62 protein-coding genes (2 of these 62 only partly in view) are annotated in these 54,460 nt (G+C 57.6%); 26 read left to right on the top strand and 36 right to left on the bottom strand.

Going from position 1 to position 54,460, the window contains the following annotated elements:
• Together ACR0NA_RS15365 and lpxK are read left to right on the top strand one after the other, a co-directional pair.
• On the top strand, positions 1–635 hold the 3' portion of the coding sequence (locus tag ACR0NA_RS15365; protein ID WP_480730281.1) for a 3-deoxy-D-manno-octulosonic acid transferase. 601 nt of this gene lie to the left of the window's left edge; the window shows 635 of its 1,236 coding nt (coding positions 602–1,236); the start codon falls outside the window, past its left edge; the stop codon is at positions 633–635.
• Entirely contained in the window at positions 622–1,620 is a 999-nt protein-coding gene (lpxK, locus tag ACR0NA_RS15360) for a tetraacyldisaccharide 4'-kinase (protein WP_480730279.1), read from the top strand. The genes ACR0NA_RS15365 and lpxK overlap by 14 nt, the downstream gene beginning before the upstream one ends.
• Here lpxK and ACR0NA_RS15355 read toward each other — a convergent pair whose 3' ends face one another.
• Genes ACR0NA_RS15355 through ACR0NA_RS15345 form a run of 3 tightly spaced genes read right to left on the bottom strand, consistent with a single transcriptional unit; the run spans position 1,621 to position 3,918 of the window.
• The gene (locus ACR0NA_RS15355) at positions 1,621–2,733 is read right to left on the bottom strand and encodes a CaiB/BaiF CoA transferase family protein (RefSeq protein WP_480730276.1); all 1,113 of its coding nucleotides are present in this window, start codon (positions 2,731–2,733) and stop codon (positions 1,621–1,623) included.
• Positions 2,733–3,398, bottom strand: coding sequence for a DsbA family protein (locus tag ACR0NA_RS15350; RefSeq protein ID WP_170656046.1), 666 nt, complete (start codon positions 3,396–3,398; stop codon positions 2,733–2,735). The genes ACR0NA_RS15355 and ACR0NA_RS15350 overlap by 1 nt, the downstream gene beginning before the upstream one ends.
• A 13-nt stretch (positions 3,399–3,411) precedes the next feature.
• The gene (locus ACR0NA_RS15345; protein ID WP_480730273.1) at positions 3,412–3,918 is read right to left on the bottom strand and encodes a DUF721 domain-containing protein; all 507 of its coding nucleotides are present in this window, start codon (positions 3,916–3,918) and stop codon (positions 3,412–3,414) included.
• 81 nt (positions 3,919–3,999) lie between these two features.
• Here ACR0NA_RS15345 and mutY point away from each other — a divergent pair, with 81 nt between their 5' ends.
• Together mutY and ACR0NA_RS15335 are read left to right on the top strand one after the other, a co-directional pair.
• Positions 4,000–5,055: an A/G-specific adenine glycosylase gene (mutY, locus tag ACR0NA_RS15340; RefSeq protein ID WP_480730270.1), complete on the top strand. Its 1,056-nt coding sequence runs from the start codon at positions 4,000–4,002 to the stop codon at positions 5,053–5,055.
• Between the two features lie 59 nt (positions 5,056–5,114).
• Complete coding sequence (locus tag ACR0NA_RS15335; RefSeq protein WP_480730268.1) at positions 5,115–6,248, top strand: alkane 1-monooxygenase; 1,134 nt, start codon at positions 5,115–5,117, stop codon at positions 6,246–6,248.
• A 44-nt stretch (positions 6,249–6,292) separates the two neighbouring features.
• Here ACR0NA_RS15335 and ACR0NA_RS15330 read toward each other — a convergent pair whose 3' ends face one another.
• From ACR0NA_RS15330 to ACR0NA_RS15315, 4 genes are all read right to left on the bottom strand, one after another.
• On the bottom strand, positions 6,293–7,675 hold the full coding sequence (locus ACR0NA_RS15330; RefSeq protein ID WP_480730265.1) for an adenylate/guanylate cyclase domain-containing protein: 1,383 nt from the start codon (positions 7,673–7,675) through the stop codon (positions 6,293–6,295).
• 147 nt (positions 7,676–7,822) lie between these two features.
• Entirely contained in the window at positions 7,823–8,926 is a 1,104-nt protein-coding gene (locus ACR0NA_RS15325) for a site-specific DNA-methyltransferase (RefSeq protein ID WP_170656057.1), read from the bottom strand.
• A gap of 106 nt (positions 8,927–9,032) precedes the next feature.
• The gene (locus tag ACR0NA_RS15320; RefSeq protein ID WP_480730261.1) at positions 9,033–9,650 is read right to left on the bottom strand and encodes a ribonuclease HII; all 618 of its coding nucleotides are present in this window, start codon (positions 9,648–9,650) and stop codon (positions 9,033–9,035) included.
• Positions 9,651–9,757: 107 nt separating this feature from the next.
• The gene (locus ACR0NA_RS15315) at positions 9,758–10,231 is read right to left on the bottom strand and encodes a hypothetical protein (RefSeq protein WP_480730259.1); all 474 of its coding nucleotides are present in this window, start codon (positions 10,229–10,231) and stop codon (positions 9,758–9,760) included.
• Positions 10,232–10,407: 176 nt separating this feature from the next.
• On the opposite strand from ACR0NA_RS15315, the gene ACR0NA_RS15310 reads away from it, so the two are divergent.
• The 3 genes from ACR0NA_RS15310 to ACR0NA_RS15300 all read left to right on the top strand — a co-directional run bounded on the left by ACR0NA_RS15310 (position 10,408) and on the right by ACR0NA_RS15300 (position 13,328).
• Positions 10,408–10,695, top strand: a complete 288-nt coding sequence (locus tag ACR0NA_RS15310) for a hypothetical protein (RefSeq protein WP_170656063.1) — start codon at positions 10,408–10,410, stop codon at positions 10,693–10,695.
• Entirely contained in the window at positions 10,667–11,368 is a 702-nt protein-coding gene (locus ACR0NA_RS15305; protein ID WP_170656065.1) for a helix-turn-helix domain-containing protein, read from the top strand. The genes ACR0NA_RS15310 and ACR0NA_RS15305 overlap by 29 nt, the downstream gene beginning before the upstream one ends.
• A 385-nt stretch (positions 11,369–11,753) precedes the next feature.
• On the top strand, positions 11,754–13,328 hold the full coding sequence (locus ACR0NA_RS15300; protein WP_480730257.1) for a DUF427 domain-containing protein: 1,575 nt from the start codon (positions 11,754–11,756) through the stop codon (positions 13,326–13,328).
• A gap of 123 nt (positions 13,329–13,451) precedes the next feature.
• Here ACR0NA_RS15300 and ACR0NA_RS15295 read toward each other — a convergent pair whose 3' ends face one another.
• The 6 genes from ACR0NA_RS15295 to ACR0NA_RS15270 form a co-directional block, all read right to left on the bottom strand.
• Positions 13,452–14,249 carry a DUF1217 domain-containing protein gene (locus ACR0NA_RS15295; protein WP_480730254.1) on the bottom strand — a complete coding sequence of 266 codons (798 nt, stop codon included), beginning with the start codon at positions 14,247–14,249 and terminating at the stop codon, positions 13,452–13,454.
• The gene (gene flbT, locus ACR0NA_RS15290; RefSeq protein ID WP_480452286.1) at positions 14,246–14,647 is read right to left on the bottom strand and encodes a flagellar biosynthesis repressor FlbT; all 402 of its coding nucleotides are present in this window, start codon (positions 14,645–14,647) and stop codon (positions 14,246–14,248) included. Before flbT ends, ACR0NA_RS15295 begins: the two co-directional genes overlap by 4 nt.
• 1 nt (position 14,648) lies before the next feature.
• The gene (gene flaF / locus ACR0NA_RS15285) at positions 14,649–15,020 is read right to left on the bottom strand and encodes a flagellar biosynthesis regulator FlaF (RefSeq protein ID WP_480452284.1); all 372 of its coding nucleotides are present in this window, start codon (positions 15,018–15,020) and stop codon (positions 14,649–14,651) included.
• Positions 15,021–15,089: 69 nt separating this feature from the next.
• Positions 15,090–16,301: a flagellin N-terminal helical domain-containing protein gene (locus ACR0NA_RS15280; protein ID WP_480730251.1), complete on the bottom strand. Its 1,212-nt coding sequence runs from the start codon at positions 16,299–16,301 to the stop codon at positions 15,090–15,092.
• Between the two features lie 211 nt (positions 16,302–16,512).
• Positions 16,513–16,872 carry a flagellar biosynthesis protein FlgN gene (locus ACR0NA_RS15275; protein ID WP_480730248.1) on the bottom strand — a complete coding sequence of 120 codons (360 nt, stop codon included), beginning with the start codon at positions 16,870–16,872 and terminating at the stop codon, positions 16,513–16,515.
• Positions 16,862–17,266: a rod-binding protein gene (locus tag ACR0NA_RS15270; protein WP_480730246.1), complete on the bottom strand. Its 405-nt coding sequence runs from the start codon at positions 17,264–17,266 to the stop codon at positions 16,862–16,864. Before ACR0NA_RS15270 ends, ACR0NA_RS15275 begins: the two co-directional genes overlap by 11 nt.
• 250 nt (positions 17,267–17,516) lie before the next feature.
• Between ACR0NA_RS15270 and ACR0NA_RS15265 the strand changes: the two genes are divergently transcribed.
• The 3 genes from ACR0NA_RS15265 to ACR0NA_RS15255 are packed head-to-tail and all read left to right on the top strand — an operon-like array spanning position 17,517 to position 20,110.
• Positions 17,517–18,512 carry a flagellar hook-length control protein FliK gene (locus ACR0NA_RS15265; RefSeq protein WP_480730244.1) on the top strand — a complete coding sequence of 332 codons (996 nt, stop codon included), beginning with the start codon at positions 17,517–17,519 and terminating at the stop codon, positions 18,510–18,512.
• A 3-nt stretch (positions 18,513–18,515) separates the two neighbouring features.
• Entirely contained in the window at positions 18,516–19,184 is a 669-nt protein-coding gene (locus tag ACR0NA_RS15260) for a flagellar hook capping FlgD N-terminal domain-containing protein (RefSeq protein WP_480730242.1), read from the top strand.
• 50 nt (positions 19,185–19,234) lie between these two features.
• Positions 19,235–20,110, top strand: coding sequence for a phosphotransferase family protein (locus tag ACR0NA_RS15255; RefSeq protein WP_480730240.1), 876 nt, complete (start codon positions 19,235–19,237; stop codon positions 20,108–20,110).
• 5 nt (positions 20,111–20,115) lie between these two features.
• On the opposite strand, the gene ACR0NA_RS15250 is transcribed toward ACR0NA_RS15255, so the two are convergent.
• Complete coding sequence (locus ACR0NA_RS15250) at positions 20,116–21,417, bottom strand: NAD(P)/FAD-dependent oxidoreductase (protein ID WP_480730238.1); 1,302 nt, start codon at positions 21,415–21,417, stop codon at positions 20,116–20,118.
• Complete coding sequence (locus ACR0NA_RS15245; RefSeq protein ID WP_480730236.1) at positions 21,414–21,536, bottom strand: hypothetical protein; 123 nt, start codon at positions 21,534–21,536, stop codon at positions 21,414–21,416. Before ACR0NA_RS15245 ends, ACR0NA_RS15250 begins: the two co-directional genes overlap by 4 nt.
• 121 nt (positions 21,537–21,657) lie before the next feature.
• Here ACR0NA_RS15245 and ACR0NA_RS15240 point away from each other — a divergent pair, with 121 nt between their 5' ends.
• Together ACR0NA_RS15240 and ACR0NA_RS15235 are read left to right on the top strand one after the other, a co-directional pair.
• Positions 21,658–22,347, top strand: coding sequence for a GntR family transcriptional regulator (locus tag ACR0NA_RS15240; protein ID WP_480730234.1), 690 nt, complete (start codon positions 21,658–21,660; stop codon positions 22,345–22,347).
• A 68-nt stretch (positions 22,348–22,415) separates the two neighbouring features.
• The gene (locus ACR0NA_RS15235; protein ID WP_480730232.1) at positions 22,416–23,813 is read left to right on the top strand and encodes an aspartate aminotransferase family protein; all 1,398 of its coding nucleotides are present in this window, start codon (positions 22,416–22,418) and stop codon (positions 23,811–23,813) included.
• Positions 23,814–23,878: 65 nt separating this feature from the next.
• Here ACR0NA_RS15235 and ACR0NA_RS15230 read toward each other — a convergent pair whose 3' ends face one another.
• Positions 23,879–25,174, bottom strand: coding sequence for a lytic murein transglycosylase (locus ACR0NA_RS15230; protein ID WP_480730537.1), 1,296 nt, complete (start codon positions 25,172–25,174; stop codon positions 23,879–23,881).
• An 87-nt stretch (positions 25,175–25,261) separates the two neighbouring features.
• Entirely contained in the window at positions 25,262–25,975 is a 714-nt protein-coding gene (locus ACR0NA_RS15225; RefSeq protein WP_480730230.1) for a helix-turn-helix transcriptional regulator, read from the bottom strand.
• Between the two features lie 82 nt (positions 25,976–26,057).
• Between ACR0NA_RS15225 and ACR0NA_RS15220 the strand changes: the two genes are divergently transcribed.
• Together ACR0NA_RS15220 and ACR0NA_RS15215 are read left to right on the top strand one after the other, a co-directional pair.
• Complete coding sequence (locus ACR0NA_RS15220) at positions 26,058–26,756, top strand: glutathione S-transferase family protein (protein WP_480730228.1); 699 nt, start codon at positions 26,058–26,060, stop codon at positions 26,754–26,756.
• The gene (locus ACR0NA_RS15215) at positions 26,753–27,139 is read left to right on the top strand and encodes a DUF1801 domain-containing protein (RefSeq protein WP_480730226.1); all 387 of its coding nucleotides are present in this window, start codon (positions 26,753–26,755) and stop codon (positions 27,137–27,139) included. The genes ACR0NA_RS15220 and ACR0NA_RS15215 overlap by 4 nt, the downstream gene beginning before the upstream one ends.
• Here the strand turns inward: ACR0NA_RS15215 and rnr are convergent.
• From rnr to dapE, 3 genes are read right to left on the bottom strand one after another with little or no spacing between them, the layout of a single operon-like run.
• Complete coding sequence (gene rnr / locus ACR0NA_RS15210) at positions 27,130–29,388, bottom strand: ribonuclease R (RefSeq protein WP_480730224.1); 2,259 nt, start codon at positions 29,386–29,388, stop codon at positions 27,130–27,132. The two genes, ACR0NA_RS15215 and rnr, sit on opposite strands and share 10 nt — an antisense overlap.
• Before the next feature lie 56 nt (positions 29,389–29,444).
• On the bottom strand, positions 29,445–30,032 hold the full coding sequence (locus ACR0NA_RS15205; RefSeq protein WP_480730222.1) for a TIGR04282 family arsenosugar biosynthesis glycosyltransferase: 588 nt from the start codon (positions 30,030–30,032) through the stop codon (positions 29,445–29,447).
• A gap of 3 nt (positions 30,033–30,035) precedes the next feature.
• On the bottom strand, positions 30,036–31,175 hold the full coding sequence (gene dapE, locus ACR0NA_RS15200; RefSeq protein ID WP_480730219.1) for a succinyl-diaminopimelate desuccinylase: 1,140 nt from the start codon (positions 31,173–31,175) through the stop codon (positions 30,036–30,038).
• 212 nt (positions 31,176–31,387) lie between these two features.
• Between dapE and ACR0NA_RS15195 the strand changes: the two genes are divergently transcribed.
• The gene (locus ACR0NA_RS15195; RefSeq protein WP_480730217.1) at positions 31,388–32,443 is read left to right on the top strand and encodes a transporter substrate-binding domain-containing protein; all 1,056 of its coding nucleotides are present in this window, start codon (positions 31,388–31,390) and stop codon (positions 32,441–32,443) included.
• A 3-nt stretch (positions 32,444–32,446) separates the two neighbouring features.
• On the opposite strand, the gene ACR0NA_RS15190 is transcribed toward ACR0NA_RS15195, so the two are convergent.
• Positions 32,447–32,788, bottom strand: a complete 342-nt coding sequence (locus tag ACR0NA_RS15190) for a hypothetical protein (protein WP_480730215.1) — start codon at positions 32,786–32,788, stop codon at positions 32,447–32,449.
• Between the two features lie 116 nt (positions 32,789–32,904).
• Complete coding sequence (locus ACR0NA_RS15185) at positions 32,905–33,045, bottom strand: hypothetical protein (protein WP_480730213.1); 141 nt, start codon at positions 33,043–33,045, stop codon at positions 32,905–32,907.
• Positions 33,046–33,181: 136 nt separating this feature from the next.
• Here ACR0NA_RS15185 and ACR0NA_RS15180 point away from each other — a divergent pair, with 136 nt between their 5' ends.
• Positions 33,182–33,568 (top strand): hypothetical protein, encoded by a 387-nt coding sequence (locus tag ACR0NA_RS15180; RefSeq protein WP_480730210.1) that lies wholly within the window; start codon positions 33,182–33,184, stop codon positions 33,566–33,568.
• Positions 33,569–33,748: 180 nt separating this feature from the next.
• Here ACR0NA_RS15180 and dapD read toward each other — a convergent pair whose 3' ends face one another.
• The 3 genes from dapD to ACR0NA_RS15165 all read right to left on the bottom strand — a co-directional run bounded on the left by dapD (position 33,749) and on the right by ACR0NA_RS15165 (position 36,257).
• Positions 33,749–34,576 carry a 2,3,4,5-tetrahydropyridine-2,6-dicarboxylate N-succinyltransferase gene (gene dapD / locus ACR0NA_RS15175; RefSeq protein ID WP_480730207.1) on the bottom strand — a complete coding sequence of 276 codons (828 nt, stop codon included), beginning with the start codon at positions 34,574–34,576 and terminating at the stop codon, positions 33,749–33,751.
• Between the two features lie 118 nt (positions 34,577–34,694).
• Positions 34,695–35,294, bottom strand: a complete 600-nt coding sequence (locus tag ACR0NA_RS15170; RefSeq protein ID WP_480452853.1) for a GntR family transcriptional regulator — start codon at positions 35,292–35,294, stop codon at positions 34,695–34,697.
• Between the two features lie 45 nt (positions 35,295–35,339).
• Entirely contained in the window at positions 35,340–36,257 is a 918-nt protein-coding gene (locus ACR0NA_RS15165) for a threonine/serine dehydratase (RefSeq protein ID WP_480730204.1), read from the bottom strand.
• 79 nt (positions 36,258–36,336) lie between these two features.
• Between ACR0NA_RS15165 and ACR0NA_RS15160 the strand changes: the two genes are divergently transcribed.
• From ACR0NA_RS15160 to ACR0NA_RS15150, 3 genes are all read left to right on the top strand, one after another.
• Complete coding sequence (locus tag ACR0NA_RS15160) at positions 36,337–37,179, top strand: LOG family protein (RefSeq protein ID WP_170656790.1); 843 nt, start codon at positions 36,337–36,339, stop codon at positions 37,177–37,179.
• Positions 37,180–37,226: 47 nt separating this feature from the next.
• Positions 37,227–37,514 carry a hypothetical protein gene (locus ACR0NA_RS15155; RefSeq protein ID WP_480452850.1) on the top strand — a complete coding sequence of 96 codons (288 nt, stop codon included), beginning with the start codon at positions 37,227–37,229 and terminating at the stop codon, positions 37,512–37,514.
• An 84-nt stretch (positions 37,515–37,598) separates the two neighbouring features.
• A complete protein-coding gene (locus tag ACR0NA_RS15150) occupies positions 37,599–38,717 on the top strand; it encodes a cystathionine gamma-lyase (protein ID WP_480730200.1) in 1,119 nt (372 codons plus the stop codon).
• 3 nt (positions 38,718–38,720) lie between these two features.
• Here ACR0NA_RS15150 and ACR0NA_RS15145 read toward each other — a convergent pair whose 3' ends face one another.
• Positions 38,721–39,104, bottom strand: a complete 384-nt coding sequence (locus ACR0NA_RS15145; RefSeq protein ID WP_480730197.1) for a hypothetical protein — start codon at positions 39,102–39,104, stop codon at positions 38,721–38,723.
• Between the two features lie 171 nt (positions 39,105–39,275).
• Here ACR0NA_RS15145 and ACR0NA_RS15140 point away from each other — a divergent pair, with 171 nt between their 5' ends.
• Positions 39,276–40,202, top strand: coding sequence for a DnaJ C-terminal domain-containing protein (locus ACR0NA_RS15140; RefSeq protein WP_480730195.1), 927 nt, complete (start codon positions 39,276–39,278; stop codon positions 40,200–40,202).
• A complete protein-coding gene (locus ACR0NA_RS15135) occupies positions 40,199–40,540 on the top strand; it encodes a hypothetical protein (RefSeq protein ID WP_170656780.1) in 342 nt (113 codons plus the stop codon). Before ACR0NA_RS15140 ends, ACR0NA_RS15135 begins: the two co-directional genes overlap by 4 nt.
• A 22-nt stretch (positions 40,541–40,562) precedes the next feature.
• Here ACR0NA_RS15135 and ACR0NA_RS15130 read toward each other — a convergent pair whose 3' ends face one another.
• The 3 genes from ACR0NA_RS15130 to ACR0NA_RS15120 all read right to left on the bottom strand — a co-directional run bounded on the left by ACR0NA_RS15130 (position 40,563) and on the right by ACR0NA_RS15120 (position 43,087).
• Complete coding sequence (locus tag ACR0NA_RS15130; protein WP_480730191.1) at positions 40,563–41,189, bottom strand: cytochrome P460 family protein; 627 nt, start codon at positions 41,187–41,189, stop codon at positions 40,563–40,565.
• A 258-nt stretch (positions 41,190–41,447) separates the two neighbouring features.
• Positions 41,448–42,635 (bottom strand): dual-specificity RNA methyltransferase RlmN, encoded by a 1,188-nt coding sequence (gene rlmN, locus ACR0NA_RS15125; protein WP_480730189.1) that lies wholly within the window; start codon positions 42,633–42,635, stop codon positions 41,448–41,450.
• Between the two features lie 74 nt (positions 42,636–42,709).
• Entirely contained in the window at positions 42,710–43,087 is a 378-nt protein-coding gene (locus ACR0NA_RS15120) for a lysozyme inhibitor LprI family protein (protein ID WP_480730187.1), read from the bottom strand.
• Between the two features lie 220 nt (positions 43,088–43,307).
• On the opposite strand from ACR0NA_RS15120, the gene ACR0NA_RS15115 reads away from it, so the two are divergent.
• The gene (locus tag ACR0NA_RS15115; protein WP_480730185.1) at positions 43,308–44,135 is read left to right on the top strand and encodes an alpha/beta fold hydrolase; all 828 of its coding nucleotides are present in this window, start codon (positions 43,308–43,310) and stop codon (positions 44,133–44,135) included.
• Positions 44,136–44,337: 202 nt separating this feature from the next.
• Here ACR0NA_RS15115 and ACR0NA_RS15110 read toward each other — a convergent pair whose 3' ends face one another.
• The gene (locus ACR0NA_RS15110; RefSeq protein ID WP_170656768.1) at positions 44,338–44,871 is read right to left on the bottom strand and encodes an invasion associated locus B family protein; all 534 of its coding nucleotides are present in this window, start codon (positions 44,869–44,871) and stop codon (positions 44,338–44,340) included.
• Between the two features lie 177 nt (positions 44,872–45,048).
• Between ACR0NA_RS15110 and ACR0NA_RS15105 the strand changes: the two genes are divergently transcribed.
• A complete protein-coding gene (locus ACR0NA_RS15105) occupies positions 45,049–46,044 on the top strand; it encodes an asparaginase (protein WP_480730182.1) in 996 nt (331 codons plus the stop codon).
• A gap of 15 nt (positions 46,045–46,059) precedes the next feature.
• Here the strand turns inward: ACR0NA_RS15105 and ACR0NA_RS15100 are convergent, their stop codons facing one another.
• The 4 genes from ACR0NA_RS15100 to serB all read right to left on the bottom strand — a co-directional run bounded on the left by ACR0NA_RS15100 (position 46,060) and on the right by serB (position 48,105).
• On the bottom strand, positions 46,060–46,374 hold the full coding sequence (locus ACR0NA_RS15100; RefSeq protein WP_480730180.1) for a YciI family protein: 315 nt from the start codon (positions 46,372–46,374) through the stop codon (positions 46,060–46,062).
• Between the two features lie 24 nt (positions 46,375–46,398).
• Positions 46,399–46,827, bottom strand: a complete 429-nt coding sequence (locus tag ACR0NA_RS15095) for an SRPBCC family protein (protein ID WP_480730178.1) — start codon at positions 46,825–46,827, stop codon at positions 46,399–46,401.
• Positions 46,815–47,144, bottom strand: a complete 330-nt coding sequence (locus tag ACR0NA_RS15090) for a metalloregulator ArsR/SmtB family transcription factor (protein WP_170656760.1) — start codon at positions 47,142–47,144, stop codon at positions 46,815–46,817. The genes ACR0NA_RS15095 and ACR0NA_RS15090 overlap by 13 nt, the downstream gene beginning before the upstream one ends.
• An 82-nt stretch (positions 47,145–47,226) precedes the next feature.
• A complete protein-coding gene (serB, locus tag ACR0NA_RS15085; RefSeq protein ID WP_480730175.1) occupies positions 47,227–48,105 on the bottom strand; it encodes a phosphoserine phosphatase SerB in 879 nt (292 codons plus the stop codon).
• A 372-nt stretch (positions 48,106–48,477) separates the two neighbouring features.
• Between serB and ACR0NA_RS15080 the strand changes: the two genes are divergently transcribed.
• The 3 genes from ACR0NA_RS15080 (at position 48,478) to ACR0NA_RS15070 (ending at position 52,158) form a co-directional block, all read left to right on the top strand.
• Complete coding sequence (locus ACR0NA_RS15080; protein WP_480730171.1) at positions 48,478–49,632, top strand: phosphoserine transaminase; 1,155 nt, start codon at positions 48,478–48,480, stop codon at positions 49,630–49,632.
• A 72-nt stretch (positions 49,633–49,704) separates the two neighbouring features.
• A complete protein-coding gene (gene serA / locus ACR0NA_RS15075; RefSeq protein WP_170656755.1) occupies positions 49,705–51,300 on the top strand; it encodes a phosphoglycerate dehydrogenase in 1,596 nt (531 codons plus the stop codon).
• 120 nt (positions 51,301–51,420) lie between these two features.
• Positions 51,421–52,158, top strand: a complete 738-nt coding sequence (locus ACR0NA_RS15070; protein WP_480730168.1) for a metallophosphoesterase family protein — start codon at positions 51,421–51,423, stop codon at positions 52,156–52,158.
• Here ACR0NA_RS15070 and ACR0NA_RS15065 read toward each other — a convergent pair.
• Together ACR0NA_RS15065 and ACR0NA_RS15060 are read right to left on the bottom strand one after the other, a co-directional pair.
• Positions 52,145–53,662: a malonate--CoA ligase gene (locus ACR0NA_RS15065; protein ID WP_480730165.1), complete on the bottom strand. Its 1,518-nt coding sequence runs from the start codon at positions 53,660–53,662 to the stop codon at positions 52,145–52,147. The two genes, ACR0NA_RS15070 and ACR0NA_RS15065, sit on opposite strands and share 14 nt — an antisense overlap.
• A gap of 111 nt (positions 53,663–53,773) precedes the next feature.
• Positions 53,774–54,460, bottom strand: the 3' portion of a protein-coding gene (locus ACR0NA_RS15060) for a UTRA domain-containing protein (protein WP_480730163.1). The gene runs 18 nt beyond the window's last position; 687 of the gene's 705 nt are visible here — the last part of the coding sequence; its start codon lies beyond the right edge, outside the window; it ends in the stop codon at positions 53,774–53,776.

The following is a 54,460-nucleotide window of genomic DNA, read 5'->3' as shown; positions in this document are numbered from 1 at the left end:
ATGAGTTGATCGAAACCAACCATACACTTGCGGGACGGCCGGTTTGGCTGGCGGCATGGGTACAGGCAAAAGAATTCATCTCGGTTCTGTCGGCGCACAGACAAGCCCTGCGCATGTTACCGCGTCTGGCGCTTATACTGCACGTCGCGGATCAGGCCGAGGCCGAACCGCTGCAAAAAAGGCTGGAATCGATGGATTTGCGGTGCGCCAATTGGGACAATGGAGACCCGATCGAGGACACGACTCAGGTCATCCTGTCGGCTGATCCCGAAGACCTTGGCCTGTGGTATCGTGTGTCGCCGGTTACGTTCATGGGCAGTTCACTGGAAGGCGGAGCAGGCGGTCGCGATCCGTTGGTCGCCACTTCATTGGGGTCAGCTGTCATTCATGGTCCCTTTGTTCAAAGACATGCAGAATTTTATAAGCGCCTGAAAGAAGCCGGCGCGGCCAACAATGTGAAATCGGCGGATGAGCTGGGCGACAGTATCGTCGAATTGCTGGCACCAGACCGGGCTGCGGGGATGGCCCTTGCGGGATGGCAGATTGTTACCGAAGGGGCGTCCCTGACGGATGATCTAATCGAACTGGTGCAGGAGATTCTGGATCAGAGGAGGGTCAAGGGTGCGGGCGCCTGAGTTCTGGAATACCGCGCCTGACCGGCGTGACTTGCGGGCAAGGCTGCTGGCGCCGCTGGGCAGTATCTATGCCATGGCCACGGCGCGCCGTGTTGCGTCCGGAACAGGAATAAACCCGGGTGTTCCCGTGATCTGCATAGGCAATCTGAATGCGGGTGGCACCGGGAAGACCCCCACTGCCATCTGGGTTCTCGAACAGCTTCGGGATGCGTGGCACACCCCACATGTCGTGACCCGTGGGCATGGCGGATCGCTGGAAGGGCCTGTTCAGGTCGATCCCGGCAAACACACCGCGGAACAGGTCGGGGACGAGCCGTTGTTGCTGGCGGCCTTTGCCGAAGTATGGGTCGCCAAGGACCGAGCGGCGGGTGCACAAGCCGCTGCGGCGGCAGGTGCAACGGTTATCGTTCTGGACGACGGGTTTCAAAATCCCTCGGTGGCCAAGGATTTCTCGATCATTGTGGTCGATGCGAAAAGGGGATTTGGCAACGGGCTGTGCCTGCCAGCCGGACCGCTGCGTGAGCCGGTGGAGATCGGCCTGAAGCGGGCCGATCTGGTTCTGTCGCTTGGAACGCCAGAAGCACAGGCGCAGTTTTCCGATCAGTGGGGCGCTAAAATCACCGTTCCTCACGCCACCGGAGAAGTGCAGCCGTTGCAAACCGGCATGGACTGGTCCGGTAACCCGGTCCTGGCCTTTGCCGGGATCGGATACCCAGAAAAGTTCTTTCAGACGTTGCGGACGCAGGGTGCACATCTTTTGCGTGCTGAGGCGCTGGACGACCACCAGCCCCTGACCCCAGCCCTGATGACGCGACTGGAAAATGAGGCGCGGCTGCTGGGCGCGCAGATGGTCACAACCGAAAAGGACGCGGTGCGGCTGCCTGCTGCGTTTCGCAGCAAGGTCATAACGCTGCCGGTACGATTGCAGGTGCCCGAAGGCCAACGCGTGAAAGAGATGCTGCTGGCTGTTGCCCCCTCTCCCTGATCAGTCGTCCTCGCCCAGTTTGGGCGCGGGTCGCGACAGGGAAAGATCAGAATCGGAAAAGACGAAGGGTGAGCGCACACCGGGCACCCCCTCCAGTTCGATCTGCATTCCGCGTGCGATTACCTGCGGGTCTGCCATCACCTCGTCCAGCGTATTGATCGGCCCGGCGGGAATGCCCTGCGCCTCGCAGGCTGCCAGCAACTCGGCTTTGCCCCGTTGCGCAGTCGCCCCGTTCAGACGGGCAATCATCACCCGGCGATTGGCCAGCCGATCCTTGTTGTGTAAAAACTCGGGCGCTTCGGCCATATCATCCAGACCGAGCACACGGCACAGCCGCTGGTATTGGCGATCGTTGCCTGTGGCGATGATGATATGCCCGTCAGCGCAGTCAAAAACCTGATAGGGTGCCAAATTGACATGGGCATTTCCCATCCGCTCGGGCGCATTGCCGGTTGTCAGGTAGTTCAGCGCCTGATTGGCTGTCACAGCCACGGCAACATCCAGCAAGGCCATGTCCACATGTTGACCGCGCCCGGTCTGTTCCCGTTGATACAAGGCGGCCAAAACGCCGGCAACGGCGTAGATGCCCGTGAAGACATCCGTAACCGCAACACCCGCCTTTTGCGGCTGGCCCTCGGGCTCACCAGTAACCGACATCAGCCCGGACATGCCCTGAATGATGAAATCATAGCCCGCGCGATGCGCGTAGGGGCCCGTTTGGCCAAATCCAGTGATCGAGCAGTAGACCAACTGGGGATTCAGTTCTTTCAGGCTGTCATAGTCCAGCCCGTATTTCTTCAGCCCGCCAACCTTGAAGTTCTCAATCAGGACGTCTGCATCCGCGACAAGTTCGCAAACTTTTTCCTGACCCTCGGGCGTAGAAAAATCCGCCGTGACCGAGGCTTTGCCCCGGTTGGCAGAGTGGTAGTAAGCGGCAGAGACATCGTCGTCTCGGGTAACAAACGGCGGTCCCCAGGCACGCGTGTCATCGCCCGCAGGCGATTCCACCTTGATGACCTCTGCCCCCAGATCCGCAAATGTCTGGCCGGCCCATGGGCCAGCCAGAATGCGTGCCAGTTCGACAACTTTTAGACCGGCAAGCGGGGCAGTCATCAGCTGCCCAGCTCGTCTTCGATCAGTTTCTTGAAGTCGTCATAGGACTGGTTTTCCACCTTTTTGCCGTTCACGATGAAGGTCGGCGTCGCGTTGATCCCGTCCTTTTCGGCGTTTTCCTGATACCAGGCGACGAGGGTCTGGGCCTGGGTTCCGTCCTGAAGGCAGGCATCAAGCTGTTCGCTGTCGATCCCGGCCAGGCGGCCGATCTTGCTCAGCTCTCCGACAATCTCGGGCGGTCCGCCGGCTTTGGTCCATTCCGACTGGCCCGCAAAGATCAGATCGGTGATGCCAAAGAATTTTTCCGGCCCGGCGCAGCGCGCCACCATCGAGGCCCACAGGCCGTAGCGGTCAAAATAAACCTCGCGGTAGATGAATTTCACCTTGCCGGTGTCGATGAAGTCTTTCTTGAGCTGTTTGTACGGCCCCTCGTGGAACCGCGCGCAGTGCGGGCAGGTGTATGAGGCGTATTCAATGATTTCAACGGGCGCGTCTTCGGCACCCTGCACCATTTCGACGACGGTCGAGGTGTCAATATCGGCTTCCTGCGCCTCGGCGCTGCCGATCAGCGGATTAACCGGAGCATTCGATGGCGACGATGTCAGCCAATAGGCACCAGCCGCCACGGCAACTGCCGCACAGATTACGGATGCAATACGGGTCATTCTCAGCCCTTTCTCAGCGTTTTTGTTTGGATAGAACGTTGCGGCCCAGACGTTCAAGGGCCGCACGCAGATCACTGTCGTGAACGTCGCGTGCAGTCCTGTCAGCCTCGGCGGTGATTTCGGGAGGGATGTTGGGTTTCACCTGCTTCGGGCGATGCTCGAAACTGGCCTGCCCCTCGGCAAATCCGGTTGGCGCGGTTTGAGTGATACGGATACGGCTGATGGCGTTATAGCCATAAACTGCGTTCACCTTACCCCTCAGCTGCTCTTTTTGCATTTCCAGCATCGGAGCCTGTGGCCCGGTTGTCAGAACGGTCAGCGTGGCGCCAAATCCGCCCTTGCCATAACCGACGTTTACGGGTCGGGCTATCGATGCGATGTCCTGACCAACGATCTCGGCCCAATGGGTCAACAGACGCGATACAGCGAAACCACGGCTTTCGCCGGCGCGCCGGATCTGATCGTTCAGCAGGGTCGCGGTACGTTTGAATCCGCGAGTGGTGGTGCGTCTGGGCGGCATCTGGTTTCCATTTACTGCGGCGCTATTGTAATGGGCAGGGCTACGGGCGCCAGCGAAACCCGACAGGGAGATAAATAAAACTTGCGTGACAACAGCGAATTCGACGTCAGCGCCTCCCTGCTGAACTGGTACGATCAAAACGCGCGCGAAATGCCGTGGCGGGTAGGGCCTGCCGAGCGCGCAAATAGAATTGTGCCGGACCCATACCAAGTCTGGCTTTCCGAGGTGATGCTGCAGCAGACAACAGTGGCTGCCGTGCGCGACTATTTCCTGCGGTTCATCAGTCGATGGCCGAATGTAACGGCGCTGGCCAGTGCCGAAGATGATCACGTCATGGCGGAATGGGCCGGGCTTGGGTACTACGCACGCGCCAGAAATCTTCTGAAATGCGCGCGCGTCGTGGCCAATGATCGTGGTGGAAAGTTTCCCACCTACTATGACGACTTGCTGAAACTGCCCGGAATTGGCCCTTATACCGCGGCCGCCATTTCTGCGATTGCCTTTGACCGGCCCGAAACGGTTCTGGACGGCAATGTCGAACGCGTCATGGCGCGCATTTATGACATTCACGAACCACTGCCCGGCGCCAAGCCTGTGCTGAAAGGTAAGGCAACAGCTTTGACGCCAGAAACGCGACCGGGTGATTACGCACAGGCAGTGATGGATCTGGGCGCGACGATTTGCACGCCGAAATCACCGGCCTGCGGCATATGCCCTCTATTTGCCCCCTGTCAGGCTCGTCAGGCGGGAACTGCGGGCGAGTTGCCGAAGAAATCCCCGAAAAAACCCAAGCCGACCCGCCATGGGCATGTCTTTATCGCGCAGGGCTCCGATGGTTCGATGTTGCTGGAACGGCGACCGGACAAGGGCCTGCTGGGCGGCATGATGGGCTGGCCCGGTTCGGACTGGTCCGAAGCCCCGGATCGCACGCCCCCGTTCGAAGCAAACTGGAAAATGCTGCCCGGTGAGGTCCGTCACACGTTCACTCATTTCCATTTGATTCTGAACATCTGGACCGCCGCCTTGCCCATGGCTGTTCAAACTGACGGACTGTTGATCGTGGCCCGGCACGACTTTCGCCCCTCGTCCCTGCCGACTGTCATGCGCAAGGCCCATGACCTCTGGCGCGGCCAATAGACCCGTGTGCATCGCCCACGGACCGGGGTAACTTGCGGCGACAACAGCGGAGCACCGCAATGACGGCATCAACAACACTCATGCGAGGGCAGACCGCACTGCCCTTCTGGATATCCTACCTGCTGATTCCCATGATCTGGATCTCTGCAATCGCAGGCGGCTGGTGGCTGGCCCTGGTGCCGCTGGCAACATGGTGGCTGTTTGCGATTCTGGATCGCATTACCGGCCTCAATCTGGACAACGTCGACCCCGAAACCCCTGATGCAGATCTGGAATGGCACATTCTGCTGACCAAGGCCTGGGCACCGGTTCAGTTTGTCACACTGTTTGGGTTGATCTGGTTTGCCACCCACAGCAGCCACCTGGACACGATTGAAAAGATCGCCCTGTTCTTTGGCATGGGTGTGATCTCGGGTACGATCGGCATTAACTACAGCCATGAACTGATGCATCAGAAAGGCCGCTATGAAAGATGGCTTGGCGATATCCTTTTGGCGATGGTGCTTTATTCACACTTCCGATCAGAGCACCTGCTGGTTCACCACCGATACGTCGGAACGCCCCGCGATCCCGTGACCGCACGATATAACGAAGGGTTTCACAGATTTTATCCGCGTGTCCTGCGGCAAAGCCTGATATCCGCGTTTCGGTCGGAACGTGAAAAACTTGCGCGCAAGAACCTGCCGTGGACCGACCTCTCCAACCCTTTCTGGCGGTATTGGGGCTTGCAGGGCGCGATGCTGCTTTTGGCATTGCTTATCGGCGGATGGTCGGGGCTGGGCCTGTTTCTGGTGCAGGCGGGGACCGCGATCTGGCAATTAGAGCTTGTAAACTATGTCGAACATTACGGCCTGACGCGCAAATATCTGGGTGACGGTAAATATGAACATGTCCGGCCCAGACATTCGTGGAACGCCTCGCAAAAGGCATCGAACTGGCTGCTCATCAACCTGCAGCGTCACTCCGATCACCACTACAAACCCGACCGTCGGTTTCCGCTTTTGCAGCATCATTCCGAAGATGCCGCCCCGCAATTGCCCTATGGCTATCCGGTCATGACGGTTGCTGCGATGATCCCGCCGCTGTGGCGGCGTGTCATGAACCCGCGCGTTCGGGCATGGCGGCGGCAGTATTACCCGGAAATTACGGACTGGAAGTCCTACAACAAGGGCCTCAATCCCCTGCCCCGTTGATTTCCGAACTCGCAGCCGTGGGCTGACACTTGCGCTGCCCGGCGCTACAGAACCCAGACGTCCATTCGCCCCTCTACGCCGCGGATATCCTGATCTTTGTGCAGCGTAAAACCCGACAACAGATCATTGCCCGTCCTGACTTCGTTCAAGGCCTGAACTTTCAATTCATCACTCACGACGGCGCGCGCGCCAAATTCGCGTGTCAGCGCCTCAAGCTTGGCCGCCACATTGACCGCGTTTCCGATCACCGCAAATTCAAGGCGGTTTGCGCCGATATCGCCCAGAACAACCGGACCGTAGTGCACACCAATGCCAACGTGAATTTCAGGCTCTCCTGACCTGCGGCGCTCAAGGTTCCACCGATCAATCACCTCGACCATCGTGCGCGCGCAGGCCAGCGCATTGCTGGCGTCAAATTCCGTTGGCACCGGCGTTCCGAAAGTTGCCATCAAGCCGTCACCCAGATATTTGTCGAGCGTTCCGTGATGCCGAAATACCTCGGTTTCCATCCGTGCGTGAAAGCCGCGAAGCACCTCGATCACATCATAGGGATCGCGACCGGCGGCGAACTTGGTGAACCCGACGATGTCAATGAACAGAACGGCAATGTTCTCTTTACGCACCTGTTTCAGCGGCTCGTCGTTCTGGCTTAGTTCATCCACCACATTAGGTGAGAAATACCGCGAGAGATTCGCACGCTCCCGTTCCAGTCCTGCATTGGACATCAACAAACGGTTCAACCGCCGCATAGACACGCCAAGTGTCACCGCGACCAGAACAAAGACGACAACCTCCTGAACGCGCATGTGAACCATGAAACTGTTCGGATCCATCAGCTCGGCCACGTCCGGATATCCTGCAAAGGCTTGTGCAGCGCGCTCCGACAACTCGGGTATAGGAGTCGAAAACCACCAGGCGGCAATCCAGCCGATAGTCCACATCGCGGCGGTCCAGGATCCGATTGCGAATAACGTTCGCCAGGAATAAGCCAGCGTTCCAGCAGCCAATATCAGAAAGAAATACTGAAAGTTGTCAAAGCGATATTGCATTGCAACAGGGCGCACATCATCGCTGAATGGGTTTGGCACAACCATGCCAAATGTCATGATCAACAAATCGACAAAGATCAGGAACAATTCGGTTCTGGATTGCCCCACGCGCCCAGCACGGCGAATGAACCAGCCGTTCAGGCACACCAGCGCGATTATGAACTGATAATACACCACTTCCCAATGCGGGTTCACGTAGATCAGGAAAACCGCAATGAACGCCATCGAAATCCAGCGGGCGCGCACCGCCAGTTCCAGCCCCTCGTGCTTGTGCCGCTCCAGCGCGGCTTCGGTGTATTTATTATCCAGATCGAAATTGTCCGGTTGCGTGATAAAAAACCGCCGAAAACGGGATTGGCCTGCACTGGTATCGGTCATTCCGTGAGCTCCCTCGCTGCAAGACAGGAGATAGGGATCGGAAACCCATCCAAACACCCTGTGCGACAAAACAAAAGACCCCGCCGATCCCGGCGGGGCAAGGTTTAGTGCCATGTGTCAGGCCACAGGCACCGGCGGTGTTCAAATTCAGTTATGCATTTCGGCCCTGATCTGCTGGCGCAACACATCGATCGGAACGGTCTTTCCGTCGCGCTTGAAGCACCAATAGGTCCAGCCGTTGCAGGAAGGCGCGTTTTCCAGGTGTGCACCGACCTGATGAATCGATCCTTTGATATTGTCGCCAATCAGGGTGCCGTCCGCGCGCACCTTGGCCTTGTGGCGCTGGTTCATCGAGTACAGTTCCTCGCCCGGGCGCAGCATCCCGCGTTCGACCAGCTGGCCAAAGGGAACGCGTGGTTCCGCCCGTTTGCTGGCACTGACTTCCAGTGCCTCGCGATCGAATTTGCGCACCTTGGAGATCCGCTTGGTGGCGACCTTGCGATAGCTTTCTTCGCGTTCGATTCCGATGAACTCGCGCCCCAGCATCTTGGCAACAGCACCCGTTGTGCCCGTGCCAAAGAACGGGTCCAGCACCACGTCACCCGGATTTGTCGAACCGACCAGAACGCGGTGCAACAGTGATTCCGGTTTCTGTGTCGGATGCGCCTTGTCGCCGTTTTCGTCCTTGAGCCGCTCATGCCCGGTGCAGATCGGCAGAACCCAGTCACTGCGCATCTGTACACCTTCGTTCAGCGCCTTCAGCGCCTCATAGTTGAACGTGTACTTGGCCCCTTCGGCCTTCGATGCCCAGATCATTGTCTCATGCGCGTTGGTGAACCGTTTGCCACGGAAATTCGGCATCGGGTTCGATTTCCGCCAGACGACGTCATTCAGAATCCAGTACCCCGCATCCTGCAAGGCCGAACCTACACGGAAAATGTTGTGGTAAGAGCCAATCACCCAGATCGCACCATTGGGTTTCAGCAGGCGATGGGCCGCTTTCAACCACTCGCGCGTGAACTGGTCATAGGCGCCAAAGCTGGAAAACTGATCCCAGTGATCATCCACCGCATCCACCTGAGAGTTGTCCGGGCGATGCAACTGGCCTTTCAGTTGCAGATTATATGGCGGATCGGCGAAAATCAGGTCCACGGACGCCTCTGGCAGACTGTTCATCACGTCGATGCAGTCACCGGAAAGAATCGTGTTTAATGGGAGCGCGGTCGCGCCCTTTGTCTTGGTCGTTGTCATATCACTGCCTCAGGTTCCACGGCGCTTTTGCGCTCATTTGGTTGAGACAAGGATGATTCAAAGACGATTCGCCGTCAATTTCTTTTTTGAATCAGCGGCTTACGATTTACTCTTGATACAAGATATTGTGGACGGGTTTGAACGAACGCCTATGATGTGGGGTCACACCAAGATTTCGCAACGCATCTTTGTGTTGTTTTGACGGATATCCGGCGTTTGTCTCCCAGCCATAGCCCGGATGCTGTTGCGCCAAATCCACCATCAGCCGATCGCGCCATGTTTTGGCAATGATCGACGCCGCAGCTATCGACACGGAACGCGCGTCCCCTTTGACAACGGCCTGGCTGGGCAGACCAAGGCCCCGGGGTATCATATTGCCATCAATCAGAAGGAAATCCGGTTGAGGATTCAGCGCGTCGACCGCGCGCTCCATCGCCAGATGCGACGCGCGCAGTATATTGAGGTCGTCAATCTCTTCGACGCTTGCCTCGGCAACGGAAACTTCTGCCGCTTCCCTGATATGGTCATCCAGGGCATCGCGCCGTTTTGCGGTCAGTTTTTTTGAGTCGTTCAGACCTTCGGGTATCGCACTCAGGTCCAGAACAACCGCTGCCGCCACAACCGGACCTGCCAGCGGACCGCGCCCCACCTCATCAACACCTGCTATTCTGAGATAGCCCCGCGCCTTCAGCGCCTGTTCCAGTTCATCATTCGGAAATGTCATGGCATCTGGAAACCGGGAATTGCACCGCAACGCAAGAAAAAAGAGAGGGCAGTTTGCACTGCCCTCTCCGGTGGCGCTTCTACGTCGCCACTTCTGCTCGGTACTCGTTACCAGTACACAACTCGGTATCCCTTTTGACGCAGGCATGCGGGTTCATAGGCGCGCTTGACTTTCTTTCCGTTCCAGAACCCAACCTCACACGCGCGCGGCAGATGCTTGGCATGTTTGTAATGTTTCTTCAGACAACTTTTCCCCAGCAGCGGGCGCTTTTTGGAGTATCTGTTGAAAGTCTTGAGACAGTGTTGAGGCAGGTCATAACGCGCCACGCGATTAGGTATCGGACGCACATGGCGCGGTTTGACCCGGGGCACGCTTGGGGCCGGGTAAGGATGACGGGTTACGGGTTGCACGTAATCGTGGCGCGACTTCTTGGAGTAGTGATTGATGGCCGCACCGAGGATTGCGACAGCTGCCAGCCCACCAAGTATGTCATGGGCATCAGCAGCCCGTGCTTTCGAGGCTGATATCCCTGTTATTGCCACGGCGGTTGCGATGATCACGGCGATGAATTTCCGGTGCATTGGGCATGTCCTTTCCGGTGTTCCTGCGACCCTTTCGGGGATCGCGAATTCGATGAACCAACCCTGGATCTTTCCGGCTCGGACAAGCAATAACGCACCCTTGTTATCCGATATCATCCTTCTCAAAGCCCTATGGTTATTGAATATCCGACAAACCCGTGCGCAGGATGCAGCCCATGAAACAGATGCTCTCTTCACTGGTCTGTGCGGCCCTGATATCGCTTGGTTCCAACGCTGCGGCGGCGGATTGCTATGCGGATTACAAGGCCAAGCAGGATAAACCCTTGCGCCTGCACTATGGCGTCATGCAAGTCTCCAGCTGTTCGCCCGGTCAGGCCAGAAACGAGGTTGCCGGGCGCCTCAAATCTTCAGGGTGGACCCTGCTTAACGTGATATCGGTGTTCGGACCCGAAGGGCTGGATCAAAGGAAGGCTAATGCCGGAAAATTCTATCTCCGTTACTGATGCCCGGCGTTCCGGGGTGCGGCTGGCCGGCGCCGGGATCGCGGTGATCATCGCAATACTTGTGACAGCCGCTGCCTTTCTGTTCTGGACCCTGCCCGACGCCAACGCCTTTAATGCGCGGGTCGAGCGCCTGTTCGTCGAAAGCGACCTGACATCGCAGGCCGAAATCAAGCTGCTGGAAATTCTGGCTCAGTCCGGCACCGCCTTTGCCGACACATTATCCAGCTATCGCATGGTGATTTTTGTATTGCTGGTTTTTGCCAGCGCCATGCTGATCGCCGCACTGGTATTTCTGATCATGATCGTGATGCTGAACAGGCGCATGGCCCAGATCGAACGTACGGGTATTCAGGTCACCTCGCTGCTGATCAGCCGCGAAGAGAATACGGTTTATCTGAACAACATGGGTTTCAAATTGACGCCGGCCGCAATGGAGACGCTTTCGGTTCTGGCCGAATCCCGTCTGGATGACGAAGTGCTTTCCGGGGTCGAGATAGAATCGACAATTTCGGGCAAAAACGCCTCAGACTGCGATGAGGCCGCCGGTGCGACCCGGATCAAGCGTCTGCGCGACGCCCTTGGCAATCAGATGGTCAGCGAACTGCTGGTCAAGAATATTGCCAAGAAGGGATACATGCTTGCCATCGAAAAAGACGTGATACAGATGATCTGATCGCTAGTGATTGGGCGACTGTCGTTCTCTGGACGGTTGCTGAGCGCCAGTCGGACTCTGTGGACAGGCACACCGCGCGAGATTGTCATAGATCAACTCATCCCTCAGGCGCGGGCAGCCGTTGACGGTTGTGACCGGAATGCGGTTGGGGTTCGCAAGGGTCGCGCAGACCGCCAGACAGATGCACTGACTGCGGTTTAACTGCTTTGGTGCTGTCTCCGCATGAACGCCAGCCGCAAGGTTCAGCATTACAGCACACATCGACAGAACCCGGCACCGATTTCCGAATCTAGACGCTCTCATTTGGTAAAAACCTCGAATTCCCCCTTGGAAACCGGACGAGTTGCACCCATCCTTAAACGGATCAAGGCACAGGAGGTTGCAGATGAACGTCCACGCCAAACCGCAATCCACAGGTTACGGCATTTCCATCGAGCCGCTCAAGGGGCGCGTCGCGATCTATCGCGATGACATGGTGCTGGCCGAAAGCTCAAATGCGAAGGTCATGTACGAAACCCGGCTTGCGCCAACGATCTATTTTCCCCGCGAAGACGTGAAGGCCGATCTGAGCGACCCCAGTGAGTTGCAGACGTTTTGCCCGTTCAAGGGTACGGCCACCTATCGGGATATCAAAATCGCTGGCACGCGGTTACCCAATTCAGTCTGGGCGTATGAAAACGCTTTGCCCGAAAGCGAGGGTATCGAAGGTCATATCGGCTTCATGACCGATGCGTATACTCATATTGACTTGGGCGAAAACACCCTGCGCAAGCCAGCGGATGGCAATATCAGCGGCCCTCTGATTGACTGGCTGATGCGGGGCGCATCGGCCAATCTGACACCCGAAGATTTCACCAAGGCGCTGGCCGAAATGATGCTTGAGCACGGGATTTCCATTCAACGCCTGGGCGTTTTGGTATGGTCGTTGCACCCGCTGATCGCCGGAAAGCACTATATCTGGGAAAAGGGCGAGGATGAGATTTCGACCTTCGCACCAACTTACGAAATCCACGACCACCCGGCCTATACCAACAGCCCGCTTCGGCACGTATCAAACGGTTTGGGCGGCGTGCGACAACGACTGAACGACGATCATCCCGAAAACAGCTTTCCCATTCTGGAAGACCTGCGTGCCAAAGGCGCGACCGACTATGTTGCAATGCCCCTGCCATTTTCGGACGGTCGCACCAACGTTCTGACGCTGACCTGCGACCACCCCAATGGCTTTACGACCGAAAACCTTGGCCTCGTTTTCGAGTGTTCAGCGGTTATCGCGCGCTATTACGAAGTGTTCACCCAGCGCGAAAATGCACAGGCTTTGCTGGAAACCTACGTAGGCAAAAGAACTGGCGCGCGGGTGCTGGGCGGTGAGATCCGGCGCGGCGACGGGGACGAGATCGACGCCGCAATCATGTTCTGCGACCTGCGAAACTCGACCTTGTTGGAGGAGCGTCTGGGGCGTTCGGCATATATCGCGATGCTGAACGAATTTTTCGAAACAGTATCCGGCATAATTCACGATCACGGCGGCGAAGTACTGAAATTCATTGGCGACGCTGTTTTGGCCGTCTTTCCGGCAGGCGAAGACCCTGCCGCTGCGCGCGGTCACGCACAACGATCAGCCATCGAAATTGTCGACAGGCTGGCCGAATTGCGGGAAACCGGGTCAGATGAACATTGCGACTGCTCCATTGGCCTTGCATTTGGCCGGGTGACCTATGGCAATGTCGGCTCGCGCGAGCGTTTGGACTTTACTGTAATTGGGCAGGCCGCAAACATTGCCGCACGACTGGGTGAATACGGAAAAATCGGCGGGCATCGAATTGTCGTTTCAGAAGATATCGAACCTGCCTGCTCGAATGCGGTATCTCTCGGACAGGTCCAGCTGCACAATGTAACCCAGCCCGTACATTGTTTCGCGCTACAAACAAATGCCGACAATCTGGAACCAACGCCTTAGCCGGGAGTGTCCGGCGCCGACCATCGTGCGCCAAAGTACGAGGCAAATCCGGCCCTAAACCGATGGCGGGGAGTGCGGAAATTATAGAGGCTTCACCTTAATTGCTCCGGGCTGATTATTTGCTCAGCCTGCCCCACCCAGAAGTATCAGAGCAGTTCTGGCCGGAGACAGAGCAGAATTGATTGACGATATCTGGTCACGTGCCAGATAGGTGTCGGTCAGCTTTTCAATGGCCGAGCTTTCGGTGAATTGCGACAAATCGGACGAATTGGTCAGGCCTGACAGCTTTGTCTTGAACACATCCAGTTGTCTGTCGATATCCAGCTGCGCAAAGGCCGGTGGCAAGCCAAGCGCGGTCTCCATCATTCGGCGCAACGGAGGAAGCCCCATCAATTCGAACCACTTCTGATCCTCGCTGCCGCCTTTTCCAGCCAGATCAGCCAGTGCATGTTGAGTGTACAGAGCGATCCGCATGGTTTCGTCATGTTCCCCGACAGATGACTCGAACCGGGCGGTCAGGTTGTCCCGGGCGACAACTTCCATTTCGGTCACCAATCCCGTTCTCAGAATATCACCCGGCCCCAACCCAAATGCGGCCGAAAACTCGCGATACCTGCGGTCCGACAGTTTGTTGGCCAATGCGTCGTCCGCATTTGTCCCGTCCTCCAGCACCTTGCGGATGAAGAAAGTGTTGTCGATATCCCCCTCCAGGCCGAAGGCACTCAGCGCGACCCTCAACAACCTCCGATCAGATACCAGATCCTCTGCAGAGGTTACCGTTTGGATCTTGTTCAGAAAGTACTTTGTCTCTCGCTCAACCGAAGCAGATGCCGCAAAGGTCTCCAGCTGGGCGTCGTGCGTACGTTGCAGGAAACGCCAGCCGACCAAACCGCTGGCCGGTATCACGGGCTGATAGCTCATTGCCGGTATGCCATCAGGCGCTCTTCACGCGGCAACAAAGTCCGCAGAGCCTTCAGACACTTGTAGTGGTGGTCCGCTATCAACGCCTCGGTCGCTTCGGTCAGCGCATGGCGGCTGTCGCGATCTCCAAAGATCTGGCTAAGTTCTTCGATATGCCGCAACAGGGACAATCGCGTCGCCTCTGCGTCGCTGTCCCCCGACAATACTAGTTGTGTTGCGTAGCAGACCCGCCGCACCGGAGTCGTCGCTTCGTCAGGGTGGATCGCATCACGCAAGCGTAAAATGTTCGCATTCGGCGTCATGACCGCTAACCGCCCACGCCGGTCGCCGTTTTCGATAACTGCGCCGTTGATCAGAACACGTTCTTTCGGTGCCAGTTTGAGGACCAATCCGCTCATCTCATGCACCTCCGCTGCGCAGGCCACGCATGATGGCTGCATTGATTTCCAGCAACGGCAGAACATTGGCCTCGCGCCGAAGAACTTTACTTGTGTGTTCGTGGGTAAACTCTGACAGGAAAAAAAGCTGTGCACGCAGGTGATCGGTCAACCCGTTTTGCGCGTCCGCAACGTTTTTTGCAAAGACAGTCCACATGCGGGTGTTGTCATAAAGCGCTTCGACAAGTTCACCATAGGCAGGTTTGCCTTTTTTCATCGCAGCATGGATGCGGTGCGTGACACGTGAGATCGCTTCATACTCCATATTTCTAGGGGTTCGGATCGGGGTGGATGCGGCGGAATATGCTCGCCGTGCCTGGGATAGCGCGTTCACGTCGTGTCCTCATGATTGAAATTTCCGGAGAGGGAAAGGACCAGGGCGTTACCGCCCTGGTCATATTGCTTAACGGAACAGCGACAGGATCGACTGCGGCGCCTGGTTGGCGATGGAGAGCGATTGGGTCGCAAGCTGCTGCTGCACCTGCAGGGCCTGCAAACGGGCGGAGGTCTCCTCCATGTCGGCATCGACCAGCGAACCGATCCCCGATTTGAACGAATCCGACAGGTTCGAGATAAACTCCTTCTGCGTTTCGATACGTCCTTGCGCCGAACCAAAGGCCGCCGAAGCATCGATTGTTGTGTCGATCAGTGCCTCGACGGTGGCCAGCGCTGCGGTTGCGCCCGGCCCGGTTGACACGTCAATCCCCGCCATCGCACCAAGGCCGCCGGAACCCGCATTCACAAATTGCGCGGAAAACGAGATATCCGCACCTGTGTTATTGGAGATTGCCAGAGTACCGGCAGTTCCGGAATCGTATCCGACGGTCAGGCCGGTAATGCCCATTTCCTCGATCTTGGCTTTCAGGCCGACAGCAACTATATCGCCGGTGGTGGTCGCGGCAGCGTCCGCTGCGGTCACCGTGTAGGACACGGTCTGATCGTCGATTGCAACGACCACCTTGTCCCCGGCGGCAAACGCGCCGCTGGATTCATCCGTCACCAATGCGGTCGCCGAAGTTGCAGTGTCGGCAATGGTTGCGCCCACCCTGTCATTGCCGGTCGAAGACCCGGTCGATCCGTCAAACACAGCCTTGGTGACATAGCCGCCGGTAGACAGGTTCTGGCCCGCGACATTGATCGACGACGCCGTCACTGCGCCTGTGCTGTCCCGGTCCAGCGAAGCCAGTATCGATGCCGAACCGGCAGAGCCGTCCACGAGATTCAGGCCATTGAACTGAGCGGCACCCACAACTGATGCGATTTGATCCTTCAGCGCGCTCACATCCGTATTGATTTTCGCGCGATCAACGTTGTCTTCCTGGGCGGCAACGATCTTGCCTTTCATTTGCGTCAGCAGATCGGTCACTGTTTCCGCAGCGTTGCGCGCAACCGCTACCGTCGATTCACCCAGACCCAGACTGTCCTTAATCGCCGTGAATCCTTTGACGTCGGACTCCATCACTTTGGAAATGGCCCAGACTGCAGAGTTATCCTTGGCAGTAGCCACATCCTTGCCGGTTGAAATGGCATTTTGAGTTGCCGTCAGGTTCTTGTTGACCGATTTCAGGGTCTGCAACGCCACCATCGCGCCATTGTTTGTCAGAATACTGGACATGATTTTCATCCTTTGCGTTAGGGTGTTTCAGGCACCCGTGTTCTACCCGTCCGGATGGACTGGAATTCGTGTCGTTCTGACCTTTGCGAACTACCTTGTCGATTTTCGCGCCACCTGCGATTCCAGATGCGGGTTCATGTTTGGGCGCGATCTCCTAATGGAATGCTAAAGCTGGTTGCTTAGAAAATTAGGATTTGAATCAAACCGACACTCATGCGCGTTTTTCCAGCTTTGGCTCGTGCCGCACGGCGTAGTTGCTGCGCTGCCCGGCAGCGTCGTACGTGCTTAATCCCTGGCGAACCTGCCGAAGCTCGGCCATCCGGCTTGCAACGGCTTTGATCCCTTCGGATGCACTTTTTAACAGGGCCTGATTCCGGTCGACCTTGTGTTGGAGCCGGATCAGATCTTCGGTTTCATGCACCTGAAGGTCCTTGACCGATGCGATCAATTCTTCTTTCCGGGGCAGCATGTGATCCAGCTGATCCAGCTGGCCCTGGATGAGCGCGGCGCGTTCCATATCCAGCAACTCCTCAAGTGCCCGGATCAGTTCAACTGACTGTTCACGCGACATTGGCATCCTCCGTAAGCGCCCTGAAAAAAACTTCTGACAGGCCTACACCCCCGGACAAGGCCATTTGACGAGCCTGTTGCTGTACCAAAAGCGAAGAAAACTGCTCCTCTCCTACACCGCCACCGAAACCGGATGGTGCAGTGCCAAGGCCCGCAGACTTCAGAATTTCAGACAGAAATGTCGCCTCCAACTCAACTGCAGCTTTTCTGAGATTGGAAAAATCAACGCCTGTGGCGACTGGCGCGGGGGATACTGAAATCTTCATGACGCTCCTCGGAAGTTGCATAGAACTGTCCCGATAAATGATGAAAGCAGTTAAAAAATGCGTAACTTCTACTGTGCAAGGTGGTGGCCAGAATTCTGGGATGTCCGATATGCCTGCATCAGTGAACACATTGCCTTCAACACTGCCTCGAAGTCCGCAGTCCGGATCAGATCCGGATGTCGGGCAGCGGTCAAAGCCCGAAAATCCCTTTGAAAATTTCGTGCGAGGTGGTTCTGAACCTTCGGCCCAGCCCGGGCACAATGGGCCGGCCCCCAAGGTACCGCATTCTGAAGAAGGCAGCCCGAACCGGGAAGTCGATTCGGAGACTCCGATCAGCAGTGAGGAGCTCCCGGATCAAATTGACCCGATCGACCATCCGTTGACGGACAAAAACGAAACGGTAAGTCTGCGGCGGAGCGACATCGAACCTTTTACTGCAAACAACAACCAATTGCCGCCCGGCGCACTTACCATCGACAAATCCCAAAGCGCCGGTGATACTTTGGAAGCAGCCAGTCCCCCGACAAAAACAGCCAGTGCGCCAACTCAATTCGAGTTGGTCAAATACGCATCAGATTCCCGTTTCGACGCCGAGCCTCCGCAGGCCTCCCGTCCGCTGATTATCGATAGTGTCGAACAGATCAAACCTGCCCATGCCAAAAACGTCGAAACGGCAGTAATTCAGCATCGGTCAGCGGCTGAGACACCTGAAATGGATGGTACAAATTCTTCGCCCGGGCGCCAGAAGCCAGATGCTGACATTCGGCTTCATCCGCCGGCCAACACACCTCTGGCCACTTTTGATGGACCGCCAGCCGGAAGTCCAAGGTTCAATATCGCGGTGTCAACCGAACAAGGTCAGGCTTTGGCCAACTTCGATTTCGCGATAGAACAAGAGGCCCCGGAAAGTGACATAGCTCTGCCCGCACACACCCGGGAAACCGGGCAAGCCCACTCAGGCCAAGCTGGGTCTGTTCGCACTCCGGATATGGCGCGCGCGATAGCCGGACAAATGTCGGCGGCTATTTCCGTTCGATCAGGATCAGACACAATTGAAGTCGCGTTAAATCCTCAGGAACTGGGGCGTGTTTCGATAGCTCTGAGCGGACGTGACGATGGGATTGTCCTGAGCATTTCGGCCGAACGTCCGGAAACGCTGGAACTGATGCGACGGCATGTTCTGGAACTGTCCTCCGAATTTCGCGAACTAGGATACAAAAACATATCCCTGGATTTCGGAATGCAGTCGGAACAGCACCACGAGCGCCATCAAGACCCGGCAGGTACTCTGGATCTCTCGGATAATCCGGATGATCCACAAGCAACTGACCTTCCAACCAAAATCGTCTCTCAGGGCGTTGACTTGAGGTATTGAACAATGATCACCCAAACCAGCACAGCGTTTTCGGTCGCTTCGGGCACCGCCAGCACCGCAAAATCCGGCACGCCTTCAAAACTGACCTCGGATTTCGAGACCTTTCTGAAGATGCTGACCGCGCAAGCCAGGTATCAGGACCCTCTGGAGCCATTGGATTCGGCGCAATACGCGTCGCAACTGGCCCAGTTTTCCATGGTGGAACAGCAAGTTCAGACGAACGAGTTTCTGGCTGGTCTGGCCGGTGCATTGGGCGGCGCTGACCTTAACGATCTGGCCGACTGGATCGGCATGGACGTACGGACAAACGCGCCCGTTCAATTTGACGGCGTGCCCGTTACCCTGTTTCCGCAAACCGATGGGAAAGCGGACAAAGCAAACCTTGTCCTACGCGATACTGACGGGACGGTGGTGGATCGCGTTACGATGCCGGTTTCCGCAACATCCTTTGTCTGGGACGGGGCAGATGGATCAGGGGGGATTGTTCCAACTGGGCTCTACTCCCTTTCGGTCGAAAGTTTCTATCAAGGGGAGCTTTTGTCAGAAACCGCAGCCGCCACCTTCGGCCGCGTAACCGAGGCGCAAATACTGGAGGGCAAAGTCACCCTGACGCTGGATGGGGGGCAGGTTGTATCGACCGAGGAAGTATCAGGCATTCGCACCGGGAGTTGATCTGGCAGGCAGGACAGGTCAAACCTTGGCCTGTTACGCCATCCCAATGATTGGAACGAATCCTGACCTCCGAAACACTGCCGCCAAATCATCTGATCGCGGAACTCAACACCAAGGGGCTAGTCAGCCCAAGTGAACGATTTGAAACGCTTTACGGTGGGCGTACCAATCGCGTCTGGAAAGTGCACGGTTCCGGTGGAGACAGGGTGTTGAAGCTCTATCGGACCAATTTTCAGAATCCGCTGTTTCAAAACAACGCCGATCTGGAGGCAACCTGTCTGGAGGCATTCTCGACCGCAGGGTTCACGCCGCGCCTGCGCGCTTCGGGACGCACCAAAAACGACCGATGGGTTCTGTACGACCATGCACCCGGTGCGCCTTGGCAGAAAAATCCCGAGCCCGTTGCGCGCCTTTTGCGAAGGCTTCACTCCAGCCCGGTTCATCTAAAGGCGCCGCTGGGTTGCAACGGCAGCAAGGATCTGGATGCACATGCACGGCAGATTCTGACCTTGTGCAAATCACGGCAACGCGCGGATTTGGAACGGCTGCGCCCGGACACCCATGTCGAGCCTCTGCCACAGCGATGCATCATTCACGGCGATCCGGTAGCGGGCAACATTCTGGTCTCGGGCAGCCGCCTTACACTCATCGATTGGCAGTGCCCGGCCCTGGCGGACCCGTGCGAGGATGTGGCACTGTTTCTGTCGCCCTCCATGCAATGGCTTTATCGCGGAACCATATTGTCGGCAGAAGAAGAGAACCGTTTTCTTTCAGCTTACGATGATCCGGAAATCACGCATCGTTATCAGTATCTGCGACGGTGGTACGCATGGCGTATGGCGGCCTATTGCCTTTGGCGCAGCGAAAATGGTGCCCCCGACTATGCCACAGGCTGTGCGCTGGAGACCGAAACGCTGCGCAATTAACAGGGCTACAGATCAGCCAGCGCCATCAGAGCATACGCTGGCGGCATCAGGATACGACGAGCGCGGCCGAACGGTATTCGGGACGGCAGACGGGTTAGGGGAACAGGCAGGTCAGCATTCTGTCCAAGCGCCAAATACGCCAGAGCACGGCCGCAATAGGTTCCCATGGCCACTCCGTTACCATGATAGGCCAGCCCCGCATATATGCCGGGTTGTCCTGGAACAGCTCCGACAAACGGAACCAAGTTGCGAGAAAGGCAAACCAGACCAGACCACATATTCGTAACATCCACCCCAGCCCAGGCCGGAAACATATGTGCAAAATCCTTGCGCACCTTACTCCGGATCGCAGCTTCGGCCCTAGGTGACGAGAACAGCCCTCCGCGCATTCCAAAAAGGAACCGGCGATCAGGCATCAAACGAAAATAGTGAAGCAGATGCCGACTGTCATACGCCATCTGGTCCGATGTCCAACCCTGCGCCGTCAGTTCATCCTCGGTCAGGGGGCGTGTCACCATTACGGTGGATTGCGCAGGCATGTATCGGCCAGCCAACCACGGCGGCATATCCTCGCTTGAATATCCGTTTGTACAGATCAGAACCTGATCCGCCACCACTTGGCCAGCGGGCGTCGTGACCTCATACCGTGCTCCCTTGCGCCCAATTACAAGGGCCGCGCTTTTCTGAAACACCTTTGCGCCCGCGCCTATCGCCGCTGCGGCAACGCCGAACAGGTATTTTCGTGGGTTCAGGCCAAACCCGACAGGAAAACTGTAGCCGCCAAAAAATGTACCGCCAAATCCCAGTTTTAGCAGGTCGTCCGGCTCATGCAGCACCCCGAAATCGTCTGCATTACGCCGGAGATGCGCCATCGCGCGCGGCGAATGCGCCAGAACCGTCTCGCCATTTGAGTGCGTATCCGCATCGATACGGTTCTTCGTCAAAAGGTCTGCGACCAGAGCAACCGCATCAGTTTCCGCCTGCTCATATGCCTGAGTGGCAGCGTCGCCATAGCGGCGACGCATCGTGGATGAGGCCAGTTTCGAGCCACCAAGACAACAGAACCCGGCATTCCGCCCCGAGGCACCCCATCCCGGGGTTTCTGCTTCCAGCACGGCCACTGAGGCCCCGGCCTGCGCAAGATGAAGGGCCGCCGACATACCGGTGAAACCACCGCCGACAACGGCAACATCAACCTTCAGGTCGCCTTGTTGAACAGGCCAGTCTGGCGCCTCGATGGTTTCGTCCCACCAGCACCCCTGACGCGGACCAGACCCATAGGCGTAATCCGGATATATACGCCTCATGGCACAGGCACGGCGGCTTGGGTCTCTCGCTGCTGCTGCACCATTGCTTCCGTCAGATTCTGCTGGTTCCGCAGAAGCACGGTGATGGGGATCAAAGTCAGCACTAATGAGACGATCATGACGGCAAATCTATACAGGTCTTAGATTTGATCAAGTTTTGCGTTTTCCGGTAACTCAGTTTATGATTTCACGAGGTGCAGAAGCTGGCAAGTCAAGATCAAGCAGATCGGGGTAAACCTTTTGAATACGATCAAAAACATGGTGCCAAAAACAGCAACCAGAGAGAGCAAGCAACCGGCGCATGAACAGGTCTATCTGACCCTCAGATCACAAATTTTGTTCGGGGAAATGATCCCAGGGCAACCTGTCACTATTCAGGGGTTAGCAGATTCTCTTGGAGTGGGCATGACCCCTGTGCGCGAGGCGATCCGCCGCCTGATTTCGGACGGCGCGCTGGTTTTTCAAGGAAACCGGCGAGTGAGTGTGCCGGTTCTGTCGAGCGCCGATGTTGAACAGTTAGTTTATGCAAGAAAGTCAATAGAATCAGAGCTTTCAAGACGCGCAACGCTAAATATGACTTCTGCCGATATCGACAAGCTTGAAGGTATGGACCAACAATTGGACCAAGCAATTGCGGCAGGAGATGTGGAAGGTTACCTGCGCTGGAATTATGCTTTTCATGCAGCGCTTTATGCCTATGCCGAGGCTCCTGTTCTCAGCGATCTGGCCGAGCGTTTGTGGCTCAGGTTTGGTCCTTCCCTGCGCGTCGTCTGCGGTCGGTTCGGGACACACAGCCTGCCCGATCTGCACAAAGACATCGTATCGGCACTACGCAACCGAAACTCTGAGAAAGTGGCGCAGGCAATGGCGCAGGACGTAGAACAGGGGATGACACTAATGGCTGATGCTCACGCAAAATCATCTGCCTGACGCGATTCGATTGACAGCTTTCAATTTGATCATATTGTAATTTCCAACCGCTTTCGCAGGAGATTCAGATGTCGACCATCACCAATCACATGCCGACCGCAGAATTGCAGGCCCTAGATGCCGCACATCACATCCACCCCTTTTCCGCTAACGAGGCACTGGGCAAGGAAGGCGTGCGCGTCATCACCAGCGCCAGGGGCGTGTACCTAACAGACAGCGAAGGCGAGGAAATTCTGGACGCCATGGCGGGCCTGTGGTGCGTGAACATCGGTTATGGCCGGGATGAACTGGCGGATGCAGCCGCTCGGCAAATGCGCGAGCTTCCGTACTACAACACATTCTTCAAGACGACCCACGTGCCTGCCATCGCATTGGCCGACAAGATCGCCAGCCTTGCGCCGGATGATCTGAACCATGTCTTCTTTGCCGCCGGCGGGTCCGAAGCCAATGACACGAATATTCGCCTTGTCCGCACTTACTGGTCCATGAAGGGCCATCCCGACAAATCGGTCATCATCAGCCGCAAGAATGCTTATCACGGATCGACCGTCGGCGCGGCCTCGCTGGGCGGAATGGTGCACATGCACGAACAGGGTGGCATGCCGATCCCGGATATTCACCACATCAATCAGCCCAACTGGTGGGCCGAAGGCGGCGACATGTCACCTGAAGAGTTCGGCCTGGCCCGTGCGCGGGAACTGGAGGAGGCAATTCTAGAGCTAGGTGAAGACAGGGTTGCCGCCTTCATCGCCGAGCCGGTGCAGGGTGCTGGCGGCGTGATCGTCGCTCCGGACAGCTATTGGCCGGAAATTCAGCGGATCTGCGACAAGTACGATATCCTACTGATTGCGGATGAAGTGATCTGCGGCTTTGGCCGGACTGGCAACTGGTTCGGCTCGCAGACCGTCGGGATCAAGCCGCATATCATGACCATCGCCAAAGGCTTGAGCTCGGGCTATGCACCGATCGGCGGGTCGGTCGTATGTGATGAAGTGGCAGAGGTGATCGGCAAGGGGGAATTCAACCACGGCTACACCTATTCGGGTCATCCGGTTGCGGCAGCCGTCGCACTAGAAAACCTGCGAATCCTCGAAGAGGAAAACATCATCAGCCATGTGCGTGATGTGGCGGCCCCATACTTAAAAGAGAAGTGGGAAGCACTGACTGACCACCCGCTGGTTGGCGAGGCAAAGATCGCTGGCATGATGGCGTCGATTGCGCTGACACCCGACAAGGAAACCCGCGCCAAGTTCGCGTCCGACCCCGGCACTATCGGCAATATCTGCCGGGATCGCTGTTTCGCCAACAATCTGGTTATGCGCCATGTAGGCGACCGCATGATCATCTCACCGCCGTTGATCCTGACGCCCGATGACATAGACGAGATGATCCAGCGCATTCGCAGTTCACTAGATGAGGCGCATGCAGAGATCATAGAAAAAGGGTTGATGAAAGCAGCGTCATAAGATCGGCGCAGGACGCTTATCCGAACATCAGATTTCCACGGCGGGGCATGCCAGCATCCCCGCCGTCAACGCATCCGATCTAGCAATTTCAGAGAGGCATAACCATCTGGCAGCAACCCCTGCGCCAACTGGTAGGCGCGCACAGCATTCGTTGTCAGCGGGCCGATACGGCCATCAACGCTTTGGGTATCGTAACCGGCTTGTGTCAGACGCTTCTGCAGCTCTTTCTTTTCGGAAAAGCTTAGGGCGCGGTCACCCCGAGGCCATTCGGCCCTGAACGCGCCCTTGCCAGCCAACCGGTCGGACAAATGACCGACCCCAATGACATAGGCATCCGCGCCGTTATAGTGCTCAAGCACCTTGAAATTGTCGAAAATCATCAGCGCAACGCCCTGACCACCCGCGGGCAGCAGGATCGATCCGCGGCCATGATCCGGAACAGACCCTCCATCCGGTTCACGTACCCCCAACGCGGCCCATTCAGACGGCATTAGGGTGTAATCCCGCCGTGCCATGGCATAGTCGAAATCATCCGGCAAAGCTACCTCGACACCCCAGGGCTGTCCTTTTGTCCAGCCGAATTGGGCCAGATATGACGCCGTCGAGGCCAAAGCGTCCGTTGGATCATCCGACCACACATTGCGATGGCCGTCTTCATCAAAATCCACCGCGTATTCCAGATACGAAGTTGGCATGAACTGAGTATGCCCCATTGCACCCGCCCAACTGCCGATCATGTTGTCAGGTTGGACATCTCCCGCAGCTAGGATCTGCAAGGCCGCCAAAAGCTGGGTTTCAAAAAACTGGGCACGGCGCCCTTCAAACGCCAGGGTTGCCAAAGACCGAATGGTCTCATTCCCGCCGCGATAGGTTCCGAACGAGGTTTCCAAACCCCAAATCGCTGTCACAACTTCTTTCTCGACGCCGTATTTCGCCTCAATCCGCTGCAGCGGGTCCTTATGCTGGTTGAGAGCATCTGATCCGTTGTCGACTCGGTGCTTTGAAACAGCCGTGTCCAGGTACTCCCAGATAGGCTTGGAAAACTCGGCTTGGTTCCTGTCGAGATCGATAACCTTGGAGTCGTATGTCACGTTCGATAAGGCACGGTCCAATACAGCCGGTGACAATCCCTGTTTGAGCGCGCGTTTTCTGAAGGCGCGTGTCCAAGCCTGAAATCTGGCATTCGATCCGCTGGCCGTCATCTTATGTACCTTATCCGATGGGCGCGGCACGGGTCGGACAGATACGAATAGATCAGCCGACGCCGTTCTGAAACTATCTGACGCGTGTTTGTTTTGTGCCCCGGTCGAGGCGCCAGAAATGTCCGCGTGCACAGTGGATGCCCACAATGCAGCGGCCATTAGGCCACTTACGCATATACGCATTCCGGTTTTCCTGATTACTGCTCAACCACAAGGATATCGCAGTTTGCGGATTTTACAAAGCGCTCAGGTCCCGGCCTCGCGATCTTTTGCTTCCTGTTCAGCCCGGACACGGGCCAGCGCCTTTCGCAACAGGGGTACACGGTTGGGGCGAAAGCTTTCATCAGTGACGGACATTCCCTGCATCCGGTCCAGTCTGAACACACGGAAATCCTTGCGCAAATGGCACCAGCTCAGCAGAACGCTGGCACGATCCATGTAGACGATGCTGAGTGGTTTGACGCGGCGGACCGTATCCTCACCCTTTGCATCGGTATAGGCAAATTCCACCGCACGTTCGTCCCATGTTGCCTGCCGCAAGGCGGCCACTTCGATTGACGGAGATATCGGGCGGTCAAACCGGGTCGCAGTAAGAACCGCATGGCTGAGACGGTGGGACTGGCGCTGAGGCAACCGCCCCTGCAGCTTGCGCAAGGCGGCGCTGGCTGCGTCTGACAGGGCGGGGTCCCCAATCAACTGCACCTCTCGCAACCCAAGCACAAGGGCCTCCAGCTCGTCGTCTGTAAAGCCAAGTGGTGGCAGGGTCGCATCCTCGATCAGAGTAAATCCGAACCCGGCCTCTCCATCTATCACGGCACCCAAACCGCGCAGGGCGTCGATATCCCTATGGATCGTGCGCGGGGACACCCCCAGATCCTGCGCCAGCTCTGCCGACGTTCTGGGCGACGGGCCAGAGCGCAAGGCTTGCATAAGTTGGAACAGGCGGGCGGTGCGGGACATAACGTAGCCTAGCCTAAACCTGATGACAGAAACTGTCATTAGGCGAGATTACATTGGATGCATCCCCACGATGGAGCCCAAAATGCTGACCCTACTGACCTACCCTTCCGCCTTTGGCCTGTTCAGCGCCAGCCCGTTCTGCGTCAAGGCTGCTTACATGCTGCAACTCTCTGGCCAGAGGTGGCAACGATCCGACCTGCTGGACCCGCGTAAGATGCCACATCGGAAACTGCCGGTGCTGCGCACACCGGAACGGCTGGTTCCGGACAGCGACACCATCCGCAATTGGTTGGAAGCGCAGGGAACCGATTTCGACAAGGGCCTGAGCGACATGCAAAAGGGTCAGTCCCGCGCCCTTATCCGCATGGCCGAAGAGCACCTGTATTTCCAGATCGTTCTGGACCGCTGGGGTAATGACGAAGTATGGCCGGTATTGCGCGACACATTCTTTAACGAGGTGCCTGGGCTGATCCGCAGGCCGGTGACCAATGCAATTCGCAAATCCGTTCTGAAGGGGCTGGAGGCGCAGGGGGTGTCCCGTTTTGCTGAGGCCGAGCGTATGGATCGGATCGAACGCGATCTTGAGGCGATATCGGCATTCCTGTGGCACGCGCCGTTTCTGATGGGCGAGCGGCCGACCTCGGCTGACCTCAGCGTTGGCCCGATGCTGGCGGCCATGCGGTCCACCCCGGCAAAAACACCGCTGACCGAACGGATCAAAAACGATAGACTCCTTAGTGATTACATCGACCGGATGGACAATGCGATATCCTTGCCATGAGACCTTTTGACGATCCGGCAGTCGAGGCAGTGTTCGACGGGTTTCCCCCCGACACCCGTGCGGGCGTCATGGACCTGCGCGACCTGATCCTCGATACGGCTGACACATTGCCTAGTGCGCAACCATTGCAGGAGGCATTGCGCTGGGGACAGCCGGCCTATCTGGCCCCGCGCGGGTCCACAATTCGGCTGGGCACCCACAAATCCGCGCCCTTTGCACTGTTCGTGCACTGTCAAAGCCGCCTGATGGGAGACTTCACATCGGCTTTTCCGAATGAAGACCGGATCGACGGCGGCCGCGCAATCCTGTTCGACAATCCGGGACAGATAGATGAAACGCGCCACGGCTGGCTGATTGCCCGTGCGCTGACCTATCACCTCTGACGGCGCTTACGCTCGATCTTGCGTTTGATCTTGTCCTTCTTGCGTCGGGACGACATGGCCTTGCGTTTAGGTGCACGGCCTGCAGGACCGCGGCTGCGCGGCAGGGTCTGATCGTCTATGGACAGCAATTCCAGTTCCAGCCCACCTGTTACGGGCACCGCTTCGGTCAGGCGTACAGTCACGCGCTGGCCAATGCCGATGACCATACCGGTATCCGACCCCATCAGCGTTCCGGCCTCACGGTCAAAATGGAAATACTCACGCCCCAAAGACCGGACCGGCACCAGACCGTCCGCACCGGTTTCGTCCATTTTCACAAACACACCAAACCGAGCGATGCCGCTGATCCGGCCCGTAAACTCATTGCCGACCCGCTCACTCAGATAAGCGGCCAGATAGCGATCAGTTGTGTCCCTCTCGGCCATCATCGAGCGGCGCTCGGTATCCGAGATGTGGTTCGCGGTTTCTTCCATCCGGTCGATTTCGTCCCCGGTCAACCCGTCATCGCCCCACCCATGGGCGGTGATCAGTGCGCGGTGCACGATCAGGTCGGAATAGCGGCGGATGGGAGAGGTGAAATGCGCATAATTGCGCAGCGCCAACCCGAAATGGCCAAAATTCTCGGGGCTGTAATAGGCCTGCGCCATCGACCGCAGCGTGCTGAGATTGATCAGTTCCGCATCCTCAGTTCCCGCCGCGGCATTCAGCAGCGCATTCAGGTGGCGCGTTTGCAGAACCTGCCCCTTGGCCAGATTCAGCCCGGCCGCCTGTGCCGTTTCCCGCAGGCTTTCCAACTTCTCCGGCGCAGGTTCTTCGTGCACGCGGAACAGCAGCGGGCGCCGCTTGGAAATCAGCGTCTCGGCCGCAGCGACATTGGCGAGGATCATGAACTCTTCAATCAGACGATGGGCATCCAGTCGCTCGCGAAAGGCCACACTTTCGACATGTCCTTTTTCACTCAGGACAATCTTGCGCTCGGGCAGGTCCAGATCCAGCGGCTGCCGCGCCTCACGCGCCATTTTCAGCGCGTTATATGCCGCATAGAGCGGTTTCAGAACGCTCTCCAGCAGCGGCCCGGTTCTGTCGTTGGGATTGCCGTCGATAGCGTCTTGCACTTCGGCATAATGCAGGGACGCGGCAGAACGCATCAGACCACGCACGAACCGATGGCCAATCTTGTTGCCCTCGGCATCGATCTGCATCCGAACGGCAATACAGGCGCGCGGCACGCCTTCGTGCAACGAGCACAAATCGCCAGACAACCGGTCCGGCAACATCGGCACAACCCGATCCGGGAAATAGCTGGAATTCCCACGCTTGCGCGCCTCGCGGTCCAATGCCGTGCCGGGGCGCACATAGGCTGCCACATCCGCGATGGCCACCCAGATCACATGCCCTCCGGGGTTTTTCGGATCATCGTCGGAATGGGCAAAACAGGCGTCGTCATGATCGCGCGCATCGGAGGGATCGATGGTCAACAACGGCATGTCGCGCAAATCCTCGCGCCCGGACAGGCCGACAGGTTTGGCCTTGTCCGCCTCGTCAATCACCTTGTCCGGGAAATCATCGGGAATGCCGTGCTGGTGAATGGCAATGAGTGAGACAGCTTTGGGCGCAGAGGGGTCGCCCAGCCGCTCGACGATACGGGCGCGCGGCAGGCCCATGCGGTTTTTCGATCCCGCCTGTTCGGCCTCGACCAACTCACCATCTTTTGCGCCGTGCACCGCCCCGTCATGTACCAGCCACTCGGTCGAACCGGCCTTGTCGATGGGTACGATCCGCCCACCTTCGGCCCCTTTGCGAAAGACACCGACAATGCGGCGGGGATTGGCCCCGATACGACGGATCAGCCGTGCCTCGTAATTGTGATCCTCTTCATGAACCAGCGTCAGCCGGGCAAGGATACGGTCGCCCTCACCCAGCGCCGGATCGCTGGCGCGCGGAATGATCAGCACAACCGGCTCGACCCCTTCGCCGTGCCATTCCAGCGGGCGAGCGAACAAATCGCCGTCGGCGTTGGGTGCCTTGACCTGCAACACGCTGACTGGCGGCAGTCGATCGGGGTCGCCATAGCTGCGCTTGCGCTTCTCAAGGTGCCCCTCGGCCTCAAGTTCCTTGAGGATGCGCTTGAGGTCGATCCGGTCCGCGCCCTTGATACCAAAGGCTTTTGCGATATCGCGCTTGGAAGTCAGGGTTGGGTTCGCCGAGATCCAGTCAAGGACCTCCTGCTTGGTGGGGATGCGTGTCATGCTTCCGCCCTAGCACGGCGACAGGACGACGTCATGACCAAAAACGGCAGCGGCGATCAGCGGCGGGACGAGGATTGCAAATCCGCGACTGTATCCACGTCCCGCAACTGATCGATGAAAGCCACCCGACTGCCCGGGACCGAGGCCAGTGTATCCGCCAGCGCATATTCCGTGGACCAGCGCACGTTGTGAAACAGATCTGTGGGCAAAGCGCGATAGCGTTGCGCACCCACCAGCCAGTAACCTCCATCAGGGGCGGGGCCAAACACCATCTGTGACCGGCCAAGTTCCCTGAACGCCTGCCAGACATGCCGTCGACCAATTCCCGGAATGTCGGCCCCGATCAGACAAACAGGCCCTTTAGGCATCTGTCGCAACATCCGCCCCATTCTTTGCCCAAGGTCGCCGTTCCCTTGCGCCGCGCGCGGCAGGTCAACAGGCCAGACCCTGCTGCACAGGCCCTGACGGTCCGGCGACACCGCGAGCACGATCTGCCAGCGCGGGTCGCGCAACCGGCGGATCAAAGAACGTGTTTGATGCCGGAACCACCATGCCGCGCCAACCATGCCAATATCACGCCCCAGCCTCGTCTTGACCCGCCCCGGGCGCGGTTCCTTGACCATGATGACCAGAGTTCGCCGCATGGATCAGGCGAAATAGTCCCGGAGAATGCGGGAATAAACCGCTTTCAGCTGATGAACCTGATCAATTTCGACGCATTCATCGACCTGATGCATGGTGCGCCCGACCAGACCGAATTCAACCACCGGGCAATGATCCTTGATGAATCGCGCATCGGATGTGCCGCCGGTTGTTGACAGCTCCGGCACCACGCCTGTTTCTGCTTCGACTGCGCGAGCAACCAGTTCCGAAAGTGCCCCGGGGGGCGTCAAAAAGCTTTCACCAGATATCTTGATCCGCGCTTCAACTTCGACACCGAATTCTTTGGCGACCCTGTCAGCTTCGGCTTGCAGCCACCGGCTGAGGCTAGCGCCCGAATGCAGATCGTTGAAACGTATGTTCACGGCGCCCCGGCTCTGCGCGGGAATGACATTTGTCGCGGAATTACCGGTGTCGATATTGACGACAGCAAGAGTCGACGCATCGAAATGATCGGTTCCCTGATCCAGTTCGTGACTCGCTAACCGATCCATCAGCCGGGCCATTGCCGGCAATGGGTTTTTGGCACGGTGAGGATAGGCCGAATGGCCTTGCACACCCGTAACGGTAAACCATGCGGTCATCGAGCCCCGGCGGCCGATCTTTATCATCTCACCCATCCGCTCGGGGCAGGTCGGCTCGCCTACCAGGCAAACCGACATTCGCTCATCCGCACGTTCCATGTAGTCGAGCAAAGCGGTCGTACCATCCAGCGCATCACCTTCTTCATCGCCGGTGATCGCCAGAATGATTGCTCCGTCTGGCGGGGTGTCCCGAACAAACTCCATCGCAGCGGCGGCAAATGCAGCCACCCCGGATTTCATGTCCGTGGCGCCGCGTCCGAACAGGACACCGTCCTTTATCTCAGCGCCGAAAGGATCGACGCTCCACGCCGCTTCGTCGCCAACCGGCACCACATCGGTATGACCATTGAACCCAAAGCTCCGTCCATGACCCTTTTTTCCCCAGCGGGCAAAAAGATTGCAGACCTCCCCACGATCTGCGCGAGTGCATTCAAAACCGGCTTCCGACAGAACGCGCTCCAAAAGAACCAACGCCCCGCCCTCTTCAGGTGTGACCGATGGGCAACGGATCAGATCGGCGGTCAATTGCACAGGATCGGTCATGGCGGATGTCGCTTTCTTTGCTTTGGCCCGGTTCGCGCACAGATTCAACGAATTGCATCGATTGCCAACCCCATTTACGCAATTTCATACATGCGGCTTTGACGCCAGGCTCACCATACCGGCCTTCAAAACATTCCACTTTCCCCTGCGGCGAGCTTGCCGTTTCGTACGAATCTGCGTTAGAGGGCCGCGAAACAGGTAAATCGGCCACGATGCGTGCATTCATTGCCTCTCTCTGCCTGACTTTCGCCGTTCTTGCACAGCAAAGCCAGGCCCAGTCTCTGACGGTTACGACCGTCACACGCCCCCCGTTTTCTTATATCGAAGACGGGGCTCAGTCCGGCTTTTCCATGGACTTGCTGGAGGCACTGTCGGACTCTCTGGGCTGGGACTATTCGGTCCGCAGGGTCAATGGTTTCGCGGACATGCTTGATATGGTGCGGGACGGCACTGCCGATCTGGCAATCGCCAATATCTCGATCACCGCGATGCGCGAAACCCAGATGGATTTCAGCCAGCCGATCTTTGAATCGGGCTTGCAGATCATGGTGCCGTCCGATGCCGCACGCAGCCCATCCCTGCTGAATGCGCTGCTCTCACGTGAATTGTTCATTGCAATCGGACTGGCCTTTGGCATCTTGTTCAGTGGCGGAATGCTGATGTGGTATTTCGAACGTCGCGCACAGCCCTATTTCGACCGGACCCTGAACGAGGCCTGGTTTCCGTCTTTCTGGTGGGCGCTGAACCTAGTCGTAAACGGCGGGTTCGAGGAACGGGTGCCCCGGACAGCATTTGGCAGATTGTTTGGAGTTGTTCTGGTGATTTCGTCCCTGTTCATCGTCTCGGTCTTCACGGCCAATATCACGTCGGTCATGACGGTCGATGCGATCACCAGCAACGTCAACTCTGTCAACGATCTGTATGGCAAGCGGGTCGGAACGATTTCGGGTTCAACGGCGGCAAACTTTCTGGATCGCCGTGAAGTTCAGTATACCGGCTTTACGGGGCTGGAGGAGATGTTGGTTGCGTTCAGGGCCGAAGAACTGGACGCCGTTGTTTTTGATGCGCCAATCCTGTCCTATTTTGCGTCCCATGAAGGACGTAATATCGCCACCATGACCGGAGGTGTTTTCCTGCGCGAAAACTACGGGATTGCCTTCCCGACAGGTTCGCCCCTTGTCGAGGATGTCAATCAGGCACTATTGGCGCTGCGCGAAAACGGCACCTATGACGAGATTTACCGAAAGTGGTTCGGAGTGCGCAACTGACCGTCAGTTCGGATCGCCTTCGTCAAAGAATGGCGTCATCTGAGCGACGATAACCGCGTTTTCATCTAGCGCGCGTTGCATTAGGGCGCGCTCTTCCTCACCAATGTCATGCCCGGCATCCTCGCGTTCCTGCAAGGTGCCGTAACCTGTCACATCCAACGGCGCTGTATCGGCCTGTTTGAGGATGGCCACGGTTTCGCGCACGGCTTCGGCCTCATCCACGCCACTGGCGTAACACATCAATGCAGCACCCGTCGCTTCGCCGGGCAAGCCGTCACCGTCTTTGCGGCCGATCTGAACCAACAGGGTAAAAACCTGCTGGCGTGAAGGTTTCTTTTTTTCCATGGCGCTGCCATACGCGCGGGACCTGAACCGGTCAACCAAATCCCGCAAATTTGCAATCGGTCTGGCATTCTCGTGTGAATCCGGTCCAACGGTCAGGCCAAACCGGACAGCCCGAATCACATCTGGCACTCTGCTCCGGCAAAATTAATTTGCCACTTCTTTTCAAAATTGATGCCATTCCGGGCGTTTAGCCCAAAAGTTGAAATCGGCAGATATTGGCGCATCGCCTTGTTTGTCGTGAGCCAACTTTGGCGCATGAAGATGCCCCCTCAACGTTTCGTTGCAGCTCGCGCGGCGCAGAATGGACACTGACCGGATTAGATAACCATCATTAAACATAAAGGAAAGAAAATGAGCACCCTGTCAAAATTTCTTACAATTTGTGCGAGTTTAATGGCGCTAGCGCTTGCCCCTGTGACAACTGTCCTGGCCGTACTTTATGCCGATGCCGCCTATGCTGAAGACGTCGGTGAAGGCGGTGAAGGCGAAGGTGAAGGCGAAGGCGAAGGCGAAGGCGAAGGCGAAGGCGAAGGCGAAGGCGAAGGCGAAGGCGAAGGCGAAGGCGAAGGCGAAGGCGAAGGCGAAGGTGAAGGCGAAGGCGAAGGCGAAGGCGAAGGTGAAGGCGAAGGTGAAGGCGAAGGTGAAGGCGAAGGTGAAGGCGGCGAAACTGAAGGCGACGACGACGGCGATGACGGCGACGGCGAAGGTGACGACGGTGACAGCGGCGACCCGGACGGTGACGACAACTCGGGCGAAAGTGAAGGCGCCTATAACAGGTGATGTAACCCGAATGGGATCATGTAATCCGGGTTTGGAACGAATTTACGCCCGATCAAAAAAGAGGCGGCATTCAAGGACCCGGATTACATTCCCGAAAAAACTTCGCTCTTTGGAGCTATATAAACAAGGAAAGGCCGGGGTAGGTTCCCCGGCCTTTTCATTCGCCTCGAAAGGTAAGGGTCAATCCCGCAACAACTCGTTGATACCGGTCTTGGAGCGGGTTTTTTCATCCACGCGCTTCACGATAACCGCGCAATACAGGTTGATCCCGTTCTTGGATGGCATCGAACCGGATACAACCACCGAATAGGGCGGCACTTCGCCATACATGACCTCACCGGTTTCCCGGTCGACGATCTTGGTCGATTTGCCGATATAGACACCCATTCCCAGAACCGATCCTTCGCGGACGATACATCCTTCGACCACTTCGGAACGGGCGCCGATAAAGCAGTTGTCCTCGATGATGGTCGGACCGGCCTGCATCGGTTCCAGCACACCGCCGATGCCAACACCGCCCGACAGGTGCACGTTCTTACCGATCTGGGCGCACGAGCCAACCGTCGCCCAGGTGTCAACCATGGTACCCTCGTCAACGTACGCGCCAAGGTTCACAAAAGACGGCATCAGAACAACGCCAGGCGCGATATAGGCCGACTTGCGGACCACACAATTCGGAACGGCGCGGAACCCAGCCGCGCGCCACTGGCTTTCATCCCAGCCCGCAAACTTGCTGTCGACCTTGTCCCACCAGCCACCGGACTGGGGGCCACCGGACTGAATTTCCATATCCTTGATACGGAAACCCAGCAGAACCGCTTTCTTGGCCCACTGGTTTACATGCCAGTCACCACTTTCCAGCTTTTGCGCCACACGCAGCGAGCCGCCGTCCAGAGCATTCAGCGTATCTTCGATCGCTTCACGTTGTTCGCCGGTGGTGGCGGGGGTAATTGTGTCACGCGCCTCCCAGGCGGCTTCGATGGCGGCTTCAAGTTGCGCGTTGGACATGGGGCTACTCCGTGCAGAATCTCGTCATGTTGATCTGGCCTATACGCAAGCGGCAGCCAAGGTGCAATGCGACGCAATTCGGACACTTTGCGGCTCAGTTAGGTCGCGATGCCTGTCATCAGCTTGCCCGGCGGATATGGCGGGACAGAATCGAACAGGCGGTGGCCGTATCCTTGCGCTTCATCGCCTGGATGATTGCGGCGTGATCGGCATCGGCGCGCTGCACCCATCGTTGCTGCCAGTGCATGAACAGGTGTCGCGCGCTGGCGATATGCAGATCGTCGATGGCATGCAAAAGCCGGGGCCGTCCGCAAGGCGTCAGGATGGTGCGGTGAAAGGCGCGGTTCCGGGCCTCCCACATGGGCATGTTCTGCGCTGCGTCGCAGGCAATTCGCGCGTCATCCGCCGCCCTAAGCGCCGCCGGGGTCAGGTTCTGTATCGAATATTGCAGCGCAAGGGATTCAAGCGCCACCCGCATATCGATCACTTCGCGCACTTCGGCCGGATCCAGCGCCGTCACACGCATTCCGCGCCGGGGTTCACTTTTGGCAAGGCCTCGCGCCTCAAGTCGCAATAGCGCTTCGCGGACAGTTACCTGGCTGGTCTCGAACGCGCGCGCAATATGGTCCTGCCGCAGTTTTTCACCCGCCGGCAGGTCGCCAGTGATAATCCGCTGACTCAGCTTGTCATAGATGGTATCGGCGATGGTCGCGGTCATGCGGTCATGGATAAAATCGAATTCCGCAACCCTCAAGGCGATAGTTCATTCCGGCAACGGATCCGGCGCGATATTCCCGCCGCAGACCAATACGGCCACACGCTCATCCGGTTCCGGAGTATATGCGCCGGACATCAGCGCCGCCAGCGCGGTTGCACCTGCGGGTTCGACAAGGATGCGGTGCGATTGCCACAATGCCTGCTGAGCAGCTGTGATTGCGCCATCCAGCACAAGCACCGATTCAATACCTTGCGCCAGATCGAAACAGATGCTCCCGATGCGCCTCGCGCCCAACGCGTTGGCCGCGACCCCTGATACTGGCACATCAATGGGCTCACCCGCTTTCAGAGCAGCATTCAGAGCGCAGGATGTTTCGGGTTCGACCGCGACAACCTTGCGCGCACCCTGAAACCAGGCCAAAGCGCCCGCAATCAGACCGCCGCCGCCAACGGCAATTAGCACGGTATCGGCCTGCAGGCCCTGCGCATCCCATTCAGCGAAACAGGTCCCCTGACCTGCGACGGTTGCAGGGGCGTCATACGCATGAATCTGCATCGCACCCGTGGCGGTCTCATGTTCGTGCGCCATCGTCAGCGCATTGGCGTATTCGCCGGGCACAACACTCAGGTCCGCACCGATCCGCCGGATCAGGGAAATCTTAGAAGGCCCTGCCAGTTCCGGCACGAATATCTTGGCAGGATATCCCAACGACCGGGCTGCATATGCAGCAGCCGCTCCGTGGTTCCCCCCGGATGCCGCAACAATGCCTGCATCGGGCACATCGCCGCCCAGCAATGTGTTGAAAGCCCCCCGCGCTTTGAAACTGCCGGTGTGCTGCATGTGCTCAAGCTTCATCTCGATCGGGTAATTCAGCCCGAAGCCGTTGACCCTGATGACCGGCGTGACTTGCGCATGGCCGTTGATGCGCCCGCCTGCGGCTGAAATTTCGGCTTTCCAGTTCATTCTTGTATTCCCGTGACTGGCACTCTGCCCGCGAACCCTATAGCTGTTTTAAAAACACGCAAGCAGGGATCACCCAGCAATGAAAGAAGACCGCCTCAGCCCGTTCCGCGATGCGCAAACCGATCGTTCAACCGCGAGCGAAGTACCGGACACGCCGCAGACCCGCTCGCCCGCGTATCGGTTGGCATTTGCTGACGACGATTTCCTGTGCCGGGATGAGCTGCGCCCCGTGCGGTTGCAACTGGAACTGCTGAAGCCCGAAATGATCATGACCGAGCGCGAGATCACCTCGACCATTGTCATGTTCGGTGGCGCGCGCATCCCCGAGCCGGCGCAGAAACATACCGCACGCACCGAAACCCTTGCCGGATTGTCCAGATATTACGACGAGGCGCGCGAGTTCGCCCGGCTGATGACCGAAAGATCAAAAGACAGCGGATGCCGCGAAAACGTGATCGTCACCGGCGGCGGGCCCGGTGTGATGGAGGCTGGCAATCGCGGCGCGCAGGACGCGGGCGGCCATTCCATCGGTTTGAACATCGTTCTGCCACACGAGCAGGCACCGAACCTTTATGTCACGCCCGAACTCAGCTTCAACTTTCATTACTTTGCCATTCGCAAGATGCATTTCCTGATGCGCGCCCGTGCGATCACGATCTTTCCGGGCGGGTTCGGTACGATGGACGAGTTGTTCGAGTCGCTGACACTTATCCAGACCGGGCGCATGGAACGGGTTCCCTTCCTGCTGTTTGGCCGCGAATTCTGGGAAAAGGTCATCAACTGGGAAGCGCTGGCAGATGCCGGTACGATTTCTGACGAGGATTTGGATCTGTTCCGTTTTGTCGATACCGCGCAGGAAGCGGCAGAGATCATCGATAACTGGGAACCAGCGCCCCCGCGTGACCACATTCCGGGGCGCTGAGGCGATTCGTGCTACACTGGCCATCGATGAGATCTCAGGAGGCGTCGATGGCTTATGTAACGGTGTCCAGATGGACTTATGACGAATCTCTGGACGAGGCGGCGCTGATTGAAACAGCGCAGGAAAACCTCGCCCAGCTCAAGGCAATGGGGGCCAGCAGCGGCCACCTTGTACGCCTTGGCCCGACCGAAGGGATGGTCGTGCTCATCTATCCCGACGAAGGGGCGTGGAACAGGGTGCGCGAAACCGTCGAGCATATGCGGCGCGATACATCGGCCCGCAAAGGCGGCACCTTGACCGAGGCCGTCAGCGGCCCGGCTATCGTATCCACCTGACAGAGTGCTTTTCGCACGCCAGTTCCGATGCTAGACGGGCTAAAAGCGCGCCGCGACAGCGGCACCATCTGACCGGAGCTGCTGATGACCACATCACCGACCAAACTGCCGCATACAGGCGAAATGCTACACCTGCGTGGCAACTCGTTGGCTAAGGGCGAGCCGGTCGCCTTGCCACTGACACAAAGCAGCATGTTCCATCTGCCCGGCGCTCCGGACGGCCATGCGAATTACGGGCGCGTCAACAATCCCACATGGGAACATCTGGAACATGTCCTGTCTCACCTCGAAGCTGCGCCCTGTCTGACCTTTCCATCCGGGATGGGCGCCATCGCCGCCGCACTTTTTGCCACGCTGAAATCGGGCTCGCGCATTCTGATCCCCTCGGACGGGTATTATGTCACCCGGTTGCTGGCGGACCGTTTCCTTGCAGGTCTTGGCGTCGTCGTGGAAGAACGCCCCACAACCGGATTCAGCGACGGCGGATTTGACGGGTTCGACGTTGTTTTCGTCGAAAGCCCTTCGAACCCCGGCCTCGACATGATCGACCTTGCACAAGTTGCAAGGGACGTCCGCGCGGGCGGCGGAATAACAATCGCCGACAATACCACGCTAACACCGTTGGGACAGCGCCCGCTGGATCTGGGCATCGACGTTGTGGTCGCATCCGACACCAAGGCGATGGGCGGCCATTCCGATATGCTGATGGGCCACGTCGCCAGCCGCCGTTCTGACATCATGGAACGGGTTGAGGAATGGCGGAAAGTGTCCGGCGCCATACCCGGCCCACACGAAGCCTGGTTGCTGCATCGTGGTCTTGAAACACTGGATGTCCGGTTCGATCGGATGTGTGCCTCGGCAGAAGTTCTGGCGACACGCCTTGCGGAACACCCTGCCGTAAGACAGGTTCGTTTCCCCGGCTTGCCGGGCGACCCGGCCCACAATCTGGCCCGGGCGCAAACCCTGCGCTTTGGGTTTCTTTTGTCCCTCACGCTGGAAAGCGAGGCGAAGGCCGAACAGTTCATAAACGACTGCCCGCTGATCCGGCCCGCCACATCCTTTGGCGGCGTTCATACCTCGGCCGAGCGGCGCGCCCGATGGGGGGATGCGGTAGACCCCGCGTTCATTCGCCTTTCTGTAGGCTGTGAACCTGTGGAAGAGCTGTGGCAGGCCATCGAGGCTGGCCTGAACAAGCTTGGCTAGCGCTTAATTTTTGTTCTCGCGCAATTCCTTGAACACGTAGATCGGCAGAACAATCCCGGCAATCAACGCCCCCAGCCAGACCAGCAGTGTAGCGGCCAGCAGGTTCGAGATGCCGCCAACCGTCAGCCCCGATGTGACAAGATCGGTGATCAGTAGTCCCACAAATGTCACGACCAGCGCGACCCCACCCTTGAGGGCTGGAACGTTCTTTTCTCCAATCCGGGTGATCAGGGGTTCTGCGATAACCTGAACAAGCGTGAACACCACGACGACAATAATCAGCGACAACGGCCTGATCGAGAACCCGCTGAGCAGCGCCGTCGCAAGCAGCAGGCCAACAGCATTTCCGGCCAGCAGCGCCAGAATGGACATAATTCTGCGGGACATTTCGAAAGAACTCCTTCAAACCTCAATTGCAATCATGCAGATATTACTCATTCTGCGGAAAATGGCGATAGACATTGCCGTCAAACTGCATTTTGACCCGTTGAAATCACGTGATAAAACAATCCCATAAGTTCCGACTGCTATTAGACCTCTGACAACAGCGAGGCTGGGATGAGCGACGACCCCTATTCGGTTCTGGGCGTTTCAAAGGACGCCACCGACGCCGAAATCAAGAAAGCCTATCGGCGCATTGCCAAGGAATGCCATCCGGATCTGAAGCCCGGCGACGCCGAGGCCGAAGCACGTTTCAAGGCTTCGGCAGCCGCTTATGATCTGCTGAAGGATGCCGAAACCCGCGCGCGATATGATCGGGGTGAGATTGATGCCTCAGGTCAGGAACGCCCGCAACAGCATTATTATCGCGACTATGCAGAAGCGGCAGGCAACCCCTATCGCTCTGGCCCCGGACCGGGTGATCAGGATGACATGTCCGACATTTTTGCCGAATTCATGCGTGGCCGGTCCGGGCATGGGCACCGCGAAAATTACGGATTTCATGCACCCGGCCACAACCGCCAGTATGCGCTGCAGATCAGTTTTCTGGATTCCGTCTTTGGCGCCAGCCAGAAGCTGACCCTGCCGGACGGAAACCGCATCGAGGTGAAAATTCCGGCAGGCATAACCGAGGGTCAGACCATCCGCCTGAAGGGCAAGGGCGATCCCGGATTTGGCGACGGCCCGCCGGGAGATGCCCTGGTCACGATCTCTGTCACCGACCACCCGGTTTTTCGCCGTGACGGGAATGACATTCACATCACTTTACCAATAACGATTGACGAGGCCATTCTGGGCGGAAAGGTTCCTGCGCCCACCATCGACGGAAAGGTCGGCGTGACCGTTCCTGCGGGAACCAGCAGCGGAAAGACGCTGCGCCTGCGCGGCAAAGGCGTGAAAAAGCGCGGCTCGTCCGAGCGTGGAGACCAGTTGATCGAACTGACCGTAACCATGCCCCCGGATATCGACACTGACCTGAAAGAATTCATGGAAACCTGGCGCGAAACGCACTCCTACGATCCCCGGAAAGGACTGTCGTCATGATCCGCTATTTCACCGAAGAGGAACTCGTCGCGACGGTTGTACGCCTGACCCCGGAACGTCTGACCGAATACCTTGCCGCGGAAATCGTGATACCCCAGCAGTCAGAGCAGGGTATGGTCTATCAAAGTCTGGATGTAGCTCGGCTGGAGCTGGCCTGCGAGTTGCACGATCAGTACGAGATGGAGGCGGACGCGCTGTCGATGATGATCTCGCTGATCGACCAGATGCACTGTTTGCGCGCAGAGTTGCGGGAGGTCCTGAATGCTGTTGAAGCGCAGCCTAACACGGTGCAGGAAAATCTAGCCAAAGCCATCGGGGCCGCGCGCTTCAGGCGATAGTGGCGATCACGGTAACAGCTTCCTAATCGCCAACCAGATATTCTTCGGGAACGAAGAAGGTATAATCCCGGTCGGCCACCGCCTCGTGACAATCGTGGCAGTATGTTACTGCAGCACTGCGGTTTCCGAGTGTATCGCCAAAAAGCGACCCGTCCGGCATAACCATGATGTAGCGCCAGTCAGCGGTATCCGGGCTTTCACCTTCGGGCAGTTTTTCCATGACAAACAACGCCCCGGGGTGAACATGCCCTTCATCGGTAACAGTGATGCTGTCCTTGGCCAGAACGGTGCCCACCGGCAGCTTTTCACCCTCCTTCAGGGTTCCATAGTTGTGCGCGACCCGGTTTGCATAACTGTTGACATATCGCTGCCCGTGAGTGGCCGAGATGTAAGGTGCATCGTTGAACAGTGGCCATTTCTGATAGTTCGAAAGGATATCCAGCCGTGCCGCCGCATATCCCCGGCCCATGCGCCCCATCAACTCATCATAGATTTTGAGGGCTTCGTCCTTAGACAATTCCGCCGGGTTCTCGATAGCGATATGGGCCTCGGGGACCTGTGATTGCGCGTTTGCGGTCGACCCAAGGGGTAACACAGCCAATAGAGTTGCAATGATCAGCCCGACAGAGTTCTTTCTGTTTACAATCATGTTTTGGCCCACCTGACCTAAGGTTCGCCCAATACTTTATGGCGCGCCATGACAAAACAATAGCGGCCAACACACACCTGGCCATACGTCAACCGAATGTCTCACCGCCTTGTGTGCACGTGTGATCCCCGGCGGCCGCAGGCCCTATACGAAATCAGATATACCAAAATGAGCGTTCAAAAGACACCTGTCATCCCTCAGACAGAAAAATCTTAATGTTTTGCCCTCTAAAGCGTTTCGGATTTTACCTGAAACGCTCTAGTTGCTCAGCCCTGTCTCTGCCTCGATCTGCTTGCGGGACTTTCGCGCGCGCTCGGTGGCCGATTTCAACTGACCGCAGGCGGCCATGATATCCTCGCCCCGCGTTTTGCGGATGGGTGAGGCATAACCCGCCTGATAGATGATATTCGCAAATGCCCGAATACGATTGTTCGAGCTGCGCCTGTAAGGCGCGCCGGGCCACTCGTTGAACGGGATCAGGTTGATTTTGGCAGGGATGTTGTGTCGCTTGATATGTTCGATCAGACGGTGGGCGTCCTCATCGCTATCATTTACGCCATCCAGCATCACGTATTCAAAGGTGATCCGCTCGGAATTCGACGCGTTGGGATAGCTGGCCAGCGCCTGCAGCAGTTCTTCGATATTCCAGCGCTTGTTGATGGGAACCAATACATCGCGAGTTTCATCCGTGGTCGCGTGAAACGAGATTGCCAGCAGGCACCCGATCTCCTCAGCCGTGCGCGCAATCTCGGGCACGACGCCCGAAGTCGATAGTGTGATCCGACGACGTGACAGGGAAATCCCCTCGGGGTCCATGGCGATCTTCATCGCGTCGCGTACATTCTCGAAATTGTACAGCGGCTCGCCCATGCCCATCAGAACGATGTTGGACAAAAGGCGGGTTTCGTTCTTGGGTGCGCCGGGTACGGGCCATTCCTCAAGATCGTCGCGCGCCATCATGATCTGACCCACAATTTCCGCAGATGTCAGATTTCGTACAAGTTTCTGAGTGCCTGTATGACAGAACGAACAGGTCAGAGTGCATCCAACCTGCGACGAAATACAAAGCGTACCCCGGTCGTCCTCGGGAATATAGACAACCTCGACCTCATGCCCGCCTGCGATGCGGACCAGATATTTCCGAGTGCCGTCCTCAGAGACCTGACGGGTGATCACCTCGGGGATTTCGACCACAAACTGTTCGGCCAGCTGCGCGCGATACGCCTTGGCAAGGTTCGTCATTTCCGCAAAGTCGCGCACGCCCCATTGATAGATCCATTGCCAGATCTGACCCGTCCGCATTTTGGCCTGTTTCTCGGGCGTGCCATGTTCGATCAGCACCTCGCGCAGACGGTCCCGGGTCAGGCCGACGAGGTTGATTTTCCCCTCGGGCAAATTGCGGGGGATGGTCATGACATCTTGTGTGATCGGCGCTTTGGCAGACATGGCGAGACTCGAGGATTCTGGCTTGGGATGCGCCTCTATATAGGATCGCGCGCAAAGATCAAAAGAATTCGCACCTATTGCGCCAATTGCATCAGCTCTTTAACCCGCAACCGCCCCAGTTCAATCCTACAGGATGTTATGGCGATGCCCGTGCCCGACCCGCCACCGTAAGAGGCCCCCACGGCATCGCATTGCGCATCTCGATACGAGGACCATGTGTTTTGAGCGGCATCCAGAGCAGGTAAGGCGGTTACCCGTCCTGTCACCTCATCCAGTTCTTTCGCTGCAACGACGGCGATTTCCAGCGCGATGCCCAAAGCGGCCTCCACACGTTCTTCTGCACGGCTCACACATTCACCAATCTCGACCTGAGAACCCGCATCGCTGCATTCAAGTGAAGGATCAGCCTGTGCGGCCAGCGGGAAAATAATAAGCGGCAGAATGAAACGCATATCTGTAATCCTTTTGAATCTGAGGAGATCTAGTTCACGGCGACCAACAGCAAATATAACCTTTTTGGCACCAGAATGTATCGTACAAACCGGATCGAGACTTTGTTCACTGTGCGGTGTACGTAGGGTTTGAGCCCAAAGTGCTCCCTGATTAGACCGCAGCGAAGGACTGATTTATTAATCTTAGTGACGTAAACACTGCGATACATCAGCCGTTTTTGTGAGGTTGGATTTGCAGCGGGGGGACACCAATGTGCTGCATCATGTGATCATAGGAGACGGTAGACCAGTTTTAATCCTGCACGGTTCCACTCTGGACCATCGCCACATGATGGAGAGCTTGGAGCCAGTCTTCGATGAACTCGACGGGTGGAAGCGAATATACGTGGACATGCCTGGTCATGGACTTAGCCCTCCCCAAGATAACATCGCCTCGCAGGACGATCTTCTCGATGCAATAATGGGCTTTGTGGAAGAAATCCTACCGGGAAAGAAATTTGCGATCGTAGGTGAATCCCGCGGGAGCTACATCGCCCACGGAATGATCCACCTTAACCCCGCCCCGATATGCGGTGCAGCGCTGATTGCTCCGGGTGGAAGCCCAACATCTGATCTGGCCCGTTTGCCATCACATGAGATTTTGGTCGCAGACCCAGCCATTTACGATGACATGACCGAAGATGAAAAGATGCGTTTCGACAATTTTTATGTTGTGCAACGCCGCGACGCCTTGGAAAAAGCGCGCCGCAGTAAAAACCCGGCAAGAGCGCTTTGGGATGCAAAGCAGGCTTCCCGGGTCAACAGCGCGTTCGACTTCTCATTCCATACCAAGGGCGAACTGAGGGACTTCGACGGCCCAAGCCTAATAGCGGCCGGTCGCCAAGACAGCATGTCTGGGTATCAGGATGCCGTTGATCTGCTTCCTCAATTTACCCGCGCCACTATCGCGGTACTGGACACGGCAGGGCACGGTTTGGCTTGGGAACGACCCGAAGTCTTTAACGCCCTTTTTCGGGACTGGTTAGATCGCGTCGCCAATCGATTTTGAAACCAAGGGATCGCCTAAAGTTATGTATTCAGCAGGTAACTCGCCGTTATTCCACAAGCATCCCAGCGATCATTTCACCAAAATTTCCAAGCCACGGACATAATCACCTTTTGACGAATTTGGTCACGCCACTCTTCGCACAACTCAACAAAAAAGCCCCGCCTCATTGGACGGGGCTTGCAAACTCAACCCGGTACGTACCTCAGTTGCTACAGCGCTTTTCGGCGTCCTCAATCGCGGCGGTGAAGCCCAGCAGCGAGAAGGTGTCCTTGGTTTGTGTACCGCGCGCAGAGCGGGCGGTCAGGACGGCCTCGGTGCCGCGTTTCAGCGCCGTGACGATCTTGGCATCGTCGGCCGCCGTCGCAGGCCAGGCCCATTCGCCTTCGGTGAACAACTCGAATTCGCTGCCGTCAACGGCTAGATTAACAGTGGAACCCGGCGCAAAAGGATAGCCGCCAGTAAAAGTAACCTGCCCCTTCACTTCGGCCTTGGGCCGATAAAAGACGAACAGCAGAATGTCACTGCGGCGCACCGAAACAACACGGCCGCCGCGCGTGTTCACGGTTTCCTTGGGGGCCGACACGCTCCAGCATTCGGTGGGGTCGTCTTCGACAAAGACGCTCCAGTCGGTTTTGGCCGCGACCCGATTGGTGCTTGTCGCCTGCTGTGCGATTGCAGTTGTGGCCATTCCGGCCATGCAAAGACCCGCGATCACACGGACTAGGTTCGATCCCATCTGTCCAGCCTCCTAGCTCGACCCATACCTCAAGATGCCAAGGTGCGCTTGCAGGCTCTGACTGACCCGTCTCATGTTGCGCATCCCATCGTTTGCCGACATACACACACTATCGCAGTTTTCGCCACCGGTGAAAGGGCGATTGGCAGAAATTCGCGCAACAAATGGGGGGACGACATGACGCAGCCGGTACCAATGACCGAGGTGTGGCGGGGACCACTGCTGGAGAGTCTGCATTTGGGTCATGCGGTGATATGCGATGACACCGGACAAGTCGTGCAAAGCTGGGGCAATCCAAACGCGACAATCTATCCCCGCTCGTCCGCAAAGATGATTCAGGCGCTGCCCCTGATCACCTCTGGTGCCGCCGCCAAATACGGATTGGGGACGGAGCATCTGGCGCTGGCCTGCGCCTCGCACAGCGGGGCCGCCATTCACACCGACCGTGTAACCGCCTGGCTGGATCATCTGGGTCTGCACGATGAAGATCTGCGCTGCGGCCCGCAGGAGCCTTCGGACATGGCCGCGCGCGACGGGTTGATCCTGGCCGATGATACCCCATGCCAACTGCACAACAATTGCTCGGGTAAGCATTCGGGTTTTCTGACGGTGGCACAGCATATGGGGGCTGGGCCGGAATATCTGGGGATCGATCATCCGGTCCAACAGGCTTGTCTGTCCGCTTTTGAAGAAACCACCGACGAGACCAGTCCCTGTTACGGGATCGACGGGTGTTCCGCGCCGAACTTTGCCACGTCTCTGACTGGGCTTGCGCGGTCGATGGCGTGGTTCGCCTCTGCCGCCAGCCGGTCGGATCGCCAGAGTGCCGCCGCAGAACAGCTGACAGCCGCGATGATAAAACACCCCGAACTGGTGGCTGGCGAAGGGCGCGCGTGCACAGAACTGATGCGCGCCATGAATGGCCGCGCCGCGATCAAAACAGGGGCCGAGGCGGTGTTCGTGGCCATTGTGCCTGAAAAACGGCTGGGCGTGGCACTCAAAGTCACGGATGGAACAACCCGCGCCAGTGAGTGCGCGATAGCTGCGATACTGGTGAGTTTGGGTGTTCTGGACGCCGAACATCCCGCGACGCGGAAATTCATGAATGCACCGCTGTACAGCCGGCGCGGCATTGAATGCGGGATGATCAAACCGGCTGCCGGGTTCCTGTAGCAGCCGGTCCGGGTCTTACATTTCCATTATTTCAGCCACTTCGACCGAACCGTTGCCCGACACGACCATCGGGCAACCTTTGGCCATTTCAGTCGCCGCACCGATATCAGCGGCCTTGACCACTGAATAGCCCGAGATCGGATTGGCACCGCCATCATCGACAACGCCGGTGGCACTGACAGTTTTCGACATGCCAACCGGGGCGCCCGGGATCACCACCGCTTCGCCCATATTCTTGAACCATGCCTCCCAGGCGGCCATGACCTCTTTGCCCTCTTCCGGGCTCTCGGGCGCTTTGCCACCGTGATATGCAAAAACGAATTCCGGCATTGTCTTACCTCCCTTGATGAAAAATTATTTGATTGCGGCCTCAAGTTTGCGCAGCGACGAGGTCCAGCCCATTTCATGATTCCTGCTGATCTCATCATCGCCCAGCTCGCGGTGATCCAGAACCAGCCGTGCGCCGTTGTCGGTTGCCTCGACCGTGAATGTCACGTGGCTTTCATCGCCGCGCCTGTCGTTCTCGTCGTGCCAGGCCCAGGTGAAACCGATCGATCTGGGCGCGTTCACATGCGTCACATGGCCAGACACCTTGAAACGCTGGCCTTCACCGTTTTCTATCACCGAATACCACGGCCCGGTACGCGAGAAATCCAGATCATGCTCGGGCACATGCATCCCTTCGGGCCCCCACCATTGCAAAAGTTTCGGGCCGTCGCTGACCCATGCAAACAGATGTTCGGGGCTTACGGGAAACTCCCGCTCCATTCTCAGGTCGGCCACGTATTTTCCCCCTTAAGTATCGCACCCAATCGATCGAGGCTTGTTTCCCAGAACTCACGTTTGGAAATCGCCCAGTCGGCAATCGCGCGCAGCCCCTCGGGCTGGATTGAATACAGCCGCTGAGGCCCTTTGGCGCGCTGACGGACCAACCCCGCCTCACGCAATACTTTTAGATGGCGCGAAACGGCAGCACCTGACATGCCTTTGCCTTCAATCAGATCACCCGCAGGTAGTTCACCGTCTGCCATCAACTGTTCGACGATGGCCAGGCGCGTAGGGTCGGAGAGTGCCGAAAAGGCGGAAACAAGTTGTGTCATACCCATTATTTAACATCTGCGTTAAATAATGGGAACCCTAAATTCCGCTTAACCTTCCGAAAAGAGCTTTTGCGGAAGCGTGTTATCGCCCCACAAAATCCTCGCGAGTGTAGCCCTGCAAATACAATAGGGCGGTCAGATCTCCATGATTGACCCGAACCTCACACTGCTCGGCAACAGAAGGCTTGGCATGCAGGGCAACCCCGGTGCCCGCGCGGCCCAGCATGCCCAGATCGTTTGCCCCATCCCCGACTGCGATTACGTCTGATTCCGAAATGCCGAGCCGAACAGTAATCTGTTCCAACGCTTCGATCTTGGCTTGCCGCCCTAAAATCGGACGCAGAACATCACCGTTCAGCTTTCCGTCTTCGACAAGCAGCGTGTTGGCCCTGTTTTCATCAAAGCCCAGAGCGCCCGCCACACTGGCCGTAAAGGCGGTGAACCCACCCGAAACCAAAGCCGCATAGCCACCCGTGGCACGCATGGTCGCGACCAGTTCCCGACCGCCGGGCATCAAAGTGATCCTGTCGGAAATCACCCGGGCGATGACCGTCTCATCAAGCCCCTTGAGCAGACCAACCCGTTCGATCAAGGCACCTTCGAAATCCAGTTCTCCGTTCATCGCGCGCGCGGTGATATCTTTCACATGATCGCCAACGCCCGCCTCGTCCGCCAGTTCGTCGATGCATTCCTGCTGAATCATGGTGCTGTCCATATCGGCCAGCAGCATTTGTTTGCGCCGCCCCCCCGCGGGCTGCACGATCAGATCAACCCCCAACCCCTGAAGGTCGGACCAGACATCCCATTGATTGGCTGGTGGGGCGTTCAGCGGGAATTCTGCCGCCTCATTGCCACTCAACCAAAGCACGTCGCCACCACCCCATGCGTTACGGAGAGAGTCGACCAAAGCCGGGTCCAAAGAGGGTGCAGCGGGATCGGTCAGCAGGGTGGCGACATACATCGGGATTCTCCTGTTTCTTTGCCTGCGCATACCGCAAGCGCAGAAAAACCGCCAGTATTTGAAATACAACCGCCTTGTAACTGAAAGACCGCCGGGAGTGGCCCAGCACCCCCTTTTCAGCAGAAGGGCAAATATTTGAACAAGAACGGTTTTCTCCCGCGCAGAGGCTCAAAGAGCATCGAAACCGAAACCATTCACGGTCAGCCGGTACCCGGAACACAAGTTTCCGATGATAGTCACCCGCGTCGGATTTGAACGCCAAAGCGGCGAATTCCGTCCATTTCTGGCTTGCGCGCCGCAACGCAGCGGCCTAGCTCTGGTCGTGGGACACCCCTCCCCAACGAGGGGCGTGTATCTGGAAGGGTAATACAGATGACTATCGAACAACCGGCAACGCGGCCGGCCAATCCGCGTTTTTCTTCTGGCCCCTGCGCCAAACCCCCCACATTCGATTTGAGCAAACTGGCTGATGCCGCGCTGGGTCGTTCGCACCGCGCCGCTGTCGGCAAAGACAAGCTGAAGGCCGCCATCGAGGGCACCCGCGAGGTGCTGGGCATTCCGGCCGATTATCGCATCGGCATCGTCCCCGCCTCGGACACAGGAGCCGTCGAGATGGCGCTGTGGTCGTTGCTGGGCGCGCGCAAGGTCGAGATGCTGGCCTGGGAAAGCTTTGGCGCGGGCTGGATAACCGATGTGGTCAAGCAGTTGCAGATCGAAGCCGAGGTCAAAACCGCGGACTATGGGCAGATTATCGATCTTGCATCCGTCGATTTCACCAATGATGTGGTCTTTACCTGGAACGGCACCACATCGGGCGTTCGCGTACCGAATGGCGACTGGATCGACGATGATCGTCAGGGGCTGACAATCTGCGATGCAACCAGCGCCGCATTTGCCATGGACCTGCCATGGGACAAGCTGGATGTCACAACATTCAGCTGGCAAAAAGTTCTGGGCGGAGAGGCCGCGCACGGCATGCTGATCCTCAGCCCGCGCGCAGTTGAACGATTGGAAAATTACACGCCCCCGTGGCCACTGCCCAAGATATTCCGACTGACCAAAGGCGGCAAACTGATCGACGGTATCTTTACCGGCGCCACCATCAACACGCCATCGATGCTGGCGGTCGAGGATTACCTGTTCGCATTGGATTGGGCGCGTTCGGTGGGCGGCCTGCAAGGATTGATCGCCCGCGCCGATGCCAACGCAAATGCGATTCATTTGTTTTGTGAACGCCACGGCTGGATCGCAAATCTGGCTGAAGATGCTGCTACGCGCTCGAACACCTCCGTCTGTCTGAAATTCACCGATGATCGCATTCAGGACGGTGCCGCGTTTGCCAAGGCAGTCGCCAAACGGCTTGAGGCGGAAAATATCGCGCTTGATATTGGTGCCTATCGGGACGCACCTGCCGGATTGCGGGTCTGGTGTGGCGGCACGGTTGAGACCTCGGACATCGAGGCAATGCTGCCCTGGCTCGAATGGGCCTTCGAAGCCGAAATCGCAGCGCAGGCGGCGGCCGCCTGATCAGGATTTTTCGACGAAAATTCCGGGCCGCATCCGGCCCGGATATCTCTCATTCATCAAGGACCAAGTGAAATGGCCCCGAAAGTACTCGTATCCGACAAGCTCAGCGAAACCGCCGTTCAGATCTTTCGAGATCGCGGCATCGACGTGGATTTTCTGCCCGATGTCGGCAAGGACAAGGAAAAGCTGGCCGAAATCATCGGCCAGTATGACGGCCTCGCCATCCGGTCGGCCACCAAGGTGACACCGACCATTCTGGACAAGGCGGACAACCTCAAGGTCATTGGTCGCGCGGGCATCGGCACAGACAATGTGGACAAGGACGCAGCCAGCAAGAAGGGCGTGATCGTCATGAACACGCCTTTCGGCAACATGATCACCACTGCCGAGCATGCCATTGCGATGATGTTCGCGGTGGCGCGGCAAATTCCCGAGGCCAGCACCTCGACCCAGGCGGGCAAATGGGAAAAGTCCAAATTCATGGGGATCGAACTGACCAACAAGACCCTTGGCGTGATTGGCGCGGGCAATATCGGCGGTATCGTCTGTGAACGCGCGCAGGGGCTGAAGATGAAGGTCATCGCCTATGATCCCTATCTGGGCGAGGAGAAGGCGCAGCAGATGGGCGTCGAGAAAGTGGAACTGGATGAGTTGCTGGCACGCGCCGACTTCATCAGCCTTCACGTGCCACTGACCGACCAGACCCGCGACATTCTGAGCCGGGAAAATCTGGCAAAGACTAAAAAGGGCGTTCGGATCATAAATTGCGCCCGTGGTGGTCTGGTTGACGAAGCGGCACTGTCTGAGATGCTGCAATCGGGTCATGTGGCCGGTGCCGCCTTTGACGTGTTCAGCGAAGAACCGGCGCGGGAAAATCCTTTGTTCAATCTGCCGAATGTCGTCTGCACACCGCATCTGGGCGCCGCGACCACCGAGGCGCAGGAGAACGTTGCCCTGCAGGTGGCTGAGCAGATTTCCAACTATCTGCTCACCGGCGCCGTCGAAAATGCACTGAACATGCCCAGCGTCACCGCCGAAGAGGCCAAGATCATGGGGCCATGGATCAAGCTGGCCGGCCACCTTGGCAGCTTTATCGGCCAGATGACCGATGAACCGATTCAGGCAATCAACATTCTGTACGATGGCGTTGCCGCCGAGATGAACCTTGCCGCGCTGAATTGCGCCGTGGTTGCCGGGATCATGAAGAAATCGAACCCCGAGGTGAACATGGTCTCGGCCCCGGTCGTGGCCAAGGAACGCGGGATAAAGATTTCGACGACCAATCAGGACAAGTCCGGCGCGTTCGAAGGCTATGTCAAAGTTACCGTTGTGACCGACAAGCGCGAGCGGTCGATCGGTGGAACGGTGTTCAGCGACGGCAAGCCTCGCTTTATCCAGATCAAGGGTATCAATATCGATGCCGAGGTCGGAGCACACATGCTTTACACCACCAACGAGGATGTGCCCGGCATCATCGGTACGCTGGGTCAGACCATGGGCACACATGGTGTAAACATCGCGAACTTTACCCTTGGCCGCGCCGAAGCCGGTGGGGAGGCGATTGCGCTACTCTATGTGGACGAACCGGTTCCTGCGGAAGCGCGGGCAAAACTGGCCGAAACCGGCCTGTTCACACAAATCAAGCCGCTGGAATTCGACGTGATTTGAACTGTGTGTTGAAAATCCGGAACACAACTTTGCCCGCACTGCATTTGGTGCGGGCAAAGTCTTTTTTGGCCGGTGTTTTTCAGACACAAAGGCTGCATCCCCAAAGGCCATGGTGACCTCATGACATCCCCCATCTACGCAGTCGGCGATATTCACGGACAAAAGGACATGCTCAAAGAGGCGTTGCGCCGGATCGAAGCCGATGGCGGTCCGGATGCACGGGTGGTTTTTCTGGGCGACTATACGGATCGCGGTCCGGACAGCCGCGGTGTTCTGGATCTACTGATCGAAGGCCAGCGGGACAGGAGAAACTGGGTTACACTGATGGGAAATCATGACCGGATGTTTTCCATGTTCATGCGCGACTATCCCGTCAACGACGCCTGCTTGCTGGTTGGATACCACTGGCTGCATGAACGTATCGGCGGGATCGAAACTCTGGCCTCATACGGCGTCCATGTGACAGATAAGGACCGTATTTTTCAGATCCACCAACAGGCGCGCGAGGCTGTGCCCGCAGACCATGTCGAATTCCTGAACGGGCTGCCGACCTTTCATCAGGAAGGTGATTTGCTGTTCGTACATGCAGGCATTCGCCCCGGAGTACCGTTGGAGGCGCAGACCGAAAACGATCTGGTCTGGATCAGACATGAATTTCTGGATCACATCCGTCCGCACCCCTGGCTGGTCGTTCACGGGCATACCCCTGCAAGGCATGCGGAACACTGCGGAAACCGCGTGAACCTGGATGCCGGTGCAGGCTATGGTCGGCCCTTGGCGACAGCCGTGTTCGAGGGGCGGGATTGCTGGCTTTTAACCCCAAAGGGGCGCGTGCCCTTGGGGTTCAGCCGTTCCTGAACAGGTCCTTGTAGGTTTCGCGCAGGATATTTTTCTGCACTTTCCCCATGGTGTTGCGGGGCAGTTCATCAAGCAGGATCAGCTTGCGCGGATGCTTGAACCGGGCAAGGCGTTGTTGAACGGCCGCCATGACAGTATCAACATCCGGCGACTGTCCTTTTGCAGGCACCAGAATGCCCAGAACGGTCTCGCCAAAATCGGCATGCGGAACGCCGATCACGGCGCTTTCCAACACGCCGGGCTGTTCGTCCAGCAGCAACTCGATCTCTTTAGGATAGATGTTGTATCCGCCCGAAATAATCAGGTCTTTGCCGCGCCCGACAATGTGGACATAGCCATCCTCGTCCACGCGGCCCAGATCGCCGGTGATAAAGAATCCGTCCTCGTGCAACTCATCCGCCGTTTTTTCCGGCATTTGCCAGTAGCCTTTGAAAACGTTCGGGCCGCGCACCTCGATCATTCCAATCTCGCCCGGCGGAAGAGTTTCGCCGGTCTCGGGATCGGTGACTTTCAGTTCGACGTCTGGCAGGGGAAAACCCACCGTCCCTGCCCTGCGCTCGCCCTCATAAGGGTTTGACGTGTTCATGTTGGTTTCGGTCATGCCATAGCGCTCAAGGATACGATGCCCGGTACGTTCTTCAAACTGGATGTGCGTCTCGGCCAAAAGTGGCGCGGAACCAGAAATGAACAGGCGCATGTGTGCCGACAATTCCTTGTCGAAACGATCATCCCCCAACAGGCGGGTATAGAAAGTCGGCACGCCCATCATGGACGTAGCCTTTGGCAACAGGCGCAGAACATCCTCCTGATCAAATTTGGGCAGAAAGATCATCGAGCCGCCCGAGGCCAGAACCACGTTGGTTGCAACGAACAACCCGTGGGTGTGAAAGATCGGCAGGGCGTGCAGCAGCACGTCGTCTTTGGTAAAGCGCCATTCTTTGACCAGAGTGTCAGCATTCGACAGCAGGTTGGCCTGTGTCAGCATCGCCCCCTTGGACCGGCCCGTGGTTCCCGAGGTATAAAGGAACGCGGCCAGATCATCCTCATCACGTTTGACAGGGGCAAAAGCGGGCAACATGCCCAGCGTGCGGCGCATCAGGCTGCCCGATCCATCGGCGTTCAGCGTGACAATCTGGGCCCCAAGCGTTTTGGCAACGGGTGACAGCCCTGCTTCTTGTGCCTCATCACAGACCACCAGAGATGCCCCGCTGTTTTCGATGAAATAGGTCAGTTCATCGACGGTATAAGCTGTATTCAGCGGCAGAAAGATCAGGCCCGACAGGGCGCAGGCAGCATAGAGCGCCAGTGCTTCTGGTGATTTTTCGACCTGCACCGCAACCCTGTCCCCGGCATCCAGTTCCAAACCCGACAGGGCATTGGCAATTCGGGCCACAGTATCCAGAAACTGGGCATGAGTGATGACCTGACCATCGGGCAGATGCAGAAACGGTGTCTCCCTACCGGAGTGAATTCCGAAGAGACGGTCGTAAAGCGGGTTGCTCATCCCGTTTTCCTTTCTCAAAGCCCTGCCGGTCATTGCGGTTCAACTGGACCTGAAAGTGTCGCGGTTTTTCGGGGTGGTAAAGACCCCGCGCCAATAAAACCCGGGGCGAACTCAGATTTGAGTCGTCATCCGGTATCCGGCGGCAAAATAGAATTTGGCAAATGTGACCGGCTGGTCCTGCAGCCAGGTGATACGTTCGGCCGTAAAGACCGGCTCACCCTCGGGGACGTCAAGGAAACCGGCCAGATTGGCGTCGGCGCGGCTGGCCAGAAAAGCCAGTTCGACATTGGTAAATGGCACTGTCTGCACCAGCCAGTCGTTGGGTCCTGTTTCGGTGAAATCCGCCGTGGCCACTTCGGGAACACTGTCTACCACGATCCAGCGGTCTTCGTACTGAAATGGCGTGTTCCCCGAGTAATGCATACAGCGCACGTGCATAACCTGCTGCCCCGCACTCAGCACCAGACGCGCGCTCAGCCACTCGGGCGCATCCTGCGTTTCCGCCGCCACGAGGGCATATCGGTAGGTACCGCCTGCGGCTTCGACCTCATCGCGGACCAATGGGATAGTGAACCGGGCCTGACGCTGCGGAGAGCTAAGAACGCGAGTCCCCGCTTTTCGGCGCCGCTCAAGGTACCCTTCCTCGGCCAGTTCACGCAGGGCTCGATTGACCGTTGTACGGGTGCAGGAGAACTCGACCGCAAGCTCCTGTTCGTTAGGCAGAAGGGAGTCCGGGCGCCATTTACCCGACCGGATACGATCAAGAGCGATCCGCTTGATGTCGCGATAGCTTGTGGT

The organism is Ruegeria sp. C11, assembly GCF_056537725.1.
This window is presented reverse-complemented; position numbering and strand designations above follow the sequence as displayed.

Bases quoted from the DNA above. Each gene is read 5' to 3' on its own strand.
- serB (WP_480730175.1), bottom strand. From the start codon at position 48,105: ATGTATGTCGCCACCCTGCTGACCGATCCCGCTGCACCCTCTTTGGAC.
- ACR0NA_RS15080 (WP_480730171.1), top strand. From the start codon at position 48,478: ATGACTATCGAACAACCGGCAACGCGGCCGGCCAATCCGCGTTTTTCT.
- ACR0NA_RS15120 (WP_480730187.1), bottom strand. From the start codon at position 43,087: ATGCGTTTCATTCTGCCGCTTATTATTTTCCCGCTGGCCGCACAGGCT.
- ACR0NA_RS15150 (WP_480730200.1), top strand. From the start codon at position 37,599: ATGACCACATCACCGACCAAACTGCCGCATACAGGCGAAATGCTACAC.
- ACR0NA_RS15335 (WP_480730268.1), top strand. From the start codon at position 5,115: ATGACGGCATCAACAACACTCATGCGAGGGCAGACCGCACTGCCCTTC.
- ACR0NA_RS15145 (WP_480730197.1), bottom strand. From the start codon at position 39,104: ATGTCCCGCAGAATTATGTCCATTCTGGCGCTGCTGGCCGGAAATGCT.
- ACR0NA_RS15190 (WP_480730215.1), bottom strand. From the start codon at position 32,788: ATGGAAAAAAAGAAACCTTCACGCCAGCAGGTTTTTACCCTGTTGGTT.
- ACR0NA_RS15110 (WP_170656768.1), bottom strand. From the start codon at position 44,871: ATGGGATCGAACCTAGTCCGTGTGATCGCGGGTCTTTGCATGGCCGGA.
- ACR0NA_RS15155 (WP_480452850.1), top strand. From the start codon at position 37,227: ATGGCTTATGTAACGGTGTCCAGATGGACTTATGACGAATCTCTGGAC.
- ACR0NA_RS15330 (WP_480730265.1), bottom strand. From the start codon at position 7,675: ATGACCGATACCAGTGCAGGCCAATCCCGTTTTCGGCGGTTTTTTATC.
- ACR0NA_RS15260 (WP_480730242.1), top strand. From the start codon at position 18,516: ATGATCACCCAAACCAGCACAGCGTTTTCGGTCGCTTCGGGCACCGCC.
- flbT (WP_480452286.1), bottom strand. From the start codon at position 14,647: ATGAGCGGATTGGTCCTCAAACTGGCACCGAAAGAACGTGTTCTGATC.
- ACR0NA_RS15170 (WP_480452853.1), bottom strand. From the start codon at position 35,294: ATGACCGCGACCATCGCCGATACCATCTATGACAAGCTGAGTCAGCGG.
- ACR0NA_RS15220 (WP_480730228.1), top strand. From the start codon at position 26,058: ATGCTGACCCTACTGACCTACCCTTCCGCCTTTGGCCTGTTCAGCGCC.
- ACR0NA_RS15235 (WP_480730232.1), top strand. From the start codon at position 22,416: ATGTCGACCATCACCAATCACATGCCGACCGCAGAATTGCAGGCCCTA.
- ACR0NA_RS15165 (WP_480730204.1), bottom strand. From the start codon at position 36,257: ATGAACTGGAAAGCCGAAATTTCAGCCGCAGGCGGGCGCATCAACGGC.
- ACR0NA_RS15295 (WP_480730254.1), bottom strand. From the start codon at position 14,249: ATGAGCTATCAGCCCGTGATACCGGCCAGCGGTTTGGTCGGCTGGCGT.
- ACR0NA_RS15090 (WP_170656760.1), bottom strand. From the start codon at position 47,144: ATGACACAACTTGTTTCCGCCTTTTCGGCACTCTCCGACCCTACGCGC.
- ACR0NA_RS15355 (WP_480730276.1), bottom strand. From the start codon at position 2,733: ATGACTGCCCCGCTTGCCGGTCTAAAAGTTGTCGAACTGGCACGCATT.
- ACR0NA_RS15160 (WP_170656790.1), top strand. From the start codon at position 36,337: ATGAAAGAAGACCGCCTCAGCCCGTTCCGCGATGCGCAAACCGATCGT.
- ACR0NA_RS15195 (WP_480730217.1), top strand. From the start codon at position 31,388: ATGCGTGCATTCATTGCCTCTCTCTGCCTGACTTTCGCCGTTCTTGCA.
- ACR0NA_RS15130 (WP_480730191.1), bottom strand. From the start codon at position 41,189: ATGATTGTAAACAGAAAGAACTCTGTCGGGCTGATCATTGCAACTCTA.
- ACR0NA_RS15205 (WP_480730222.1), bottom strand. From the start codon at position 30,032: ATGCGGCGAACTCTGGTCATCATGGTCAAGGAACCGCGCCCGGGGCGG.
- rlmN (WP_480730189.1), bottom strand. From the start codon at position 42,635: ATGTCTGCCAAAGCGCCGATCACACAAGATGTCATGACCATCCCCCGC.
- dapD (WP_480730207.1), bottom strand. From the start codon at position 34,576: ATGTCCAACGCGCAACTTGAAGCCGCCATCGAAGCCGCCTGGGAGGCG.
- ACR0NA_RS15070 (WP_480730168.1), top strand. From the start codon at position 51,421: ATGACATCCCCCATCTACGCAGTCGGCGATATTCACGGACAAAAGGAC.
- ACR0NA_RS15310 (WP_170656063.1), top strand. From the start codon at position 10,408: ATGAAACAGATGCTCTCTTCACTGGTCTGTGCGGCCCTGATATCGCTT.
- ACR0NA_RS15230 (WP_480730537.1), bottom strand. From the start codon at position 25,174: ATGGCCGCTGCATTGTGGGCATCCACTGTGCACGCGGACATTTCTGGC.
- ACR0NA_RS15225 (WP_480730230.1), bottom strand. From the start codon at position 25,975: ATGTCCCGCACCGCCCGCCTGTTCCAACTTATGCAAGCCTTGCGCTCT.
- ACR0NA_RS15275 (WP_480730248.1), bottom strand. From the start codon at position 16,872: ATGTCGCGTGAACAGTCAGTTGAACTGATCCGGGCACTTGAGGAGTTG.
- ACR0NA_RS15105 (WP_480730182.1), top strand. From the start codon at position 45,049: ATGACGCAGCCGGTACCAATGACCGAGGTGTGGCGGGGACCACTGCTG.
- dapE (WP_480730219.1), bottom strand. From the start codon at position 31,175: ATGACCGATCCTGTGCAATTGACCGCCGATCTGATCCGTTGCCCATCG.
- ACR0NA_RS15300 (WP_480730257.1), top strand. From the start codon at position 11,754: ATGAACGTCCACGCCAAACCGCAATCCACAGGTTACGGCATTTCCATC.
- rnr (WP_480730224.1), bottom strand. From the start codon at position 29,388: ATGACACGCATCCCCACCAAGCAGGAGGTCCTTGACTGGATCTCGGCG.
- ACR0NA_RS15140 (WP_480730195.1), top strand. From the start codon at position 39,276: ATGAGCGACGACCCCTATTCGGTTCTGGGCGTTTCAAAGGACGCCACC.
- serA (WP_170656755.1), top strand. From the start codon at position 49,705: ATGGCCCCGAAAGTACTCGTATCCGACAAGCTCAGCGAAACCGCCGTT.
- ACR0NA_RS15325 (WP_170656057.1), bottom strand. From the start codon at position 8,926: ATGACAACGACCAAGACAAAGGGCGCGACCGCGCTCCCATTAAACACG.
- ACR0NA_RS15185 (WP_480730213.1), bottom strand. From the start codon at position 33,045: ATGCGCCAAAGTTGGCTCACGACAAACAAGGCGATGCGCCAATATCTG.
- ACR0NA_RS15245 (WP_480730236.1), bottom strand. From the start codon at position 21,536: ATGATCGTCTCATTAGTGCTGACTTTGATCCCCATCACCGTGCTTCTG.
- ACR0NA_RS15315 (WP_480730259.1), bottom strand. From the start codon at position 10,231: ATGCACCGGAAATTCATCGCCGTGATCATCGCAACCGCCGTGGCAATA.
- ACR0NA_RS15065 (WP_480730165.1), bottom strand. From the start codon at position 53,662: ATGAGCAACCCGCTTTACGACCGTCTCTTCGGAATTCACTCCGGTAGG.
- ACR0NA_RS15135 (WP_170656780.1), top strand. From the start codon at position 40,199: ATGATCCGCTATTTCACCGAAGAGGAACTCGTCGCGACGGTTGTACGC.
- ACR0NA_RS15320 (WP_480730261.1), bottom strand. From the start codon at position 9,650: ATGACATTTCCGAATGATGAACTGGAACAGGCGCTGAAGGCGCGGGGC.
- ACR0NA_RS15350 (WP_170656046.1), bottom strand. From the start codon at position 3,398: ATGACCCGTATTGCATCCGTAATCTGTGCGGCAGTTGCCGTGGCGGCT.
- ACR0NA_RS15100 (WP_480730180.1), bottom strand. From the start codon at position 46,374: ATGCCGGAATTCGTTTTTGCATATCACGGTGGCAAAGCGCCCGAGAGC.
- ACR0NA_RS15345 (WP_480730273.1), bottom strand. From the start codon at position 3,918: ATGCCGCCCAGACGCACCACCACTCGCGGATTCAAACGTACCGCGACC.
- ACR0NA_RS15215 (WP_480730226.1), top strand. From the start codon at position 26,753: ATGAGACCTTTTGACGATCCGGCAGTCGAGGCAGTGTTCGACGGGTTT.
- ACR0NA_RS15305 (WP_170656065.1), top strand. From the start codon at position 10,667: ATGCCGGAAAATTCTATCTCCGTTACTGATGCCCGGCGTTCCGGGGTG.
- ACR0NA_RS15250 (WP_480730238.1), bottom strand. From the start codon at position 21,417: ATGAGGCGTATATATCCGGATTACGCCTATGGGTCTGGTCCGCGTCAG.
- ACR0NA_RS15280 (WP_480730251.1), bottom strand. From the start codon at position 16,301: ATGTCCAGTATTCTGACAAACAATGGCGCGATGGTGGCGTTGCAGACC.
- ACR0NA_RS15180 (WP_480730210.1), top strand. From the start codon at position 33,182: ATGGCGCTAGCGCTTGCCCCTGTGACAACTGTCCTGGCCGTACTTTAT.